Genomic DNA, 55,674 nt, shown 5'->3' on the forward strand with positions numbered 1-55,674 from the left:
GCCGATGGTACTGCAGGGGGGACCCTGTGGGAGAGTAGGACGCCGCCGAACAATCATTGCGATAAGCCCCCGTGCCTTTCGGCACGGGGGCTTATCGCGTTGTGGTGGTTTTCGTGCTGCTTTACCGTGGCGGTCATGAAGGGATCACCCGTCGGTACCACCGTGATACGTCCCGTCCAGGCAAGCGAATGGGCGCGGGTGAAGGAGCTGCGGCTGAGCGCGTTGCGCGACCCGGTCGCCGACCTCGCCTACGTGGAGAGCTACGAGGAGGCCGCCGCCCGGCCCGACGGCTTCTGGCGCGACCGTGCGGCCGGCGCCGCCCAGGAGGCCGGCACCACACGGCAGTTCGTCGCGGTGACCGGGGCCGGCCGCTGGGTGGGGACGGTCGCCGTCCTGATCGAGGAGGCCGGGACGCCGGACTGGGCCGGGCTGCCCGTGGAACGGCGCCAGGGACATCTCGTGGGCGTGCACGTCGCTCCCGAACACCGGGGCGCCGGCGTCACCGAGGCGCTGTTCCAGGCGGCCCTGGACTGGGCGTGGAAGCGCGGGGCGGAGCGGGCGCGGCTCATCGTGCACCCGGAGAACGAGCGGGCGCTGGGCTTCTACCGCAAGGCGGGCTTCGTGGAGAGCGGGGTGACCGTGCCCATGGCCACCAGGCCGGAGGAGCTCGAGTGGGAGATGGTGCTGGAACGGCCCGGGTCAGACGGGTAGTTCGGCGTGCGGCCAGCGGGCCCGGGCCTGTTCGCGGGAGCGGAGGAGGGCCAGGGTCGGCAGGCCCTGTTCCGTACCGGTGGCGAGGAGCTCCGGGAGGCGGGGGATCGGGGCCACGGCGGCGACGTCGTCCAGGACGAGGGTGAGTGGTGGGTCGAGCCGACCGGAGGATGACCGTGCGGCCATGCGCCGGCCGTGCTCGACCACGCTTGAGGCGAGGGCCGTCAACAGGGGCATGGCCCCCGGGGCGGTGCGGGGATCCTCGATGCTTTCGCCCACCACATAGAGCGTGCCCCCTTCGGCGATGAAGGAATCCAGTGCGAGGGCATCATTTCGGTTGGGTGTGCAGGCATCCCGCACGTTGACAGTGGACAGGGCGGCGAGCGCACGGCTCGTCAGCTGCTGGGCCATGTCCCGGCGTTCGGGGTGGGCGGTGAGGGCGGCCTCGAGCTCGCCGGCGGCGCCGGGTGCCGCCTTGGGGCTGGTGCGCAGGATGCGGACGGCGTCCTGGACCTGGAGGCCCTGGGCCCAGCGGTGGACGTGCCGGACGGTGCGGCCGTCGACGGCGGCGGCGTGCACGTAGCTGCGCAGGAGGAGTTCCGCGGTGTCGCTGACGGCCTGGTCGAGTCGGGAGGCGGGCCGGACCGGGGCGAGGAGGGCGGTGGCCCGCGCGACGGCGGTGTCCTTGTCCTCGCAGCCGCTGGTGGGGGACCAGTGCAGGCGGGCCGGCGTGTCGCAGCGGTGGGTCGGGTCGTAGAGGTGGGTGGGGCCGAGTTTGCCCCGGGCGTCCTTGGTCTCCTCCCACAGGGCGGGGTGGGACGAGAGGACGAGCACGGGGCCCTCCGCGTCCCGTACGGCCTGAGCGGCGGCCGTGTGGCGGACGTCGGGTGGGCCGTAGCGGACGGCGCTTCCGGTGCGGGAGGTGTCCCAGCCGTTGGCGGACGCCGCCTCCAGGGGAGCCGGGGCCGTCGCCGAGGAGGAGGGGAACGCTGCCACGGGCGAGGGGACCGCCCTCGCAGGCTCTGTGGGCTCCGGTGCGGGCGCGGGACCGGGCGTGGTGGCCGCGGGGGGCTGCTCCGCGTCCGGTGCCCTCGGCGTGGGGACCTCGTGCACGACGGGGGGCCGCGCCACGGACGAGTCCGACACCGACGAGTTCGACACCGACGAGTCCGGCATCGGCTCCCGGTCGGAGTGGGCCGGGGAGGCCGTCCGTTCGGCGCGGCGCCGGATGCGGTCGGCCTTCCAACGAGCCGCGGTGCCCAGGACGAACACCGTGAGCACCATCAGGATCATCAGCTGGCCGATGAACAGGCCCCAGAAGAGGCCGTAGCCGGAGAGGGCGCCGGCCGGGGTGTCCGGCCACGCGCCCGGGAGGTCGTGCGGTTCGGCGACGAGGGAGCGCATCGCCAGGGGGGTGCGGGTGAAGGTGACGCCGGACGGCCAGGCCCCGTGGGCGAGGAGACCGGCGAGGCCGGTGGCCGTCCACACCAGCGTCGTCATGCCGAGCAGGAAGCCGAGGATGCCGATCAGCAGCCCGTCGGGGATGCCGCCCCGGCCGTCCGCTCCCCCGCCGTGGCGGTCGTGCGCGCTTACCCGTGTCCTCCCCGCACCCTGCCGCTACGCCACCGTCGACTCGGAGTCGCCGACGTGGTGCTCCACGAAGGCCGCAGCGCGCGCCTCCGCCTCCAGCTCGGCGGCGCGCAGGGCGTCGTCGGCGAGGTCGACGGACGATTCGGTCATCGCGCGGTCGGTGAAGACCAGCGGGCGCTCCGTCTCGGTGACGAGGTGTTTGACCACCTGCACGTTGCCGTTGACGTCCCAGACGGCGATGCCCGGGGTGAGCGTCGGGATGATCTCCACGGCCCAGCGGGGCAGGCCGAGGACCCGTCCCGTCGCCCGTGCCTCGTCGGCCTTCTGGGCGTAGACGGTGCGGGTCGAGGCCATCTTGAGGATGGCGGCGGCCTCCTTCGCCGCCGCTCCGTCCACGACGTCGGACAGGTGGTGGACGACCGCGACGAAGGACAGGCCGAGCCGTCGGCCGAACTTCAGCAGGCGCTGGAACAGCTGGGCCACGAAGGGGCTGTTGATGATGTGCCAGGCCTCCTCGACCAGGAAGATGCGCTTCTTCCGGTCGGGGCGGATCCAGGTGTGCTCCAGCCACACGCCGACGATCGCCATGAGGATGGGCATGGCGATGGAGTTGCGGTCGATGTGGGACAGGTCGAAGACGATCAGCGGCGCGTCGAGGTCGATGCCGACGGTCGTCGGGCCGTCGAACATGCCGCGCAGGTCGCCGTCGACCAGGCGGTCCAGGACGAGGGCGACGTCCAGGCCCCAGGCCCGCACGTCGTCCAGGGCGACGTTCATCGCGGCGGCCGACTCGGGTTCGGGGTGGCGCAGTTGCTCCACGATGTCGGTGAGCACGGGCTGGCGGTCGAGGATCGTCTCGGTGACGTAGGCGTGCGCGACCTTGAGGGCGAAGCCGGCCCGCTCGTCGAGGCCGTGGCCCATGGCGACCTCGATGATGGTGCGCAGCAGGGCGAGCTGTCCGGTCGTGGTGATCGCCGGGTCGAGCGGGTTGAGCCGGATGCCGTGGTTGAGGGCGGCCGTCGGGTCGAGCCGGATGGGAGTTATGCCGAGTTCCTGCGCGATGAGGTTCCACTCGCCGACGCCGTCCTCGCCCTGCGCGTCCAGCACGACGACCTGGCGGTCCTTGAAGCGCAGCTGGCGCAGGACGTAGGTCTTCTCCAGGGCCGACTTGCCGTTGCCGGACTCGCCGAGCACCAGCCAGTGCGGGGCGGGCAGTTGCTGGCCGTAGAGCTGGAAGGGGTCGTAGATGTAGCCCTTGCCGGAGTAGACCTCGCGGCCGATGATGACGCCGGAGTCGCCCAGGCCGGGCGCGGCGGTCGGCAGGTAGACGGCCTGGGCCTGGCCGGTGGAGGTGCGCACCGGCAGGCGGGTCGTCTCGACCTTCCCGAAGAGGAAGGACGTGAAGGCGTCGGTGACGACGGACAGCGGATCCCGCATCGGACTTCAGCCCCTACCTTCGAATGCCGGTGGCGAACGGGAGTGTGTTCACGAAGGCGCGGTGGTGCTCGCGGTCGCACCACTCGAGTTTCAGGTACGACTTGCCGGCCGACGCCCTTATGGTCCGCTTGTCGCGGGCCAGGGCCTCGGGGGAGCGGGAGGAGACGGTGATGTAGCCGACCAGGTTGACGCCGGCCGCGCCGCTGGCGAGGTCCTCGCCGCGCTGGTCGAGCCGGCTGTGGGCGGCGATGTCGCGCGGGTCGACGGTGCGGTTCATCTTGGCGGCGCGGGACGCCTCGGCGTCGTCGTTGGTCTTCTCCGTCAGCATGCGTTCGATGGCGACCTCGGTGGGTTCGAGGTCCATGGTGACGGCGACCGTGCGGATCACGTCGGGGGTGTGGACGAGGAGCGGCGCGAGGAAGTTGACGCCCACGGGCGTCATCGGCCATTCCTTCACCCAGGCGGTGGCGTGGCACCAGGGGGCGCGGGTGGCGGACTCGCGGGTCTTGGCCTGGAGGTAGGTGGGCTCGGTCGCGTCCAGCTCGGCCGGCCAGGCGTTGCGCTTCGTCATCGCCTGGATGTGGTCGATGGGGTGGTCCGGGTCGTACATGGAGTGGATCAGCGAGGACAGCCGGCTCTGGCCGAGCGGCTGCCGGACGCGGATGTCGGCCTCCTGGAGCCGGGAGCAGATGTCGGTGAGCTCGCGGGCCATCACGACGGCCAGTCCGGCGTCGCGGTCCACCCTGCGGCCCTGGGTGCGCACGGCGCGGGCCATGGCGTTGGCCTCGGCGGCCAGGTCGCGGGTGTAGTGCATGCAGGCGACGAGGTAGGCGCGGTGCTGCTCGCTGCTGGTGGACACCATGGACTGGAGCTGGTCGTAGGACTGCTGCAGCCACGGCAGCGCCTTGTCGTCGCCGCGTACGGCGACGTCCTTGGCGTGGGCGTCGGGGTCGGCGGGCAGGGTGCGGGCCAGCATCTGGAGGCGGGTGACGAAGCCGTCGCCGTTGGCGACGTGTTTGAGGAGGGTGCCGAAGCGGTCGACCAGGGCTTCCTGGTCCTCGGAGTCGCGCAGGCCGACGCCGGGGCCCTCGATCTCGATGGCCGCGGTGACGGTCCTGCGGTCGGCGTGCAGGAGCACGGCGATCTCGTCCGGTCCGAAGGGTGCGGCGAGCCAGGTGATGCGGCCGATGCCGGGCGGCGGTCCGACCTCCACCTCGCGCCCGTCCAGGCGGGTGCCGGCCTCGACGACGGGGGAGCGGTAGGTGGCGCTGTTGCGCAGGGTGCGCTTGTAGCTGCGGTTGATCTCGAACCACTTGTAGAAGGTGCGGCCCTTGTAGGGCACGTACACCGCCGACAGGGCGATCATGGGGAGCCCGGCGAGCAGCACGATCCGCACGGACAGGACGGGGACGAGGAGCCCGCACATCATGCCGAGGAACGCGCCCAGGACGATGAGCGCGATCTCGCCGGTCTCGCGGTTGCGGCCGATGATCGCGTTCGGCCGGGCGCGGCCGATCAGATACGTACGGCGGGGCGTGACCGGATGGGACACGTGGGACTCGGTCGTCAACGCCCTTCACCTCCCGTGCGGTTGGTACTGCTGGTGCGGGTGTTGCCGGCGTGCGGTGTGTTCACCGGGCTGGCGGCGCGCGGGGCGGGTGCGGCGGAGGGGACAGTTCCGCCGCTGTTGGCCGGGCGCGAGCTGTGGGCGGCCACGCCCCCGGAGGCGGGGTTGGCGGGGCGGGGGCCGGAGGACTGGCCGCCGCCCGCGTTGTGGTCGGCGCGGGTGCTGTGGGTCTTGATGCCCTGTGCGACGAGGGTCGCGGGCGAGCTGATGACGGCGGCGGCCTTGCCCTCGGCGCCCTGCATGATGCGGTTGTTGCGGGAGCCGGCGATCTCGTCGCCGAAGCCCGGCACGAAGCGGTAGATCATCGCGGAGGCGAAGATCGCCAGCAGGATGATGGCGAGACCGGAGACGACCGCCGAGAACGCGTCGGGGCCGTCGTCGGCGGACAGGGCACCGGCGAGACCGAGCACTATCACGATGACGGGCTTCACCAGGATCACGGCGATCATGATCCCGGCCCAGCGGCGGACGTGACCCCACAGGTTCTTGTCGACCAGGCCCGCGTACACGACGGTGCCGAGCAGGGCGCCGACGTAGAGCAGCGCGGCCCGGATGACGAGTTCCAGCCAGAGCACGCCGGCGGCGAGGATCGAGACCAGGGAGACGACGATCAGCATGATCGGGCCGCCGCCGATGTCCTCGCCCTTCTCCAGGGCGCCGGAGAAGGTGCCGAAGAAGGTGTCCGTCTGGTCGCCGGTCGCCTTGGCGAGCACGTCGGTGACGCCGTCGGTGGCCGAGACGACGGTGTAGAGGATCAGCGGGGTGAACGCCGAGGCGAGCACCGTGAGCCACAGGAACCCCATGGCCTCGGAGAGGGCGGTGGTGAGGGGGACGCCCCGGACGGCCCGCTTGGCGACGGCCAGCAGCCACAGGAGCAGGGTGAGGATTGTCGACGCGGCGAACACGACGGCGTACTGCTGGAGGAACGTGGGGTTGGTGAAGTCGACCTGGGCCGTCTCCTGGACGGCGGCGCTGAGCTTCTTGATCGTCCAGGAGGCGGCGTCGGCGCAGCCCTGGGCGAGGGAGGCGAGGGGGTCCAGGGCGGAGGTGGGGGTGTCGAGGCGGGTGGCTCCGCCGGAGCCTTCGCCGTCCCTGCCGCGTTCGCAGTAGTCCTTGGCGGGCCCGCGGATGAGGTCGCAGGGGTCACTGCTGTCGGACGGAGCGGGGGTGGGGTCGGCGACTGCTCGCGTGGCGAAGAGGACCGTCGCGGCCTGCACCGCGAGGACAGCGGACGTCAGCCTGAGGAACTGGCGGCTAGCGCGCATACGTGAAACCTCCGTATTCCTCGACGGCCTTGGTCATGTCGTCGGCGGTGGAGGCCTGCTGGTCGCGCCCGACCGGGACGGGTCCGTCCTTCTGCTGGTAGTCGGTGACCTTCCAGTCGTCGTCGATCCACTTCAGTTGGTACGTGGTCGTGTACCAGCTTTCGGTCACCGGGTTGGTGGATCCGTCTCCGGAGAGACCGAACAGCGACGTGTACCAGACCTCGACACTGGCGTCGTTGGCCCCGGCCTGCGTCACCTTGGTGCCGACCGGAACGACGCGCGAGACGAAGGTCTGGCCGGAGGGTGCCTTGCCGCTCTTGTCGAGTCCGATGTTGCTGAGGAACTCCGGATTCGAGTACGCCCTGTCCAGGTCTGCCTGACGGGCGGCGGCGACGTCCGGGGCGTAGACAGCGGAGACGATCCGGCGGCGCCGCTCCTGGTCGAACATGTCCGCAGAGCCCAGTACGACGGAGTAGTTCGCCGCCGCGCTCTCCGCCCCCTGCCGGTTGTGGGCGAAGCCCGACGGGATGCCGGCCGTCTTGGTGCCCACCGGCTTCTCCCCCGACGGGGCGGTGGCCGCCGCCTTGGGGGAGTCGGCCTCGGGGTCGTCGGTGGCGGAGCCGTCTCCGCCGCGGTTGGCGAAGGCGATGGCGGCGATGAGGAGGACCACCACGCCGACGACCGTGACCAGGCTGCGGGACGACGAGCGGCCGGTTCTGCGCGCGCCGCCGTACGGACCGCCGCCGTTGCCCTCGGGCAGGCGGGTCCGGGTCTGGCCCGTGCCTCCGTAACCGCCGGTGGCCTCGTGCTCGTCTCCGAGACTCATGCCGCGTACGCCCCCTCGACGTCGTGCGGAAACACCTCGTACTCCGCGTACTCCTGGTACGACGGTAGCCGTGCTGGTCCCCGCGCGGGCGCGGTGTGGTGACTCGACATCAGGGAGACGCAACCTCAGCCGGTGGGCACGACGGGCGGGTGGGGTGGAGGGGTGCCGGGCGTGCCCGGTGGGGACCGTTGGAGCGGGTCTAGACGGCCATGCCGTACACGATGGTGAAGAGGGTGCCGAGTGAGCCGATGATGAACACACCCGTCAGGCCCGCGATGATGAGGCCCTTGCCCTGTTCGGCGCTGAACGTGTCGCGCAGGGCCGTGGCACCGATGCGCTGCTTGGCGGCGCCCCAGATGGCGATGCCGAGGCAGATCAGGATGGCGACCGCCATGACCACTTCGATCATGACCTTGGCCTCGTTGCCCAGGCTGCCGAAGGGGCCCCAGTCCGGAGCGATCCCGCCGATAATGGTGTTGATGTCTCCCTCGTCGGCCGCAAAGAGCATGTAAGTCACCGCCCCTGTTGGGTAGTTCCGCACCCTCTGCGGGCATGCAGAGGTCAGACCTCATTGTCGCCGACAAATGCGCCAACGCATGTCGACTTGGCGTCATTGGCTGGCGTGTTTTGTGTGAATGAAGAGTCGTATCGTCACTCTGTGTATCACGGTATGTTACGCCGGGCAATGAAGCCCGCGAAGAGGGCGGGACGCGTCCGGGCGAGGGGCGGGGAGGGCGTCCGATGTGCGTTCCGCGGTCGCGTCCCGTCGGGTTCGGCCGGGCTCGGTCGGGTCCGGTCAGGTCTGGTCGCGTTCGTGAGGGGTGACGGCCGGGGGTCGCCTCTACACTGACGGCGGCGGTCGGACTCCCTCGGGCGGAAGGGCGGTTGACGGTGCGTAAGGCGTGGGTGGTGGCGGGCGTCGCGCTCAGCGGTGGGCTCGCCTTCGTCATGCTGCTCGTCGTGGGCGTCTACCTGGTCGCCGGGAACCTCGTGAACGGGGTGGGGGGCGGGGCCGCCAAGGCGCTGGCCAAGGGTACGGTGCCGGCCGAGTACCAGGATCTGGTGGCGAAGTGGGGCAATCTCTGCCCGGCCATCAACCCGGCGCTGCTCGCGGCGCAGCTCTACCAGGAGAGCGGGTTCAACCCGAGGGCGCAGAGCCACGCGTCGGCGCAGGGCATCGCGCAGTTCATCCCCGGCACCTGGGCCACGCACGGCATCGACGGGGACGGGGACGGCGACCGCGACGTGTGGGATCCGGCGGACGCGATCCCGTCGGCGGCGCAGTACGACTGCACGCTGGCGTCCTACGTGAAGGACGTGCCGGGGAATCCGACCGAAAACATGCTGGCCTCCTACAACGCGGGGGCCTATGCGGTGATCAAGTACGGGGGGGTGCCGCCGTACAAGGAGACGCAGAACTACGTGGCGCGGATCACCGCGCTGGAGAAGAGTTTCGCGGCGCCGGTCGGCCGGGTCGACCCCTCGAAGCAGGCGGCGGGGGCCATCGCGTACGCGCAGGAGAAGCTGGGCACGCCCTACCTGTGGGGTGGCAACGGCACCGCTGAGCAGGGCGGACGCTTCGACTGCTCGGGTCTGACGAAGGCCGCCTACGAGAGCGTGGGGATCACGTTGCCGCGGGTGGCGAACGACCAGTACAACGCGGGACCGCATCCGGCGCGGGACGAACTGCTCCCGGGTGATCTGGTCTTCTTCTCGGACGACCCGACCGATTCGCGGGCCATCCGGCATGTGGGGATTTACGTGGGCGGTGGGTACATGATCGACGCGCCCCGCCCGGGTGCGGTGATCCGGTTCGACCCGATCGACACCCCCGACTACTTCGGTGCCACGCGGGTGACCGAAGATGGCGCGAAAGCGCTCCCCACCCCGGCGTAGCGGAGCGTGAACCAACCCCCTGAGCTGCGGAGATGAATCTCTCTTCGGTAACGTCTCGGTGATCATTCGGTGGACCGTGGAACGTATTGACGGGGGCCGTGCGTTCCTGTTGGCGTAGCCGGAAGCGGATCTACACACCACGGGGGTGGACAGGAAGGCGTGCACACCGTGTGCCGCACTACATGACGAAGGGGCCGCTGCACCATGGCTGGACTCGCCGAATCCGGGTCGAACCCCGACGTCGACCTGCTCTACGACATCAACGGCCTGGCCAAGGCGGCCCCGCCGTGGTTCGACCGCATCATGGAGTTCGTCGGCGAGTACGGGCTGTTGTTCGCCGTGATCCTGATGGTCATGTGGTGCTGGTGGGGCGTGCGGAAGCGGGGCGGGGAGGACGCGGCGGTCTCGGTCGCGGCGCTGGTGTGGGCCCCCCTCTCGGCGGCCGTGGCGGTGCTGGTGAACGTGCCGATCCGGGGCATCGTCGAGCGGCCCAGACCGTTCCTCGACCACGACGGCCTCGAGGTGCTGGTCTCCGGCAAGACCGACTACTCGTTCGTGAGCGACCACGCCACCCTCAGCATGGCCCTGGCGGTCGGACTGTTCCTGGCCAACCGGAAGTTCGGCCTGGTGGCCATCGTGATGGCGGTGTTCGCGGGCTTCTGCCGGGTCTACATGGGCGTGCACTACCCGACGGACGTGATCGGTGGGCTCGCGCTCGGCACGGCGGTCGCGCTGCTGCTGTCGCCGGCGGCGATGGCGCTGCTGACGCCGCTGATGCGGGCGATCGAGCGGTCGCCCAGGGCGGGATGGCTGATCGCGGCCCACGGGCGGGACGGGCAGCAGGGCGGGACGGCCCGGGGTCCGCGCCGTGAGGCGTCCGGCCCCGGGGAGCGCGACCTGGCGGCCTGAGCCGTCCGGACGGCGCAACCCGGCGGTGCGCGGAGGGTGCTGACGTGCCGTCGGTGCAGCGGGTCGCGGCGCGGGGCCGGGGGGAGGACCTAGGCTCGGCGGGGAACCGTCCCCGGCGAAGGGAAGCGTCCGTGCGCGGCAATGGCAGTTCGAGCGGTGCGAGCAGCCCGGCGAGCGGTGGCCGGGACGAGGGTGCGGGCGGCGTGGTCGCCGGAGCGGGGCGCGCGGGCGGGCCGGACGGGGCCGCCGGGACGCTGATGCCGGCCGCGTTCCTCGGCCACGGGAACCCGATGAACGCCCTGGAGCGCAACCGGTACACCGAGGCCTGGCGGCTGTTCGGCGCGTCGGTGCCGCGGCCGCGGGCGATCCTGGTGATCTCGGCGCACTGGTACACCAACGCCACCGCCGTCACCGCGATGCCCCGGCCGCGCACGATCCACGACTTCTACGGCTTCCCCCAGGAGCTGTTCGACGTCCAGTACCCCGCGCCCGGCGCGCCCGACGTCGCCGAGCTGGTGGCCGACGTGGTGAAGCCGACCTGGGTGGGGCAGGACATCGACAGCTGGGGCATCGACCACGGCACCTGGTCGGTGCTCGTGCACGCCTTCCCGGACGCGTCGATCCCGGTGCTGCAGCTCTCGCTCAACGCGTTCAAGGACTTCGACCACCACCTGAACCTGGGCCGCAAACTGGCCCCGCTGCGGGAGCAGGGGGTGCTGATCATCGGGAGCGGCAACATCGTGCACAACCTGCGGGCGGTCGACTTCCGGCAGCCGGACACCGGGTACGACTGGGCGCTGCGCTTCGACGAGGTGGCGCGCGAGCGGCTGACCGAGGATCCGGCGGGGGGCGCGGCGCTCGACGGGCACCCCGACTTCCGCCGGGCGGTGCCGACGCCGGACCACTACCTGCCGCTGCTGTACATCGCCGGGCTGGCCGACGACCGGCCGCTGGACCTGCTGGTCGACGGGCATGCCGCCGGTTCGATCTCCATGGCGGCCTACACCCTGGGCCTGGACCGGGACCTGACCGGCGCGGTCGGCGACGAGCCCGCCGCCGATCTGCCCGCCGGTTTCCCGGCGCTCGACTCCAACATCTGAGCCGGCCGGACGCGCCCCGGCGTTCTCAAGGGTTCTCCGGGACCTCGGGGCCGTCCCGCCCGGACCGGCGGTGCGGTGGCCCGGCGGGTCACCCGGCCGTGTGCTTCTCGGCGTCGGTGCGGGCCTGGCTGCGGGCCCTCCTGGCCGGGCCGCGCCAGCCGCAGGTGCAGCGGGCCGTGCAGAAGCGCCCCTGCTCCGCGGTGGTGGTGGAGTGTTCCTTCTGTCCGACGGGCTCGGGCCGTTCCTGCTGCTGCGCCACGCCGACCACGGTACCGCCCGCCGTGTCGCGCGTGACGGGGGCACCTACCGGTCGTTAACCGCAACGACAGCGGCCCGTGGCGGATGGAGCGGGGGTAGGCGGACGATGGCGGGAAGACCACTGCGGGGCGGGCGGATGCGCCGGGCCGTCGGCGCGCTCGGGGCCGTCGGCTGCCTGGGCCTGACGGCCGGGGCGTGCGCGCAGAGCGGGGCCGCGGCCGGTGGGGCGCCCGCCGGGGATCCGGTGACGGTGCTGCGGGACGCCGCCGACGCGCTGGTGGAGGCCGGGAGCGCCCAGACCCGCACGTCCATGGAGATGGCCAGCGGCGGCACGCGGGTGACCATCCGGGGCGAGGGCGTCTACGACTTCCGGGAGCGGACGGGGCGGCTGAAGGTGATGCTGCCCCAGGACCCGGCGGGGCAGGAGGTACGGCGGCCGATCACCGAGCTGCTCGCTCCGGGCGCCCTGTTCATGAAGAACCGCGGGGCCGGGGTGCCCGCCGACAAGTGGGTGCGGGTGGACACCGGCACGCTGGCCGACGGCAACCTCGTCACCGGTGGGGCGACCGATCCGCTGGTGGCCGCCGAGGTGCTGCGCGGGACGCGGACGGCCGCGTTCGTCGAGCGGACCGAGGTCGCGGGGACGGCCGTGCGGCACTACCGCGGGACGGCGGACCTCGCGGTGGCGGCGCGCGACGCCTCGGAGCCGAACCGGGGGCCGCTGGGTGCGGCGGCGAAAGGGTTCGCCACCGCCGCGGTGCCGTTCGACGTGTTCCTGGACGACGAGGGGCGCATCCGCAAGGTCCGGCACCGGTTCAGCTTCGTGAACGGGGCCGAGGAACGGCCGGTCGCGGTGGCGTCCACCACCCTGCTGTTCGGGTTCGGCGCCCCGGTGCGGGTGCGGCTGCCCGCCGCGGACGACATCTACGCCGGCCGGATCGCCGAGGAGTGACCGCGCTTCGCCGAAAGGCGGCCGGTGGGATCACCGAGGAGTGACCGGCGGGATGGCGGAGAGGTGACCGGCCCGACCGCTGAGAGGTGACCGGCCGGATCGCCGAGGAGTGACCGGCGGGAACTAGCCCTTACGTGCCATGCGCGGCGCGTGGGCCGCTGCCTACCCTGGGTCCTGTCCGACAGGCCCCGGGACGTCGGTGACGGCAGAGATGAGGTGACGCGCGTGGCCCCCCTCGGGATGGTCCAGGACCACGTGGCTCTCGCCGAGATAGAGCTGTGCGGAGATCTGATCATCGCCGCGTCCGCGGCTCAGGGACGGCTGAGTCTGGAGAGCATCGACGAGGTGCTCCGGGTGGCCGAGGCGCGGACCGCGGTCCAGGAGCCCGGCCGGCGTGCCGGGCCGGGGCGGCGCTGACGCCCCCGGACCGCTGACGCCCCGGACCGCCCGGCCCCGGCCCAGCCGGGCCGGGCCGTACCCCCGTACCCCGGCCGCGCTCCGTCCGGTCAGGTGCGGAGCATCCGGGCGATGGCCTGGGTGGCCTCCTTGACCTTGGCGTCGATCTCGTCGCCGCCCTTGACGGCCGCGTCGGCGACGCAGTGGCGCAGGTGCTCCTCCAGGAGCTGCAGGGCGAAGGACTGCAGCGCCTTGGTGGAGGCGGACACCTGGGTGAGTATGTCGATGCAGTAGACGTCCTCGTCGACCATCCGCTGCAGGCCGCGGATCTGTCCCTCGATGCGGCGCAGCCGCTTGAGGTGCTCCTGCTTCTCGTGGTGGTAGCCGTGGATGCCGCGGTCGTGGTCGGTGACGATCTCCGTCGCCTCGGAGGAGGGCGCTCCGGCGCCGGCCTCGGTGGTCGTCATCGCGTCCTCCTGTGTGTGCTGCCGGTCGTGGTCCGGTGCGGGGTCCCCGCGCGGGTGTCCGCACGGCCGTCACGTATATACCCCTGGCGGGTATATGGTACCGAATTTCCCTGGGTATAGGACCTGTGGCCGGTGCCGCGCGCGACGGCCGGCGCGGACCTCGGACGGCCCCCGTGCGGAGCAGCGAGCCCGATGGGCGACACTGGGGGACGGCCCGTTAGTCGTGGCCGGATGATGCGCCTAGCATCAGCCTGACCGAACCCTCTGCACCCCGAGGACCCCACGTGCGCTTTCGTCTGACCCCCAGGGAGACGAGCTTCTATGACATGTTCGCCGCATCCGCGGACAACATCGTCACGGGCTCCAAACTCCTGATGGAACTGCTCGGGGCGGACTCCTCCGCCCGGGTCGAGATCGCAGAGCGTATGCGGGCCGCGGAACACGCGGGTGACGACGCCACGCACGCGATCTTCCATCAGCTGAACTCCTCGTTCATCACGCCCTTCGACCGCGAGGACATCTACTCCCTCGCCTCGTCCCTCGACGACATCATGGACTTCATGGAGGAGGCCGTCGACCTGGTCGTCCTCTACAACGTCGAGGAGCTGCCCAAGGGCGTCGAGCAGCAGATCGAGGTGCTGGCGCGGGCCGCCGAGCTGACGGCCGAGGCGATGCCGAACCTGCGGACCATGGACAACCTCACCGAGTACTGGATCGAGGTCAACCGGCTGGAGAACCAGGCGGACCAGATCCACCGCAAGCTGCTGGCGCACCTGTTCAACGGCAAGTACGACGCCATCGAGGTGCTCAAGCTGAAGCAGATCGTGGACGTACTGGAGGAAGCGGCGGACGCCTTCGAGCACGTGGCGAACACGGTGGAGACCATCTCCGTCAAGGAGTCCTGACACCACCCATGGAGACGTTCGCACTGGTCGTGACCATCGGGGTCGCGCTCTTCTTCACCTACACCAACGGCTTCCACGACTCGGCGAACGCGATCGCCACCTCCGTGTCGACCCGTGCGCTGACCCCTCGGGCGGCGCTCGCGATGGCGGCCGTGATGAACCTGGCCGGCGCGTTCATGGGGTCCGGCGTCGCCAAGACGGTCAGTGAGGGGCTGATCCAGACGCCCGAGGGCTCGACGGGCATGGGGATCCTGTTCGCCGCCCTGGTCGGCGCGATCGTCTGGAACCTGATCACCTGGTACTTCGGGCTGCCGTCCTCGTCCTCGCACGCCCTGTTCGGCGGCATGGTGGGCGCCGCGCTGGCCGGCGGGACGGCCGTGTACTGGAACGGGGTCGTCGACAAGGTCGTCATCCCGATGTTCGTCTCGCCGCTGGTCGGCCTGCTCGCCGGGTACCTGGTCATGACGGCGATCATGTGGATCTTCCGGCGGGCCAACCCGCACAAGGCCAAGCGCGGCTTCCGGATCGCCCAGACCGTCTCGGCGGCCGGGATGGCGCTCGGGCACGGCCTGCAGGACGCCCAGAAGACGATGGGCATCGTGGTGATGGCGCTGGTCATCGCCGACGTCGAGGACTACGGCGACCCGATCCCGGTGTGGGTCAAGATCGCCTGTGCGGTGATGCTGTCCGCGGGCACCTACGCGGGCGGCTGGCGGATCATGCGGACGCTCGGCCGGAAGATCATCGAGCTGGACCCGCCGCAGGGGTTCGCGGCGGAGACCACGGGCGCGACGATCATGTTCGGTTCGGCGTTCCTGTTCCACGCGCCGATCTCCACCACGCACGTGATCACCTCGGCGATCATGGGTGTCGGGGCGACCAAGCGCGTGAACGCGGTCAGGTGGGGCGTCGCCAAGAACATCGTCATGGGCTGGTTCATCACCATGCCGGCGGCCGCCCTGGTGGCCGCGCTGTCGTTCTGGGTGGTGCAGCTGGCGTTCCTGTAGCGGTGCGCGGCGCGGGGTGCCCGCGGCACGGCAGGGGACGTACGGCGGGGCAGCCGGGCAGACAGCCGGGCAGCGCCGGACACAGCAGCCGGGCGGAGCAGCACGGCAGAGGATGGACGGCCCGGCCTCCGGCGCGGGGCGTGACGCGGCGGGATTTCCCGTCTCCGGCGGACGTGCGCCGGAGAAGAGGAAAGGGCCCGCCCCCGGCTGTCGGGGGCGGGCCCTGTGCTCCTCACGGTGGCACCGCCATGCAGCACCGTGAGGGGACCGGGGGTCAGCCGAAGCGGCCGGAGATGTAGTCCTCCGTGGCCTGGACCGACGGGTTGGAGAAGATGCGCTCGGTGTCGTCGATCTCGATGAGCTTGCCGGGCTTGCCGACCGCCGCGAGGTTGAAGAACGCGGTGCGGTCGGAGACGCGGGCGGCCTGCTGCATGTTGTGCGTGACGATGACGATGGTGAACCGCTCCTTCAGGTCGCCGATCAGGTCCTCGATGGCGAGGGTGGAGATCGGGTCCAGGGCGGAGCAGGGCTCGTCCATCAGCAGCACCTTCGGCTCGACCGCGATGGCGCGGGCGATGCACAGCCGCTGCTGCTGGCCGCCGGACAGGCCCGAGCCGGGCTTGTTGAGGCGGTCCTTGACCTCGTTCCAGAGGTTGGCGCCCCGCAGCGACTTCTCGACGATGTCGTCCAGCTGCGACTTCTTGTACTTGCCGTTCAGCCGGAGGCCGGCCGCCACGTTGTCGTAGACCGACATGGTGGGGAACGGGTTGGGGCGCTGGAAGACCATGCCGACCTCGCGCCGCACGGCCACCGGGTCGATGCCGCTGCCGTACAGGTTCTCGTCGTCGAGCATGACCTTGCCCTCGACCCGGCCGCCCGGCGTGACCTCGTGCATGCGGTTGAGGGTGCGCAGGAACGTGGACTTGCCGCAGCCGGAGGGGCCGATGAAGGCCGTGACGGAGCGGGGCTCGACCGTCATCGAGATGTCCTCGATGGCGAGGAAGGAGCCGTAGTAGGCGTTGAGGCCGCTGATGTCGATGCGCTTGGCCATGGGAATCACTGCTTCTTTCGGGTCGCCGGCGGTCGTCGCCGTGGCCGCGTCAGCGACCGGTCTGCGGGGCCTTCCAGCGGGCGATGCCGCGGGCCGCCAGGTTGAGGATCATGATGAACGCGATGAGCGTCAGGGCCGCCGCCCAGGCACGGTCGTAGGCCGCGCCGGAGCCTCCGCTGTTGGCGTACTGCAGGTAGATGTACATGGGCAGCGACTCCTGCGGCCCCTGGAAGGGGTTGGCGTTGATGAAGTCGGTGCCCCACACCAGCAGCAGCACGGGGGCGGTCTCGCCGGTGATGCGGGCCACGGCCAGCATCACGCCGGTGGTGATGCCGCCGATCGAGGTGGGCAGCACCACCTTGAGGATGGTGCGCCACTTCGGCACGCCGAGCGCCAGGGACGCCTCGCGCAGCTCGTTCGGCACCAGTTTCAGCATTTCCTCGGTGGAGCGGACGACCACGGGGATCATCAGGATCGACAGGGCCATGGAGCCGGCGAAGCCGGACGGGCCCATGCCGAGGATCAGCACCCAGAGGCTGAGGATGAACAGGCCCGCGACGATCGACGGGATGCCCGTCATGACGTCGACGAAGAAGGTCACCGCCTGGGCGAGCCGGCCGCGCCCGTACTCGACGAGGTAGATCGCGGTCAGCACGCCGACCGGTACCGAGATCAGGGCGGCGAGGCCGACCTGCTGCAGGGTGCCGAGCATGGCGTGGTAGATGCCGCCGCCGGGCTCGGCGTCGGCGACGGTGCCCATCGAGTGGGTGAGGAAGTAACCGTCGAGGACCTTCACGCCCTGCTGGACCGTCTCCCACAGCAGGGAGGCGAGTGGGATCACGGCCAGCAGGAAGGCGACCCACACCAGGCTGGTCGCCAGGCGGTCCTTGGCCTGGCGGACGCCCTCGACCTTGGCGGCGACGGCGAACGAGCCGCCCACGAACAGCACGGCCGCGATCAGGGCCCACTGGATGTCGCTCTGCAGCCCGGCGGCGGCGCTGATGCCGTAGCCCAGCGCGGCGGACGCGCCGGCCACCGCCCACGGGAACCACTTCGGCAGGGTCGCGCCGCGCAGGGAGCTGCGCTGCGGGCGCTGCGGGGACAGGGTTGCGTGGCTCATGCGTTGGCCCCCGAGTACTCCTTGCGGCGGGCGATGATCAGCCGCGCCGCGCCGTTGACCAGCAGGGTGATGACGAACAGCACCATGCCGGAGGCGATCAGGGCGTCCTGGCCCATCACGTTGGCCTCGTTGAACTTGCTGGCGATGTTCTGGGCGAAGGTGCCGCCGCCGGTGTCGAGCAGGCTGAGGTTGATGTCGAAGGACGGCGAGAGCACCATCGCCACGGCCATCGTCTCGCCGAGCGCGCGGCCGAGGCCCAGCATCGAGGCGGAGATGACGCCGGAGCGGCCGAAGGGCAGCACCGACATGCGGATGACCTCCCAGCGCGTGGCGCCGAGGGCCAGGGCGGCCTCCTCGTGCATCCGCGGCACCTGGCGGAACACCTCGCGGCTGACGTTGGTGATGATCGGCAGGATCATGATCGCCAGCAGGATGCCGATGGTGAACAGCGAGCGCGGGGCGCCGTCGTTCCAGGCGAAGACGCCGGTCCAGCCGAGGTAGTCGTCGAGCCAGCCGTAGAGGCCGTTGAGGTGCGGGACGAGGAAGAGGGCGCCCCACAGGCCGTAGACGATCGAGGGGACCGCGGCGAGCAGGTCGATCACGTAGGCGATGGTGCCGCCGAGGCGGCGGGGCGCGTAGTGCGTGATGAACAGGGCGATGCCCACCGAGATCGGCACCGCGATGATCATCGCGATGACCGACGACACGACGGTGCCGAAGGCCAGCACGGCGATGCCGAACTCCGGCGGGACGCCGGTGGGGTTCCACTCGAAGGTGGTGAAGAAGTTCGCCTCGTCCTTGCTGATGGCCAGGGAGGCGCGGTAGGTCAGGAAGGCCGCGATGGCGGCCATGAGCACCAGCACGAAGATGCCGGACCCGCGGGAGAGCCCGAGGAAGATCCGGTCACCGGGGCGGGTGGCGGCGCGTGCGGCCCGCTTCTGCTCGGCCGTGGCCGGCAGGGGGGCGGAGGGAGGGGCGGTGGGTGTCTGTGTCGTGGTGTCCATCGGGTTCTCCGGTCTGCGGAGCCGTCCGTGGCGGCGGCTCGGTCGGAGCCGTCCGGGGGCCGGGGGCTCCTGATGGCGGTGCACCGGACGGTGTGCGGACCGGACCCGGTGGGGGGCCGGTCCGCACACGCGGGTCAGCTGAGGGACGCGATGGTGTCGCGGACCTTGGTGATGATCTCGTCGGGCATCGGGGCGTAGCCGGCGTCGGCCAGCAGGCCCTGGCCGTCCTCGGAGGCCATGTAGTTCAGGAAGGCCTTGGTGGCGGGCAGGGTTTCGGCCTTGTTGCCCTTGTCGCAGACGATCTCGTAGGTGACCAGGACGATCGGGTAGGCGCCCTCGGCGTTCGGGGTGTAGTCCAGCTCCAGCGCCAGGTCCTTGCCGGTGCCGACGACCTTGGCGGCGCCGATGGCCGCGGTGGCGTTCTCGACGGTGGCCGCGACCGGCTCGGTGGCCTCGGTCTTGAGGTCGACGGTCTTGATGCCGTCCTTGGCGTAGGAGAGCTCGAAGTAGGAGATGGCGCCCGCGGTCTGCTTGACCTGCTGGGCCACACCGGAGGAGCCCTGCGCGGACTGGCCGCCCTCGGCCTCCCACGACTTGCCCGGCTCGTACGTCCAGTCCTTGGGCGCGGCGGCCTTCAGGTACTTGGTGAAGTTGTCGGTGGTGCCGGACTCGTCGGAGCGGTGGAACGCCTGGATCTTCAGGTCGGGCAGCTTGGCGTCGGGGTTGAGCTTCTTGATCGCCTCGTCGTTCCAGTTGGTGATCTTGTTGTCGAAGATCTGGGCCATGGTGGCCGCGTCCAGGGTGAGCGTGTCCACGCCCGGGACGTTGAAGCCGACCGCGATGGGGCCGCCGACCATCGGCAGGTCGATGCCCTGGCCGTCGGTGCAGATCTTCTTCGACGCCTCGACCTCCTCGGGCTTCAGCGCGGAGTCCGAGCCGGCGAAGGCGGTCTGGCCCTGGGTGAAGGCGGTGATGCCGGCGCCGGAACCGGTCGGGTTGTAGTTGACCTGCACGTCCTTGCAGGCGGCGGTGAACTGCTTCACCCACGCGTCGATCGCGTTCTTCTGCGCGGAGGAGCCGGACGCCTGGAGCTGGCCCCGGGCGTCGTCGCACTTGATGTTCCCGGCCTGCGCGGCGGCGGACGCGTCGCCGCCGTTGCCGCCGGAGGTGTCGTCGGAGCCGCACGCCGTGAGGGCCAGGGCGCCGGAGACGGCGAGAGCGCCGAGAGCGAGGGCCCGCCGGTTCTTGCGCTGAAGCTTCACTTGAATCCCTTCCAGGTGCCGCCGTCCTGATTTCGGCGGCGTGCGCGAAGTGTGGGTGATGCGGACGCCCGGGGCGCCGGGCCGGGGGACTGGCCGCATCCTGCACGGCCGAAATTAGGCAGAACAGGTGAAGCCGCCGATGGCCGTACATGAACGAGGGGTGAACCCCTGAGGACGGTGCGGTGAGGTCACGGAACGCTCACGTCCCGGACACGGGCCGGGCACGGGTCGGGCGCGGACGGGTGCCGGGGGAGGGGGCGGTCCGTCGGCTCCGGCGGGGGTCCGTACGAGGGCGCACGAGGGCGCCGAGGGCGTGCGAGGGGGCATGAGGCGGTACGAGGCGGACGGGGGCGTACGGTCGTCCGGTCTGGGACGGTCGCCCGGTCGCCCGGTCGGGCGGCCTTACGGCCGGGCGTTCGCACCGGGCCGGGCGCACAGGGCGCGCCGTTCGCCCGCCGGTGCCGGCGGGGCCCTACGCGGAACCCGTGGGCGGCCGGCCGTCCCTTTCGCCGGAGGTGGCGAGGTGGGCGAGGTGGGCGAGCAGGTCGTCCACGAGGTCGGCGTCGCGCGGTGCGGTGAGGCGCTCGCGGGCCCGGTCCGGGGGGAGCCACAGGACGCGGTCCACCTCGTCGTTCGGGGTGAAGCCGCCGGAGACGGCCCGGGCGGCCCAGTAACGGACCCGTTTGGGGCGGCCGTCGGCCAGGTAGTGCACGGAGGGCAGCTCGGCGCCCGGGGCGGCCGTGTGGCCGGTCTCCTCGGCGACCTCGCGCAGGGCCCCCGCGAGCGGGTCCTCGCCGCGCTTGAGCTTGCCCTTGGGCCAGGACCAGTCGTCGTACTTGGGACGGTGGACGAGACACAGCTCCAGCCCACCCGTCACGGGCGAGTACCGCCACAGGACGCAGCCCGCCGCCTGGACCGTGAGAGGGCCGTGCGCCATGGGAGTCCCGCCTTCCTGGGTCCCGGCCGGTGCCGGTGCCGGTGCCGGTGCCGCGGGCCGCGTGAGCGGGGCGTCCCGGCCGCGGCCGGTGGGTCCGCGTGTCCCGGGCGTCCCGGCGGCCGGTGGGCCCGCGTGCCTACGGTGCCCCGAGGACATCCTTGCGCCAGCAGCGCTGGAACGCGTACCGCGCGGCCTCCACCTCGTGCCGCTGGTCGGCGTGGAGCACGCCGAGCGCGTACGCCGTGGCGGGGGCGATGCGCGGGGTGCGCGCGGCCTGCGCGGCGGCGGTCGCGGCCTCGGCGGCGTCCCGGTGCCGGTCCAGGGCCTCGCCGGCGGCCAGCAGGGCCGCGTCGGCGGAGGCGGGCGGGGCCCCGCCCGGAGGGCCGTCGCCGTGGTCGTCGTGGTCGTCGTGGTCGTCGCCGCGCAGTACCTCGCGGGCGTAGCGGTGCAGGCGCAGCAGCAGGCGGACCTGGTGCCAGGGGGCGTCGTGCGGGTGGGGCGCCGGGTCCGGGGACAGCCCGTGGATCAGCGCCTGTGCGTTGTACGGGCTGCCCGCGGTGACGAGGGGCAGCGCGGCCACGGCGTCGGCGAGGCGGTCCCGGGCGGCGGCGGCCGGGACCCGCAGGTCGGTCCGGTGCGCGGCCGGGGCCAGCGGGACCTCGCTGGCCAGCACGGCGACCTGGTCGGCGACCGCGTGGAAGCGGGCGGAGCGCAGCGCCTGGAGGGCGGTGGAGTGGGCCCGGGTCCGGGCGAGCGTGAGCTGCCGGTCCAGCAGGGCGCCCGCCTTGACGGCGCCCACGGTGAGGTTGCCCCGGTCGGGGAGGGGGAGGGCGGTGCCGGGGGGCGGGGCCGTCGCGGTGGTCGTGGCCGGGGACGGCGGCGGGAGGGGCGTCGTGGCGGTGGTGGTACGGGACCGGACCGCGGCCGGTGCGCCGGTGCCGGGGCGGCCGGGTGGGGGCGCGGCGGGGGAGCCGTGGGCGTCCGGCGGCCGGGAGGCGGCGTGGGCCGGGGGCGTCCCGGGGTCGGGTGCCGCCTGGACGGGGAGCACGGGGGCGCCGGAAAGGCGGTGCAGGGCCGCCAGCAGCCGTTCCCGGCGGGCCGTGCAGCCGTGCTCCACGGCCAGGGTGCCGGAGACCCAGGCGAGTTCCGGGCTGAGGGCCTGTGCCCAGTCCCGGTCCAGCAGCGGCTGGAAGGTGTGCAGTCCGGCGCTGATGCGGCGGGCCGAGCGGCGCAGCGCCCGGGCCGCCTCGGCGGACTCCTCCGGCGTGGCGCCCGGGCCGGTCTCCCGGTGCAGGCGCAGCGCGCGGAGGAACGCCGTGGCCTGGGCGCGCAGGTGGCGCTCCAGGGCGGCGACCGGCACGGGGCCGGCCGCCGGGTGCGTCGGGTCCGCCGGGCCAGTCGGGCCCGTTGGGGTGGCCGGGACCGTCGGGTCGGTCGGGCCAGTCAGGTCGGTCGGGCCCGTCGGGTCAGGGTGTCGCTGTGCCACGCCGGCGCCTCCGGGCGTCTATGAGCATCTCCTGGATGTTGCGCAGGGGCCGGCCGTCGGCGTCGGTCGCGTGCCGGGTCCACTCTCCGTCCGCGTCCAGGTGCCAGGACGCGGTGGCGTCGGACATGCCCGTCTCCAGGAGGCGGTTCAGCGAGGCCCGGTGGGCCGGGTCGGTGACCCGCACCAGGGCCTCTATGCGGCGGTCGAGGTTGCGGTGCATCATGTCCGCGCTGCCGATCCACACCTCGGGTTCGCCGCCGTTGCCGAAGGCGAAGACCCGGGAGTGTTCGAGGAAGCGGCCGAGGACGGAGCGGACCCGGACGTTCTCCGACAGCCCCGGCACGCCCGGCCGGATCGCGCAGATGCCGCGCACCCAGATGTCCACCGGCACGCCCGCCCGGGACGCCCGGTAGCAGGCGTCGATGACGGCCTCGTCGACCATCGAGTTGACCTTGATGCGCACGTAGGCGGGGCGCCCGGCGCGGTGGTGCTGGGCCTCCTTGTCGATCCGGGAGACCAGGCCGTCCCGCAGCGACTTCGGGGCGACCAGCAGCCGCCGGTAGGTCTCCCGGCGGGAGTAGCCGGAGAGGCGGTTGAACAGGTCGGAGAGGTCCGCGCCGACCTGCGGGTCGGCGGTGAGCAGGCCGAGGTCCTCGTAGAGGCGGGCCGTCTTCGGGTGGTAGTTGCCGGTGCCGACGTGGCTGTAGCGCCGGAGCGTCTCGCCCTCCTGTCGTACCACCAGGGACAGCTTGCAGTGCGTCTTCAGCCCGACCAGGCCGTAGACGACGTGGCAGCCGGATTCTTCCAGCTTGCGTGCCCACTTGATGTTGGCGTGCTCGTCGAAGCGGGCCTTGATCTCGACCAGCACCAGCACCTGCTTGCCGGACTCGGCGGCGTCGATGAGGGCGTCCACGATCGGGGAGTCGCCGGAGGTGCGGTACAGGGTCTGCTTGATGGCGAGGACGTCCGGGTCGGCGGCGGCCTGCTCCAGGAACGCCTGCACGGAGGTCGAGAAGGAGTCGTAGGGGTGGTGCAGCAGCACGTCGCGGCTGCGCAGCGCGGCGAAGATGTCGGGGGCGGAGGCGGACTCCACCTCCGCGAGGTCCCGGTGGGTGCCGGCGATGAACTTCGGGTACTTCAGCTCCGGGCGGTCCAGACCGTGGATGCGGAAGAGGCCGGTGAGGTCGAGCGGGCCGGGCAGCGGGTAGACCTCGGCCTCGCTGATCTTCAGCTCGCGCACCAGCAGATCCAGCACCTCGCGGTCGATGGACTCCTCCACCTCCAGGCGCACCGGGGGCCCGAAGCGGCGCCGCATCAGCTCCTTCTCCAGCGCCTGGAGCAGGTTCTCCGTGTCGTCCTCCTCGACCTCCAGGTCCTCGTTGCGGGTGAGCCGGAAGGCGTGGTGCTCCAGCACCTCCATGCCGGGGAAGAGCTCCTCCAGGTGGGCGGCTATGACGTCCTCCAGGGGGACGTAGCGGCCCGGGGAGCTCTCCAGGAAGCGGGACAGCAGCGGCGGCACCTTCACCCGGGCGAAGTGCTTGTGCCCGGTGACGGGGTTGCGGACGACGACGGCCAGGTTCAGGGACAGGCCGGAGATGTACGGGAAGGGGTGCGCCGGGTCGACCGCCAGGGGGGTCAGCACCGGGAAGATCTGGTGCCGGAAGAGGGTGAACAGGCGGGCCTGCTCCTTCTCCGTCAGCTCGTTCCAGCGGACCAGGTGGATGCCCTCCTCCGCCAGGGCGGGGGCGACGTCCTCGTGGTAGCAGGCGGCGTGCCGGGCCATCAGTTCGCGCGAGCGGGCCCAGATCATCTCCAGCACCTCGCGGGGCTGGAGTCCGGAGGCGGAGCGGGTGGCGACCCCGGTGGCGATGCGGCGCTTGAGTCCGGCCACCCGGACCATGAAGAACTCGTCCAGGTTGCTGGCGAAGATCGCGAGGAAGTTGGCACGCTCCAGCAGCGGGGTGTCGGGGTCCTCGGCCAGTTCGAGGACGCGCTCGTTGAAGGCGAGCCAGCTGCGTTCCCGGTCGAGGAAACGACCCTGCGGCAGGGCGGCGGCGTCGCCGCCCGGCAGCTCCTCGTAACCGTCGAGGTCGGCGTCGATGTCGGGTTCCAGATCGGAGACCACGCCCGCCACGGTGTGCGGACGGTGCGCGGCGATGGAGCCCACGGAGGGCTGCGCGGGCGGTACCTGTGCCTGGGCATTCGGCTGGCTCATGGACCCATTGTTCCGCGCGGACCCCGTCCCGGGCGCGCCGGAAACCGAGGCCGGGAACCGTGGGGCCGCCGGGGCGTGCCCGTTCCGCCCGTTCCGCCAGGTGGGCGTCGGCGTCGGCTCTGGCGCGGCAGGAGGCATGCGCCGAGCGTCCCAAGCCCGTCTGAACCGACGGTTACGGCGACATGACGTCCTGCGGACGCGGAAGCCGCCTGGCCTGCCACGAGGCCGCGGACGGCCCGTGCCGTGCCTCGCCCGACGCTTCCGTCGGCGCGTTCGGTCTCCCACGGCGACCGGGCGGGCTCGCATGCGAGGCGGCGGCCGACCGCCGCAGCCCCGCTCGTCCAGGCCGCCTCCTGGCGCGCCCGGATCGCTGATCGCCGTGTTCGGCTGTGCGGACGCAGGGGTCGACGTGGCCGGCCCGGGTGCGGGCCGACGCGGGCGTGCCGCCGACCCCGGTGACCGTGCCCCCAGCGGGCACCGACCGTCCGGCGGCCAGGGTGAGCGGCGTGGACCTGCCCGCGCCGTCGGGCCCGACGACGGCACGGACGCGGCCGGTGGGCAGGCGGGAGGAGCGGACGCGGACGGTGGGCAGGCGGGAGGAGTGGTCGCGCAGCGCCTGCGTCCCGCGGTGGCCGGAGCGCTTGCCGCGCGCGGTCGCCTCGAGGGCCGGGTGGCTTATGACGGGTCTTTCCGGGGGGTCGTCCGGTGGTCCGGGTAGTGCGTGTCGAGTACGGCGGTGAAGAGCGCGGCGACGTCCTCCCGTTCCAGCCCGGACCGCCGGGCCCGGGCCGCCCAGTCCTCCAGTTCCGCGCGCAGCGGGGAGGCGGCGGTGGTGCCGAGGGCGCGCCGGACGAAGGTGCCGAGGCCGCGCCGGGCCTCCACCAGGCCCTCGCGTTCCAGTTCGCGGTACGCCTTCAGAACGGTGTTGGGGTTGATGGCGGTGGCCTCGACGACCTCCCGGGCCGTGGGCAGCCGGTCACCGGGCCGCAGCCGCCCCAGCCGGAGGGCCTGTTTGGTCTGCTGCACGATCTGCAGGTAGGTGGCGACACCGGAGTGCCGGTCGATGCGGTAGTCGACCACGCGGTGAACCACCCTTTCCCTAATTGAGTAGGGAAAGGGTGGTGGAGGCCAGCGGAGAAGTCAATCGTGATCCGGGACACGCGGGTGAACCGTTCGGTCCGGCCCGTGCGATGAGGAGGACGTGAGCGAAACGAGAAGCGACGGCGAGCTGTTGGCCGCCATCGCCGAGGAGCGGGACCGGCGCGCCTTCGAGGAGCTGTACCGGCGGTACGCGCCGTGGCTGACCGCCCGGATGCGCGGCCGGTGCTCCGACGCGGGGGTCGTCGACGACGTCGTCCAGGAGACCTTCCTGGCCGTCTGGCGCGGCACCGCCCGCTACCGGGAGACCGGTGCGGACGCCGCCGGCTGGCTGTGGCGGATCGCCTCCCGGCGGCTCGTCGACGCCCTGCGCGGCGCCGGCGCCCGGGGCCGGCTGCGGCAGACGCTGGCCCGGCTGCGGCACCGGGACGAGGCGTCGGCGGAGGAGCGGGTGCTCGCCGGGGTGGAGCACGGGGACCTGGCGGGTGCGCTGGTCCGGCTCTCCCCGGAACTGCGCGCGGTGCTCCAGGCGACGGTGCTGGACGGGCTGACCACCCGTGAGGCCGCCGTCCTGCTGGGCATCCCGCCGGGCACGGTCAAGACGCGGGCGATGCGTGCCCGCAAGCAACTGCGGGAGGCGCTGGCATGACGTACCCACCTTCACACGGCCCGGCCGGCGACGACCGGGACGACGGTGTGCGGGGCCCCTCCGGCGGGGACCCCGCCGGGGGCCGCGCGGGGCGCTCCTCCGGCGCCAAGACCGGCTGGCACGTGCCCGAGGAGGACCTGCGGGCCTACGCGCGCGGCGAGCTGGCGGCGCCGATGCTCTGGTCGGCCGACAGCCACCTCACCGCCTGCGCCGCCTGCCGGGCGGTGCTCGCCGAGGCCGCCGACCCCGTCGCCCTGGACGCCGGCTGGGAGCGGCTCGACGCCGCCCTGGACGCGCCCCGCACGGGTCTGCTGGAGTCCCTGCTGGTGCGGGCCGGCGTCGCCGACCACACCGCGCGGCTGCTCGCGGCCACCCCGGTGCTGCGACGCTCCTGGCTGGGCGCGGTCGTCGCCGTCCTGGCGCTCACCGTGCTGGCCACGCACGCCGCCCGGGACGCCGCCTCGCCCACCCTCTTCCTGGCCCTCGCGCCGCTGCTGCCGCTGGCCGGGGTGGCGCTGTCCTACGGCCCGGCGCTGGATCCCACGTACGAGATGGCGGTGGTCGCGCCGACGCACGGGTTCCGGCTGCTGATGATCCGCACGGTGGCGGTGCTGGCGGTGGCGCTCGGCCTCAACGGGCTGGCCACGCTCGCCCTGCCCGGGTACGGGCCGCGGGCCCTGGCCTGGCTGCTGCCCGCACTCGCGCTCACGGCCACCTGCCTCGCCCTGACCCCCCGGCTCGGTCCGGCCCTGGCGCCGCTCCTCGTCGGCGGCGGCTGGGTCGCGGTGCTGGTCGCCGCGGACGCCGCCCGGGCGGGCGCCGACGACCCGCTGGCCCCGTTCACCGCGGCGGGGCAGGGCGCGTCCGCCCTGGTCGCGGCGGCCGGCGCGGCACTCGTCCTGCTGCTGCGCGAACGCTTCGACCTGGGCGGCGGCCCGGCGGCCGGCTGACCGGTGCCGCCGGGCCGCCGGTCCCCGGGCCGCCGGTCCCCGGGCCGCCGGTCCCCGGGCCGCCGGTCCCCGGGCCGCCGGACTCCGGGCCGGCCGTGGCCGCCCCACCCGTCCTTCCGCGTCCGGCTTCCCCCCTCTGCCCTTCCCTCCGTCCCCTCGCGGCACCGCGCCGCGCGATCCACGGGAGTTCCGCATGACCCCTGCCGTCTCCGCCTCCGGGCTGAGCCTCCGCTACGGGGGCACCCGCGCCCTCGACGACGTGTCGCTGACGCTGTCCACCGGCGTCACCGGGCTGCTCGGGCCCAACGGCGCGGGCAAGACCACGCTGCTGCGGGTGCTCGCCACCGCCGTACCCGCCGACCGCGGGGCCTTCACGGTGCTCGGCCACGACCCCGCCACCTCGCGCGGACGCCAGGAGGTGCGGCGCGTCCTCGGCTACCTGCCGCAGACGCCCGGCTTCCACCCCGACTTCACCGCCTTCGAGTTCGTCGACTACGTGGCGATCCTCAAGGAGCTGACCGACCGTTCCGCCCGGCACCGCGAGGTGCGGCGGGTCCTCGACGAGGTGGGCCTCGCCGACGTGCGCGGCAAGCGCATCCGGAAGCTGTCCGGCGGGATGCGCCAGCGGGTCGCCCTGGCCGCCGCCCTGGTCGGCGACCCCGGGTTCCTCGTCCTGGACGAGCCGACCGTCGGCCTGGACCCCGAACAGCGCATGCGGTTCCGCGAGTTGATCGCGCGGGCCGGTGAGGGCCGCACCGTGCTGCTGTCGACGCACCAGACGGAGGACGTGGCGATGCTCTGCCACCGGGTGGTCGTCATGGCCGCCGGCACCGTCCGCTTCGAGGGCACCCCCGCCGAACTGACCGCCCGGGCCGAGGGCCGGGTGTGGAGCAGCGCCGAGCGCGCCCCCGGCGCCCGGGCCGGCTGGCGCACGGGCCAGGGCACGTACCGCAACGTCGGTGATCCGCCGCCGGGCGCCGAACTCCTCGACCCCACCCTGGAGGACGGTTACCTGCTCACCCTCGACGGCGCCGGCGCGGAGGTGACGGCGTGACCACCGCGACCCGTACCCCGGCCCCCGCCCCGCAGGCCGTGACCGCCGCCCGGGGCGGCTCCTGGGCGGCCGTGTTCGCCCTGGCCCGCTTCGAGACGGTCCTCCTGCTGCGGCGGGTGCCCGTCCTCGTCGCCTTCGCCCTGTACGCGGCCCACGTGGTGTGGCGGACGCGCACGTCCTGGGACGGCTTCCCGGCGCTCCATGACGCCGACCGCGCCACCCAGGGCGCCCCGCTGCTCGTCGGCTTCGCCGTCCTGCTCGGCGTCAACCAGGCCATGCTGCGGGCCCGACGCCACGACACTGAGCGCCACCTGCGGGTGCTGGTGCTCCCGCAGTGGTGCCGTACCGCCGCGCACCTGCTGTCCGTGGTGGCCGTGGCCCTGCTCACGGCGGTGTGCGTGGCGGTGCAGTTCACCTGGGAGGCCCTCAAGCCCGGCGCGGTCGGGCAGGGGGAGCCGGGTGAGCTGCTCGTGGGTCCGCTGTGCGTGCTGCTGCTCGGCGCGTCGGGTGCCGTGCTGGCCCGGCTGGTGACGTCGGGGCTCGCCGCCCCGCTGGCGATCGTCCTGTGCCTGTTCTACGCCCTGCTGTCGTCCGCCGACACCGCGGAGGACAGCGCGACCCGCTGGCTGCTGCCGCTGGTCCAGGAGACCGGCGGCCAGACCTACCCGTCCGTCCTGCTGGGCCGGCCCGCCGCCTGGCACGCCGTCTACCTCGCCGGGCTCGCGCTGACCCTGGCCCTGGCCGCCGTGCTGCTGTCCGGCGCCGCGCGGCTGTGGTCCGTGCGGGCCGCCTGCGCCGGGGCGGCGGTGCTCACGGTGGTCGGGGCGGTGGGGCAGTCCGGCGGGCTCCCGCCGGCGACGGAGCAGGCCCGGGTGCGGTACTCGGCCACTCCGCAGGAGGTGCACGAGTGCACCGACCACGACGGCGCGCGGTACTGCGCCTTCCCCGAGTGGACCCCGCGCACCGCCGACTGGGACCGCGCCCTGAAGGGGGTCACCGCACTCGCCGGTGACGCCGCCGGTGACCGCGCGCTGGTGGTGCGCCAGCGCGTGGAGGCCCGCGACGGCCTGTCCAGCGACTCCGCGATCCCCCCGCTCACCGCGCCCGGCGAGGTGACGGTCGGCACGTCCTGGGGAGGCAACCGCGTCCCGGAGTTCACCACCGCCGTGGCCGGTGTGCTGGTCGCGGGGAGCGAGAAGGAGGCAGCGACGGTGTGCGACGGCCGCACGGTCACCGTCATGTGGCTGGCGCTCGCCGGACGGCCCGACCCGGTGGCCGACCTGCGCCGGGTGCGCCTGGACGACACCGACACGGGCGGCGCCGTCGTCATCTCGCAGACCGAGCCGACGTACATGACGGCCGCGCACACCGAGGTGGTCCGCGAACTGCTGGACCGCCCTCGCGGCGAGGTGGCCGAGAGGGTACGGGCGAACTGGCGGGAGCTGACCACCCCGAAGGTCACCACCGACCGGGTCGCCGAGGTGCTGGGTCTCGACGCGCCGGAGGGTGAGGACGCGTGCCTGTGAGCGGACGCCGGCCCTCGCCGGCCCCGGCGCCGGCGCCGTCCGCCTCGGCGTCATCGGCCCCGGCGGGCGGGCCCGGGGCGGGGCGGGCCCGCCTGCGGAGGCTGGTGCCCGTGCTGGTGCGGCCGGTCGCGCGGACCCTGCCCTGGTGGGCGCTCGGGGCGGGGAGCGCGGTGGGCCTGCTGCTCGCCGCGGTCCCCCGGATGACGCAGGACCCGTCACCGTGGTCCACGGTGAACGCGCTGCGGGCGTCCGCCGTGGCGTTCGCGGCGGGCCTGGCCTTCCTGCTGGACGACCCGGCCCGGCACACCACGGCCGCCGTCCCCACCCGGCGTGCCGTCCGGCACACCCTGCGGCTGGTCCTCGTCGCCCCGGTCGCCGCCCTGTGGTGGACGGCCGCGCTGCTGCTCGTCCCGCCGTCCGTCCGGCCCCCGGCCGGGGACATGACCCTGGAGGCGGCCACCGCCGTCGCGCTGGCCCTGGCCGGCGCCGCCTGCGCGGTGCACCGCTCCGACAGCACCCGGCCGGGGCAGGCCGTCGCGGGGGCGCTGCTCGCCTCGACCGTCGTGGCGCCGCTGCTGTGGCCGGAGAGATGGCCCCTGTTCGTCGTCCCCGGCGACGACCGGTGGGCGGCGGCGCACGACCGGTGGGCGGTGCTGCTGTGCGTGGCGGTCCTGCTGTGGGCGGTCTGCTCGACGGAGCCGCTGCGGCGCAGGGCGCTGCGCGGGTCGTAGCGGACCGCGCCCCGGCGGCCGGTCCACGCCCGCGTGCCCGGCCGGGGGCGCGGGCGTGGGCGCGGCCGTCGGCCGGCCTTCTCGGTGGCCGACGGGACGGGGTGACGGGGGGTGGCCGACCGGCGGGGCGAACCGGCCGGCCGGAGCGGCGGGCCCGTCCGGCCCGCGGGACGGTCCGGTCGGCCGGCGGTGCCGCGCGGTGCCCCCGCAGGGAGACCGCGGGGCGATGACCGCAGGGCGATGGCCGCGGGGCGATGGCCGCAGGCCGATGACCGCGGGGCGGCCGGGGACGCGTGGTCGGTCAGCTCTCCGTGCGGTACATGAGGTCGGTCTCGTGGGTGGTGAACCCCAGGCGTTCGTAGACCGACACGGCCGCCTTGTTGTCGGCGTCGACGTAGAGCATCGCCGTGGGCAGCCCGCGCTCCGCGAGGTGACGCAGGCCGACCGTGGTGAGGTAGGTGCCGAGCCCGCTGCCCTGTTCGTCCGGTCCGACGCCGACGACGTACACCTCACCGAGGCCCTCCTCCCGGTGCTCCTTGGTCCAGTGGAAACCGACGAGCCGCCCGTCCCGTTCGGCGAGGAAGAAGCCCTCGGGGTCGAACCACGGCTCGGCCTTGCGGTCGTCCAGGTCCCGCTGGGTGAGCGAGCCCTGCTCGGGGTGGTGGGCGAAGGCGGCGGCGTTCAGCGCGAGCCAGGCGGCGTCGTCCTGCCCGGGGACGAAGGGACGCACCGTCACGCCCTCGGGGGCCACCGGGTCCGGCAGCGGGAAGCCGGTCAACGGCCGCCGCATCTGGCGCAGTTCGCGGAACAGGGTGAGACCGAGGACCTGGGCGAGGTGCCGGGCCGCGGAGTGACCGCCGTGCGCCCAGACCCGCAGCCGCTTGCCGGAGGCGGCGAGCAGCGCGGTGCCGAGGGCCCGTCCGTGTCCCCGCCCGCGGTGCGAGGGGTGCACGACCAGTTCGGCGGCGGGCGGTTCCACCGGGTCGGTGTCCTCCAGCTGGGCGTAGCCGACGAGTTCACCCTCGACGGTGAGCAGCAGGTGGGACACGCCCTCGCGCTGTCCGCCGCGCAGCTGCAGCCGCCCCTGCTCGGACACCGCCTGCTGCCCGTCCGCGCGGGCGGCCTCGGAGAGCAGGGCGAGCACCGCCTCGGTCTGCTCGGGGGAGAGCGCGTCGAGGGTGTGGAGCGAACGGGGGCTTCCGGGCCGTGCGATGTCGTCGCTGGTCATGCGTACGAGGGTAAGGGGCGGGGCGGCGATCCGGCGGGCGGCGGCGAACGGGTCGCCGGTACGGGCGGGCCCCCGGGGAGCGGACCGTCCCCCGCGTCACCCCGGCGCGCCAAAGATAAACCAGGCTGTAACCGGGAAACCCCTGTCGCGCTACGCGCGTTGACTCTAGGCTGCGCCGGGCGGCCCGCCGTGTCCCACGGCCCCGTCCAGATCCACGTCGACCCACAGGGGGGCGCATGCCAGCCACATCCCCGGCGCACCAGCCGCGCCGCAGACGCCGTACCACCCGTCTTCTCGCCGCCGCCGGTGTGCTCACCGCCGGGGCGCTGGCCGCGGCGGCGCTGCCCGGGGCGGCGAGCGCCGGCGAGCACCACGGCGGCAAGGGCGGCCCGCACGGCCACCACCACCCGAACCGGTACCAGGACGTGCAGTTGCTGTCCTTCAACGACCTGCACGGCAACCTGGAACCGCCGACGGGTTCGTCCGGCCGGGTCACCGAACTCCAGCCGGACGGCACGCAGAAGACCATCGACGCGGGTGGCGTGGAGTACCTGGCCACGCACCTGCGCGAGGCCCGCAAGGGCAACCGCTACTCCATCACCGCGGCGGGCGGTGACATGGTGGGCGCCTCCCCGCTGCTCTCGGGCCTCTTCCACGACGAGCCCACCATCGAGGCGCTGAACAAGCTGGACCTCGACGTCACCTCGGTCGGCAACCACGAGTTCGACGAGGGCGCCCGCGAGCTGCGCCGCCTGCAGAACGGCGGCTGCCACCCCACCGACGGCTGCTACACGGACAAGAAGTTCAAGGGCGCCGACTTCCCCTACCTGGCCGCGAACGTCGTCGACCAGAAGTCGGGGAAGCCGCTGCTGAAGCCCTACTGGGTGTGGAAGAAGCGGGACGTCAAGGTCGGCTTCATCGGCGTGACCCTGGAGGGCACCCCGGACATCGTCTCCGCCGAGGGCGTGAAGGGCCTGTCCTTCGAGGACGAGGTCGACACGATCAACAAGTACGCCCGGGAGCTGCGCCGCAAGGGCGTGAAGTCCATCGTGGCGCTCATCCACGAGGGCGGCTTCCCGGCCTCCCAGGACTACAACTACGACTGCGACTCCCCGGGCGCCGGTGACGGCATCTCCGGTCCGATCGCGGACATCGCCAAGAACATCACGCCGGACGTCGACGCCCTGGTCACCGGCCACACCCACGCGGCGTACGCGTGCACGATCCCGGACCCGTCGGGCAAGCCGCGCACGGTCACCTCGGCCGCGTCCTTCGGCCGCCTCTACACGGACACCACGCTCACCTACGACCGCCGGACCGGTGACATCGCCCGTACGGCCGTGAAGTCCGCGAACCACGTCGTCACCCGGGACGTCCCGAAGGCGCCCGACATGACGCGCCTGATCGACAAGTGGAACACCCTGGCCGCCCCCATCGGCAACCGCGCGATCGGCTACATCTCCGGTGACATCGTGCGCGACGGCACCGAGTCCCCGCTCGGCGACCTCATCGCCGACGCCCAGCTCCAGTACGCCAGGACGCTGGACCCGGAGACCGACCTCGCCCTGATGAACCCCGGCGGCATCCGTGCCTCCCTCACCCACGCGGCGAGCGGCGCCGAGGGCGACGGCGTGGTCACCTTCGCCGAGGCCTTCACCGTGCAGCCCTTCGCGAACACGGTCAACCTCCAGACGTTCACCGGCGCGCAGCTGATCCAGGCGCTCAAGGAGCAGGTCAGCGGGCCGAACGAGGCCGCACCGAAGATCCTCCAGGTCTCCGCCGGGCTCACCTACACCCTGGACCTCACCAAGTCGGGCGCGGACCGCGTGGTGACGGACTCCATCCAGCTCGACGGCGCTCCGATCGACCCGGACGCCTCCTACCGGGTCGCCACCAACAGCTTCCTCGCGGGCGGCGGCGACGGCTTCCCGACCCTGGGCGAAGGCACCGACGACCTCGTCGGCGCCGACGACCTGACCGCGCTGGAGCAGTACCTGACGGCCAACTCGTCGGCCTCCTCCCCGCTGGCCCCGCCGGCCGCGGACCGCATCACGATCGTGCAGTGACCGTCTGATCGTGGACCGTCTGATCGTGCGGTGACCGTCCGACCCCCGCCCGATCACGCCGGGGCCGGTACGGGACGCGTCCAGCGTCCGTACCGGCCCCGCGGCATGTCCGTCCGGTGTGCGGCACGCCCGGAGGGTCCCCGTGCGCCGGGGGTCTTCCGGAGGACATCACCGTCCCACTGCGTGAGCAGTGGCGCCCCGGGTGTCCGCGGGGCGCTCGTCCGAGCGCACCCCGGCCGGGAGGCCGTGCGGGGCCGGACGCCCGGGCCGGCCGGCTCGTGCGGGGGTCCACGCGGCCGCCGGCCAGTCGTACGCGTCGAAGCCGTCCGGCACCGTGCCGCAGGGGGCGCTGACGGACACCGCGTAGGTTCCCGTGGGCCGGTACCAGGCCACGTCGACCGCCTCCCCGGTCCGGGGGTCCGCGAAGACGAAACCGAAGCCCGCGCGGGGGTCGCGCTCGTACCTCAACTCCCAGCCGTCCCGTTCCAGTCGACGCCGCGTCGGCTCCTGTGCACGTCGGGCCGCCGCCTCCGGCACCTCCGTCACACGCCAGTTCAGGGTGAAGCCGTACACGTCGCGCCGGCTCTGGTCGAAGTGGGCGAGGTAACTGAGGCCGCGGTAGTAGCAGGCGCTCGTGTCCACACGTGCCGGTGCGGGACGGTCCCGGGGCAGTGCCGCCTCGTCGAGCACCTGCTGGGCGTGGTCCTTCAGCCGTACGGCGACCCGGTCGGGATCGGCGGCCGGATAGGGCTCCCCCTCCCACAGGCCGCGGGCGGTCACCGCCGCGCCGGCCAGGAGGAGACCGCCGACGGTCCACGCGAGGGCCCGGCGAAGGCGTTTCCCCGTCACTGCGTTCATGATCACGACGGTAGGAGCCCCAGGGCGTCCCCGCCCGGGTGTTCCTACTCAACCCGGGTGAGTAGGAACCCGGGACGATCAGGGACCCGTCCGGGCCGGGGGGCGCGCGCCGGGGCGACGGTCGCCCCGGGCCCGCGCTGCCCGGGACCTCGCCCCGCCCGCCCGCCTACGGCACCTCCGACGGCACCTCCGGCGGAGGCGTCGGCGCCCCCGGCAGCCGTACCGTCGCCACCGTGCCGTCGCCGTCCTCGGCGGGGGTGAGGGTGACGGAGCCGCCGGCCTGCTGGACGGCGCGGGCGACGATGGACAGGCCCAGTCCGGAGCCGGGGAGGGCGCGGGCGGTGGGGGAGCGCCAGAACCGGTCGAAGACGTGGGGGAGTTCGTCGGCGGCGATGCCGGGGCCGTGGTCGCGGACGGTGAGGACGCCGTCGGCCAGCCGGACGTCGACGGTGGTGCCCGCGGGGCTGAACTTCACCGCGTTGTCGAGGACGTTGACGACGGCGCGTTCCAGCGCGCTCGGCTCGGCGCGGACGTACCAGGGGTGGATGTCGGCGGTGAGGGTGACGTCGGGGCCCCGCAGCCGGGCGCGGCGCAGGGCCGCCTCGACGGTGTCGTGCCAGGCGACGATCCGGGTCCGGCCGGCGTGCTGACCGGTGTCGGGGCGGGACAGTTCCTGGAGGTCGCCGATGAGCGACGCCAGTTCGGTCATCTGCGCCTTCACCGAGGCGAGCAGGGCCGCGCGGTCGGCCGGCGGGATGGGGCGGCCGGTCTCCTCGCTGCGGGTGAGGAGTTCGATGTTGGTGCGCAGCGAGGTCAGGGGCGTGCGCAGCTCGTGCCCGGCGTCCGCGATGAGCTGCTGCTGCAGGTCGCGGGAGCTGGCCAGCGCGGACGTCATGGAGTTGAACGAGCGGGACAGGCGGGCGATCTCGTCGTCGGCCTCCTCGTCCACCGGGATGCGGACCCCCAGGTCCTCGGTGCGGGCGACGTGTTCGACGGCCTCGGTGAGCCGGTCGACGGGCCGCAGTCCGGTGCGGGCGACGGCGAGACCGGCGGCGGACGCGCCGACCACGCCCACGCCGGAGACGAGCAGCAGGATGAGGGCGAGGTCGTCGAGCGTCGCCCGGGTGCCCTCCAGGGGGACCGCCACCAGGACGGCCGCCTTCGAACTCGTCAGCGTGGACGGGTTGTTGATGACCAGCGGGAGGGCCAGCACCCGGACCGGGTCGCCGTTCTGGTCGGTGCCGTCGCGGTGGACGCCGGTGGAGGCGGTGCCCGCGCTCGCGATGACCTTCCGGTCCGACCCGGTGACCTCGATCCGGCCCGCGGAGCTGGGGAACAGGCAGACGGTGCCGTCGGCGCCGACCACCTGGGAGTAGGTGTCCTGGAAGCTGCCGTCGACGGTGTCGCGGGGCGTGTCCGTGCAGGTGTTGAGGGCGCTGCGGATCTCGCCCTCGCGCTGCGGGCCCTGCAGGACGGTGGCCTTCTGCAGGTCCTCGTCGAGCTGCTCGTACAGCCTCCCCTGCACGATGAACCAGCACGTCACCGACACCGCCGCGACGGCGAACGCCACCGCCGCCGCCACCAGCAGGGACAGCCGGGCCCGGATCGGCAGGGTGCGGAAGCGGTGGAGGGGACCGCTCACTCCGCGCCGCCCTGCCGCAGGACGTAGCCCACGCCCCGCACGGTGTGCACCAGACGCGGTTCGCCGCCCGCCTCGGTCTTGCGGCGCAGGTACATGACGTAGACGTCGAGCGAGTTCGACGACGGCTCGAAGTCGAAGCCCCACACGGCCTTGAGGATCTGCTCACGGGTGAGGACCTGGCGCGGGTGCGCCATGAACATCTCCAGCAGGGTGAACTCGGTGCGGGTCAGCTCCACCGCCCGCCCGCCCCGGCTGACCTCCCGCGTCACCAGGTTCATGCTGAGGTCGGCGAAGGTGAGGACGTCGTCCGTCTCGGCCGAGGCCGCCACGGCCGCCGCGTAGGAGCTGCGGCGCAGCAGGGCCCGGATGCGGGCGAACAGCTCGTCCAGCTCGAACGGCTTGACCAGGTAGTCGTCCGCCCCGGCGTCCAGTCCGGTGACCCGGTCGCCGACGGTGTCGCGGGCCGTGAGCATCAGCACGGGGGTGGTGTCGCCGGTGGCCCGGATGCGGCGGGCGGCGGTCAGGCCGTCCATGCGGGGCATCTGGATGTCCAGGACGAGCAGGTCGGGCCGGTAGGCCGCGGTCTTCTCCAGGGCGTCCACGCCGTCGACGGCGACCTCGGTGTCGTACCCCTCGAACGCCAGACTGCGCTGGAGCGCCTCCCGCACGGCCGGCTCGTCGTCCACGATCAGGATGCGCTGGGGACCACGGTCCCGGTCACGGTCGCCGTCGGCGGGCACGGAGCTCATGGAGTCGGCTTTCCTCTGTCGTCGGGGTGCGAGGTACGGGGTGCGGGGTGCGGACGGGCCCGGGGGCGGGCGTTCGGTGTCCCGGCTCCCGATCCCGTGCGGGTCCCGTCCCGGTGCCGCACCCGTGGTCGGGGATCCGGGACCCGGGTTCCGAGGTCCGGGATCCGGGACCCGGGATCCCAAGCCTCGCACGTCCGCCGGTCGCCCCGGCTCACCCGGTGGCGCCCGAGCGGAGCGCCGGCAGGTCCGCCTTGACGGTGTTCACCGGGATGGCGAAGCCCAGGCCCGCGCTGCCCGCGTCGGAGGACGGGCCGCCGGCCGAGTACATCGCGGAGTTGATGCCGATCACGTGGCCGTTCATGTCGATCAGCGCGCCGCCGGAGTTGCCGGGGTTGAGGGAGGCGTCGGTCTGGATGGCCTGGTAGGTCGTGGTGTCGGTGCCCGTGTCGCCGTTGAACTCCCGGCCGCCGAACTCGAAGGGCCAGCCCTCGCCCTGCTGCCACTGCTGCTGCCCTCGGCCCTCCTCCGTCGCGACGGTCACGTCCCGGTCGAGGGCGGAGACGATGCCGCTGGTCACGGTGCCGGTGAGGCCCTCGGGGGAGCCGATCGCCACCACCTGGTCGCCGACCTTCACCGCGTCGGAGTCGCCGAGGGTGGCGGCCTTCAGCCCCGAGGCGTCCCGGAGCCGGATCAGGGCGAGGTCCTTGCCGCTGTCGGTGCCGACGACCTCGGCGGTGTAGGAGGTGCCGTCGCTGGTGCGGACGGTGATCGAGGAGGCGCCCGCGACGACGTGGTTGTTGGTGACGACCTCGCCGTCCTCACTGATGACCACACCGGAGCCGGTCGAGGTGCCCGAACCGGTGGCCGCCTTGATCTCGACGATGCTCGGGCCGACCGCGGCGGCCACCTGGGACACGGTGCCCTTCTGTTCGGCCGGGACCGCGTTCGCGGTCGAGGCGCTGCCGGTGGCGACCGTGTCCGGACCGGTGAGTTCCTGGATGCCGTACGCGGTGCCGCCGCCCACCGCCGCCGCGACGATCGCCACGGCGGCGAGCAGTGCCGCAGGACCGCGGCGCCGCCCGCGCCCCGGGGGACGGCGGCTCGGCTGCTCGCCGGAAGGGGGCTGCGGAGGGTGCGGGGGCACCGGCGGCCACTCCGCGTGCGCCGCACCGCCCGCCGCCCGGCCCTCCGCACCGTCCGTCGGCAGGAACTCCGCACCCCGCGGGCCCTCCGCACCGTCCGTCGGCAGGAACTCCGCGCCCCGCGGGCCCTCCGCACCGCTCGGGCGCTGCTGCCCCGGTGACGGGGGCTGCGCGTGCGGGTGGTGCTGCGGGGCGCGGGGGGCCGCGGGCCGCTCGGTCTCGTACGGGTCGCCCGGGCTGCGAAAGGTCTCGTTCATGTCAACGAGGTTCGTGTCCGTCGATGAGAACGATCTGAGGAACGGCTGAGAAGTCCGGCAGAACCGCGTATGCCCGATATAAGGCCGCCCGAGCCCGGTGCCCGGTGGATGACATCCGACGCCCGGTGCGGACGCCGGCGCACCACACGGCGCCCGGCGGTGGCTCGGCCCGCCTCCCGGCAGGTCCTAGCCGGGTCCTAGCCGCAGCCGCAGGAGCGGCGGACCACCAGGCGGGAGGGGAACACCTTGAGGCGCTCGCGCCGCGACCCGGCCACCCGCAGGCCGTCGTCGAGGACGAGGTCGACCGCGGCCCGGGCCATCGCCGAGCGGTCGGAGGCGACCGTGGTCATCGGCGGGTCGGTGAGCGCCGCCTCCTTGATGTCGTCGAACCCGGCGACCGCCAGCTCGCCCGGAACGTCGATGCGCAGTTCGCGCGCCGCCCGCAGCACGCCGATCGCCTGGTCGTCGGTGGAGCAGAAGATCGCGGGCGGGCGGTCCGGGCCGGAGAGGATGTCGAGCCCGATCCGGTAGGCGTCGTACCGGTTGTACGGGGCCTCGAAGAGGCGGCCGTCGGTCGGGACGTCGGCCTCTTTCATCGCCCGGCGCCAGCCCTCCACGTGGTCGGAGACCGGGTCGCCGACGGCGGGGGTGTCCGCGGTGCCGCCGAGGCAGGCCACGTAGGGGTAGCCGTGTTCCAGCAGGTGGCGCACGGCCAGCTGGGCGCCGCCGAGGTCGTCGGTGACGACGGCGACGTCGTCGATCGCCTCGGGGCGTTCGTGCAGCAGTACGACGCGGGCGTCCCAGGCGTCTATCTCGGCCGCGGCCAGGTCGTTGAGGGCGTGGCTGACCAGGATCAGCCCGGAGACGCGCATCCCCAGGAAGGCGCGCAGGTAGTGGACCTCGCGCTCGCCGATGTAGTCCGAGTTGCCGACCAGCACCATCTTCCCGCGCTCGGACGCGGCCTGTTCGACGGCGTGCGCCATCTCCCCGAAGAAGGGCTGCCGGGCGTCCGGCACGATCAGGCCTATGAGGTCCGTGCGCCGGGACGCCATCGCCTGGGCCACGCGGTCGGGCCGGTACCCCAGTTCCTTGATCGCGGCGAGGACACGCTCGCGCGTGGCCGGGGCGACCGGCCGGGGTCCGTTGTTGATGACATAGCTGACGACGGCGGTGGAGGTGCCCGCCAGCCGCGCCACGTCATCCCTGGTTACCTTGGCCACGCGCGGAGTCTACGCGGATATACCGAATGCGGGCAGGGCGTGCGGACGGCTCCGCACTCCACCGGACGGGTGCGTCCGTCCGGGTGAGGCGCTCGTCCGCGGGCGCGGTGCGCTCATGCGTGCGCCCCTCACGCCTGCGCCCTGACCCCGGTGGCGTCGCGGGCGGCCGTCTCGTCCGCATCCGCCCGCTTCTGCGCGGCGGACCGGGTGGACGTGGCCTTCGTCTCGTCCGCCGGGCGGTCGCCCTTCTCCGGCGTAACGAATCGATAACCGACGTTCCGGACCGTGCCGATCAGGGATTCGTGCTCGGGCCCCAGCTTGGCGCGCAGCCGCCGGACGTGGACGTCGACCGTGCGGGTGCCGCCGAAGTAGTCGTAGCCCCAGACCTCCTGCAGCAGCTGGGCCCGGGTGAAGACCCGGCCGGGGTGCTGGGCCAGGTACTTCAGCAGCTCGAACTCCTTGAACGTGAGGTCCAGCACGCGGCCCTTCAGCTTGGCGCTGTAGGTCGCCTCGTCGACGGAGAGGTCGCCGTTGCGGATCTCCATCGGGGAGTCGTCCTCGGTGATCTGCCGGCGGCCCATCGCGAGCCGCAGCCGTGCCTCGACCTCGGCCGGGCCCGCGGTGTCCAGCAGGACGTCGTCGATGCCCCAGTCGGCGGTGACGGCGGCCAGACCGCCCTCTGTGACCACCAGGACCAGGGGGGACCCGGGGCCGGTGGAGCGCAGCAGCTGGCACAGGCTGCGCACCTGCGGGAGGTCGCGGCGGCCGTCGACCAGGATGACGTCCGCGCCCGGGGTGTCCACCAGGGCGGGGCCCTCCGCCGGAGCCACCCGCACGTTGTGCAGCAGCAGACCGAGGGCGGGGAGCACCTCCGCCGACGGCTGGAGGGCGTTGGTGAGGAGCAGCAGGGAGCTCATCGCGCCCCACCTCCCCGGCCCGGGGCTTTCCGTTCGTGCACGCTTCGCTCGCCCATAACGTCTGGTTCCTCCTCGGTGGTCCCTACGAGGACGTTTATGGATTGCTCCGTGCGTTTCGACGCCCCGTACGTCGGCGGTCTCCCGCGTCGTATACAACGCTTCCGAAAGCACAAAAGGACCCGGGGGCTTCGCTGCCCGAGTCCTCTTCCCAGCAGAATAGCGGACATGAGCAGCGGTTCGGCAGGTCGTGTGGCACGTACCACCCCTCGTCCGTGTGACGGAGCACGCGGGACGACGAACGCCGGCACGGCGGTGCGGACGTTCCTGCGCACCGCCGACGGCGTCCGGATCGACTGCCTCTACGAGCCCGGCCAGACGCCGGTGCCGGGGCTCCCGGGGCCGGCCGCGGACGACCGGGCGGACGGCCCGGACGGTACGCGCACCGGTGGCCCGGAAGACGCCCCGGCCTTCGTGGTCGCGCACGGTTTCACGGGGGACGTGGACCGGCCGCACCTGCGCCGGGTGGCGCGGGCACTGCGCCGGCACGGGGCCGTGCTGACGTTCTCCTTCCGGGGGCACGGTGCCTCCGGAGGGCGGTCCACGGTCGGCGACCGCGAGGTGCTGGACCTGGCGGCGGCGGTCGGCCGGGCCCGGGAACTGGGGCACGCGCGGGTGGTGACGGTCGGCTTCTCCATGGGCGGCTCGGTGGTCCTGCGGCACGCGGCGCTCGGCGCGGGGACGGGTGGCGCAGCGGCGGGCGGGCCGGGAGCGGGCGGGGCCGGAACGGGCGGAGACGGGGCGCCCGCGGGACCGGCAGAGCCGTCAGGGCCGTCAGAGCCGTCAGGGTTGGCGGGGCTGCCTGCGCTGCCGGAGCGACAGGCCCGTCCCGACGCGGTGGTGTCGGTCAGCGCCCCGGCCCGCTGGTTCTACCGGGGCACGGCGCCCATGCGGCGGCTGCACTGGCTGGTCACCCGGCCCGAGGGCCGCCTGGTCGGCCGGTACGGCCTGCGTACGCGGATCCACCACCGCCAGTGGGACCCGGTGCCGCTGTCCCCCGTCCAGTCGGTGCCGCGGATCGCGCCGACGCCGCTGCTGATCGTGCACGGCGACCGTGACGGCTACTTCCCGCTCGACCACCCCCGGATGCTGGCCGCGGCGGCCGGTGACCAGGGCGAGCTGTGGATCGAGCCCGGCATGGGCCACGCGGAGAACGCCGTGACGGAAGCCCTGCTGCACCGGATCGGGGACTGGGCGGTCACCCGGGCGGGCTAGCCTGACCGTGTCCACCGTCAACGATTGAGGAATCAGCAGATGGCAAAGGTCACGGTGCGGTACTGGGCCGCAGCCAAGGCCGCGGCCGGGGTGGCCGAGGAGCCGCACGAAGCGGACACGCTCGCCGAGGCGCTCGACGCGGCCCGCGAGCGGCACCCGGGTGAACTCCCGCGCGTCCTGCGGCGATGCTCGTTCCTCGTCGACGGTGACCCCGTGGGCACCCGCGCGCATGAGACGGTACGGCTGGCCGACGGTGGCACGGTCGAGGTGCTCCCGCCGTTCGCAGGAGGGTGAGCGATGACCGATCAGCACCAGGGCCACGACCCGTACCAGCCCCAGGGTCCGTCACAGCCGTATCCGCACCATCCCCAGCACCCTCAGCAGCATCCCCCGTACCAGCAGGCTCACGGGCACCCGCACCCTCACGCCCCACAGCCTCAGCCGGGGCACCCGCCGCAGGCGCAGCACTCGCAGCACCAGCAGCAGCCGTACCAGGCGCAGCAGCCGTACCCGGGGCAGCAGGCACCCCAGGCACCCCAGGCGCAACAGGCGCAGCAGGCGTATCCGCCGCCCGCGCAGCCGCAGGCGTGGCCCGGGGGACAGGGGCCGGCGGCCGACCGGTTCTTCGACGAGCAGCACACCCAGCAGTGGCAGGGCCAGACCTGGGAGACGTCCGTCCAGCCGCCGGTGCCGGCCGCCGTCGAGGAGACCGCCTACCTGCCGCCGCAGGGGCCCGCCGGGCCGGTCGGCGCGTCCGCCCCGCACGTGGCACACGGCGGAGCCGGGAGCTACGGCGGGGCCACGCCGTACGGGGCACCCCCGCCCGGTCCGCTGCCGGAGCCGATGCCCGCCGCATCTCCCGCCCAGCCCGCGGGCCGGGCGTCCCACACCCCCGCCGCGCCGGGCCTCGCCGGCGGCTACGGCGGGCCCCCGCACGCGGCCGCGCCCACCCCGGGCCCCGCCACGGCGGCCCCGGCGGCCCCGGGGGCCGCGCCCGACGCCGACGGACAGGGACCCGCGTACGGTCCGGCCACCCTGGCCGGGAACTCGCGCGTCACCGACGCGCAGCGCGCCCGCGCCGAGGGGCGGTCGCCGATCATCGAGCCCGGTATGCAGCCGGCCGCGCTCACCGCGGCGCTGGGACTGCTGCTGGCCGGCGGTGCCGCGCTGGGCACGTACGCGCTGCTCCTGCCGCTGATCGCGCTCCAGGGCCTCACGGCGGCCGGCTGGTTCCGGCTGAACGGGATGTGGCCGGCCCGTCAGGGCATCGCCCTCGGCTTCCTCGGCGCGCTGGTGGCCGACGTGGCCCTGCTGGCGTCGGACCGGTCCCCCGGCGCGCTGCTCGGGACCCTGGGCGTCTGGGTGCTGCTGTCGCTGGTGCTGCAGCTGCGCTCGCACGCGGATCCCGACGAGCGGATGTACGGCCTGACGGCGACGGTCGCGGCGGCGGCGCTGGCGATCCTCGCGGGCGGCTACCTGGCGGCCGACGCGGACGCGGTGACGGTCGGCGCGGGCGCGGTGGCCGTGGCGACGGTGGTGCGGGCCCTTCCGCTGCCCACACCCGCCTCGGTGGCTGCCGCGGTGGCTGCCGCGGCGGGCGCGGGAGCGGCGCTGGGCGGGCTGAGCGGACCGGGTGCCGGCGCGGGGGCCCTGCTGGGTGCCGGGGTGGCGGTCTGCGCCCTGATCGGCCACCGGGTCGCGAGCTACGACTACCCGTCCCGCTTCGTCCACTTCACGGCCGGTGTGGCGCTGCCCCTGGCCGCGGCCGCCCCGGCGGCGTACCTCCTGGGCCGCGTGGTCGCGTGACCCGCGTGATCGCCTGACCCGCACACCACGACTCCGCACACCACGACCCTGCACACCACGGCCCCGCACCCCGCACCCCGCACCCCGAAGCCCGCAGCCCGCACGCCGGAGCCACGGCGGCGGGGTGCGGCCCGTACGGCCCGCCCCGGCCGCCTTCGCACGTCACAGGTGATCCACAATCCTCGGGAGAGCGCTCCCCCGCGGGTTACGCTCGCGCTGGACGGCCGCCCGGTCGTCGGGGACTGCCGTCGGAACGTCTAGGTGGGGGAACACCGCATGCGCGCACTGCGAATACTGCTGGTCGTCGTCGTGATACTCGGCGGGCTCTTCGTCATCGTGGACCGCGTGGCGGTGAACTTCGCCGAGGGCGAGGCCGCCGACCGCCTGAAGACCACCGAGAACCTCTCCTCCACGCCCGACGTGTCCATCAAGGGCTTCCCCTTCCTCACCCAGGTCGCGAGCGGCACCCTCGACGACATCGAGATCGGCATCCAGGACTACGAGGCCACCACCGGCGACGACGGCCGGAAGATCCGCATCGCCGACCTGCACGCCGACATGAAGGGCGTCGAGTTCTCGGGCAACTTCAGCTCGGCCACCGCCGCCAGCGCCACCGGCACCGCGTCGATCGCCTACGACGAACTGCTCAAGACCGCCCAGTCGGAGTCCCAGCAGGTGGCCCCCGGGGTGACCGCGAAGGTCGTCGGGCTCTCCGACGGCGGCAACGGGAAGATCAAGGTCGAGGTGGAGGCCACGGTGTTCGGAGCCAAGCTGCCCGAGCCGGTCTCCGTGCTCAGCTCCGTGACCGTGGTGGACGGGGACACGGTGCGCGTGAAGGCGGACGCCCTGCCCAAGTTCGGCGGGGTCACGATCGCCGAGTCCCGGGTGCGCAGCATCACCGACTTCGAGCAGAAGATCGACGGCCTGCCCGGCGGTATCCGGCTCGACAAGGTCGAGACCTCCGAGGCCGGGGTCGGCATCACGGTGAAGGGTTCCGACGTCCGCCTGGCCGGCTGACCGACGAGGCCGGCGGGCTGGGGGCGAGGGGCCGGTGGGGCCGGAGGGGCCGGGAGCCGAGCCCGAACGGCCGGGGCGACAGGCCAGGGGCCGAAGACCGAACGGCTGAGCCCGAAAGCCCGAAAGCCCGAAAGCCCCGAGCTCCGAGCCCGAGGCCCGGGAGCCGAAAGCCCGAAAGCCGCGAGCCCAAGAGCCGGGAGCCGGGGGATCGAACGGCCGGGCCGAGGCGTCGACGGGCACCGACCGGGCACCGGCGGCGCGCTCCGGGCGCCCGGGGTCAGGTGGCCGGTTGCGCGGCCGGCCGCACGGTCCCCGGGGCTCCGTCCGAGGAGCGAGACGGCGGCGTCCGCATGACAAAGGTGGCCCCCGGCACATCCGGCCGCGGTGCGCTCCGGAAGGGGCGCGGCAGCCGCCGCACCGGCTCGCGTCTCGCTATGCAGACGATCGCGTCTCAAAATCCGACACGCCGGTGACACGCGTGCCTCGCTCTCCTTACCATCGGGGCCATGAAGCGACAGGCGGATCTCACGAAGCGGCGGGCAGTAGACCTGTGCCGTGTCGCCGCCATGCTCTGTCGCGCCTTCTGAGCCGACGTCGTCGACGACGTCCGCCTTCCCCTCGCCCTGCTGAAGGGCACCCCGCGCCGGCCGCCGTACCGCCGTGCGCCCTGTCTCACCCCGCACACCCCGCCGCACCTGCCCCGGAGGAGAAAAGCATGAGCCGCAGCGACGTCCTGGTCGACGCCGACTGGCTCCAGGAGCACCTGGACGACCCGAGCATCGTCATCGTCGAGGTGGACGAGGACACGTCCGCCTACGACAAGAACCACATCAAGAACGCCGTCCGGATCGACTGGACCCAGGACCTGCAGGACCCGGTCCGCCGCGACTTCGTCGACCAGGAGGGCTTCGAGAAGCTCCTGTCCGACAAGGGCATCGCCAACGACCACACGGTCGTCCTCTACGGCGGCAACAACAACTGGTTCGCCGCCTACGCGTACTGGTACTTCAAGCTCTACGGCCACGAGAACGTCAAGCTGCTCGACGGCGGTCGCAAGAAGTGGGAGCTCGACGCCCGCGAGCTGGTCCCCGGCGACGAGGTGCCGGAGCGCCCGAAGACCGACTACAAGGCCAAGCCGCAGGACACCTCCATCCGCGCCTTCCGCGACGAGGTCGTGGACGCCATCGGCAAGAAGAACATCGTCGACGTGCGGTCGCCCGACGAGTTCTCCGGCAAGCTGCTCGCCCCGGCCCACCTGCCGCAGGAGCAGTCGCAGCGTCCCGGCCACGTGCCGAGCTCGCGCAACATCCCGTGGTCGAAGAACGCCAACGACGACGGCACCTTCAAGTCCGACGACGAGCTGAAGAAGCTCTACGAGGACGAGCAGGTCGACCTCGCCAAGGACACCATCGCCCTGTGCCGCATCGGTGAGCGCTCCGCCCTGTCGTGGTTCGTGCTGCACGAGCTGCTCGGCGTGGAGAACGTCAAGAACTACGACGGTTCCTGGACCGAGTACGGCTCGCTGGTCGGCGTGCCGATCGAGCTGGGCCCCGCCAAGTAAGTCCCCCGACCGACCTCTTCAGACCCCTACAGGAGCAGCTACATGTGCGGTGCGAAGGCCGGCGGCCCGGACGCCTCGACGATCAAGCCCGGTGAGACCACCATCCAGGGTCAGGTGACCCGCGACGGCGAGCCGGTGACGGGCTACGTCCGTCTGCTGGACTCGACCGGCGAGTTCACCGCGGAGGTCCCGACCTCCGCCACCGGTCAGTTCCGCTTCTACGCGGCCGAGGGCACCTGGACCCTCCGCGCGCTGGTGCCCGGCGGCACCGCCGACCGCACGGTCGTCGCCCAGCAGGGCGGACTGGCCGAGGTCGCGATCGCGGTCTGAGGACCCCGCGAGGAACCCGGCCGCCCGGCCGCGCACCTCACGGGCTCGTGACGGCTGGAGGGCCGCGTCCCACGGGTTGGACACCCGGGACGCGGCCCTTCGGCGTGCCGGGGGCAGCGGGCGGGGGCCCTGCCCCGACCGGCCTGTCCGCCCCGCCCCCGCCCCGGCCTGTCAACACTGCTCCGCCCGGCCTGTCCGCCCTGCCCCGGCCTGCCGTCCGCGCGCTGCGCCGGGCGGGCCGATCGGACCTACGCTGGAGGCATGTACGCGCGCAGGCGGCACGTCTACTTCGCCCTGATGGGCACGTGCATCGCGCTCTTCGTCCTCGCCTGGGCCGTCGTGCGGCTCTGGTCGGTGCCGGTGGCCGTGGGCATGTGCGTCGTCGCCATGGTCATCCCGCCGGTCGCCGCAGTGCTTGCCAACCGGCGCGGCCCCGACGACCGTTGGTGGGACGACCCCTCGGGCGACCCTCAGTCGGACGAGTGGTGGGACGAACTCGACGGCAAGAAGCGGCCCCGCTGAGCAGCGGGGCCTGCCGCCCGGTCCGTGGGCAGGCGTCTCAGTAGACGAGCGCCTGGGTGTCGTCGGCCAGCGACTCCTGGACGAACACCTGCGCGCCCGCGATGCGGACGCCCTTCAGGACGTCGTCCTCCGTGATGTCGCGCCGGGCCGCGCACTGCGTGCACAGGGTGACCCGGCCGCCCGCGAGCAGCGAGTCCAGCAGGTCGGGCAGGGGAGCGGCGTGCGGCAGCTCGAACTCGGCGGACCGGCCCGGGAGCGCGAACCAGGCGGACTCCCCGGTCAGCCACAGGGAGACGTCCACCCCGCTGGCCACGGCCACCGCCGCCACCGTGAAGGCCTGCGAGCAGCGTTCGGGGGCATCGGCCCCCGCGGTCACCTTGATCACGAGCTTCTTCGCCATGCCTGAATCGTAATCACCTCGCCCACAACCACCGGTGTGACGTATGAGTCTCCTGGGAGGCGCGATACGGAACGCGCCCTTCACGTTCTGAGGGGGACTGAGTGGAAGACGCCGATAGACCCGGGAAAGCCGGATCCGGCCCGATGACGGGCGTGGTGGGCGAGATCGGGGAGATCGAGTTCGCCGGGGAGCACCAGGAGCCCGACCCCGCCGGGGAGACGGCCGACGTCGCGCGGGCGGCCCGGCGCCCCCGGGGCCGGACCACGCTGATGATCGCGGCCGCCGCCCTGCTGGGTGTGGTGGCCGGCACCTGCACCGGCTACCTGGTCCAGGCCGAACGCCCGCCCACCGCGCTCCCGTCGCTGTCCCAGCCCGTCGTCCCGTGGGCGAAGGGCGAGGCGGAGCCGCAGCCGGCGTCCCGGGACCGCCAGGTGCGGCTGGACGGCGACCTGCGCGAGTTGCTCATCGACCGGCCGGAGAAGGCCCGGGACGTCGACGACGTGCTGGACGAGGACGGCTGGATGGGCATCTCCGAGTACGCGAAGCGGTACGAGGACCCGGCGTCGACCTTCGCCGGCCTGGTCGCCGACGACTTCCGCCGCTCCGCGAGCGTGTCCTGGGCGTTCGACCAGTACGGGGGCGTCTACATCAACCTGACGCAGTTCCGTCAGGTGAGCACCATGGGCGCGTCGCTCTGGGCGGGGAACGGCTTCTACTGGGCCGGCCGCGAGGCCGGCACCCGCAGCTGGCCGATCCCGGGCACCGGCGAGCACGCCGGGACGGCGTACGTACACGACACCCCCGACCGGAAGGCGGGATACCTCCCGCTGTACTCGGCGGAGGCGCACGCCTGGCGCGGCGACGTCTACGTCGAGATCTTCGTCTTCGACACGAAGCCGGTTCCCAAGGCGAAGATCATGGACCTGGCGAAGCGGCAGGTGGGCAAGCTGTGACCGAGAACCCCGAACCCACCCCCGAGGTCATCGAGGGCACCGTGGCGGAGCCCGCCGCCGACGGCGTGGCCGCTCGGGTCGCGCGCAGCGCGCGCGTTCGCCGCGTGGCCACCGTTGCCGGATCGGTTCTGCTCGCCGGTGCGATGATCGGCGGCGTCGCGTACACCGCGGTGACGGTGCAGGACGCGGACCGCAGTGCCGGCAAGCCGGTCTGGAAGCTCCCGCCGGCCGGCGAGGCCGGGACGCCCGAGGGAGGGGCGGACCGGAAGGGGCTGAGCGCCCTGTTCCTGCCGTTCGAGGACGGGGCCCGCTTCCCGGGCCCGGACGTGCGGAACTTCGGCCACGACACCGAACTCAGCGGCGCCAAGGCCACGGCCCTGCGCAAGGAGTCCTTGAAGGGTCTCCCCGGTTCGGTCAGGCGGCAGTTGGAGAAGCTGATCGAGAAGCAGGACATCAAGGGCATGGCCCTGCGCAGCTACGCGGTCCACGACGGCGACTACGAGGGCAAGGCCTTCACGGCCGAGGTCACCCTGCAGCGCATGGGCAACCGGTCCGCGGTGCGGAACATGGCGGGTTCCGCCCAGCGGTTCATGGAGAGCAGCGGCGCGTTCCGCGAGGCGCCGAAGGTCAAGGGCCACCGGAACGCCCGGTGTTATCTCTCGCCGAAGGCGAAGAAGGACGGGCTGGAGGGCGTGTTCTGCGTCAGCCACGTGGGCGACGTCCTGGTCAACATGGTCGTGGACTCGCCAGGGCCGGTCGACCGCAAGGGCGTCACGGCGTTCTTCGCCGCACAACTCGACCGCATCGACAACCCGGGACTGGCCGTATGACCGAGCACGCACAGACAACGGCCCCGGCCGACCGGACGCCCGCCCCCGAGGCTGCCCCCGAGACGGCCCCCGAGACGGCCGCCGAGCCGCCGCGGACCGGGGCGGAACCGGGGCCCGCGAGGCAGCCGCAGACCCGGGCTGAGCCGCAGACCCGGGTTGAGCCGCAGAGCGGGGTTGAGCCGCAGACCCGGGCTGAGTCGCAGAGCGGGGTGGATCCGCAGAGGCGGGCTGAGGTGCAGCCTTCGGAGCCACCGCAGACGGCTGAAGGGCCGCAGACCGATGCGAGGCCGCAGACAACTGCGGGGCCGCAGCCCGGGGAGCAGCCGCCGGCCGAGGCGGAGCCGCGGAGGACGGATCAGCCGCCGTCCACGGATCAGGCACCGTCCACGGATCAGGCACCGTCCGCGGATCAGGCACCGTCCGCGCCCCAGGGGTCGGCCCCGGACCGGGCGCCCGCCCTCGACCGGCCTCAGGACGCCGTGCCGGCCGCCGCCCCCGGGCCCGTCCCGGAGGTGGCCCAGGGGTCGGCCCCGGACTCCAGGACGGCCCCGGTGACCCCTTCCGATCCGGGAGTCCCTTCCGATTCAAGAGTCCCGTCCGCCCCGGCAGTCCCGTCGGACCCGGCAGCTCTGCCGGAGCCCGTCGCCGCACCGGACCGGGACGCTCCGGGGGACTCCGTCCCCCCGGCGGCCTTGGCCCCGGCCCCGGCCCCGGTCCGGGTCCGGTTGCGGGACCGTCACCGGCTGCGGGCGGCCCTGCGCTGGACCGCCGTGGTGACCGTGTTCGCCGCGTTCGGGGCGGGCACGGCCTACGGGATCACGAGCATGGAGCGCACCGACGTCCCCGGGCTGGCGACCGAGCCGGACGGCCGCTGGGACTACCCCCGGATCACCAGGCCGCCCCTGCCCGCCGGCGCGGCCCCGTACGACCACGAGGACCCGGCGAGCGTCCACGCGGCCGACCTGCGGGCCCTGCTGCTGCCCGCGCCGGCGGGGGCGACGGAGGACCGGAAGCTGAAGGGCGAGGACGGCTGGCTGCCCGTCGAGGACTTCCTCTCCGTGTTCGCGGAGAAGGCGGACCGGGCCGAGGTGAAGCAGCTGATGACCGACCACGGCCTGCGGCACGTGGCGGCCCGCGGCTGGACGGCGCCGGACGGCACCCGCACCCGGATTTTCCTGCTCCGCTTCGCCACGGCCGAGGTGGGAGACACGGTCTACGGCCGTCTGACCAGCTACGGGTCACCCACGTACGCTCTCGCCGGCACGGAGCGCGTCGAGTTCGACGAGCGCTTCCCGTCGGCCGCCGACCCGAGGGGAGTGACCCGGTACGCCTACGACGAGCCGAAGCCGCGCGGCGGGGAGCACGTGCGGCAGGCCTACCTGCGCGCCGGGGAGGTGGTGGCCCTGGTCGTACAGTCCCGCAAGGGCACCGCGGACGCCGTCCCGTTCCAGCAGACGGTGACGTTGCAGGGCCAGCTGCTGAGCTGACCGGAGGCGAGGAGCCACCTCGTACGGAGGGCCGGGCCCCGGCCGCGTAAGCTGGGGCCCGGCCCTGTGCACTACCGCACCCCCCGCTCAAGGAGCACCCCGTGGTTATCTTCTTCGAAGCCCTGCTGGTCCTGGTCGCCGTCGGCGTTCTCGCCTTCGCCGGGCTGACCGTGAAGAAGCTGTATCAGGGCCAGCGCTGACCTGCCCGACCACGTCCAGGAACTGCCTCTCATGATCGAGATCCCGTCCGACCTCCACAAGGACCTCGTCCCCCTCGCCTTCCTGCTGGGCAACTGGGCGGGTGCGGGCGTGCACGACTTCCCCGGCGCCGAGAAGTGCAACTTCGGGCAGGAGGTCAGCTTCACCCACGACGGCCGGGACTTCCTGGAGTACGCCTCCCACACCTGGGTGCTGGACGGCGACGGCAACAAGGTCCGGCCCCTGGAGTCCGAGCACGGCTTCTGGCGGATCGACGCCGAGCGCAAGGTCGAGGTGACGATGACGCGGGACGACGGCGTCATCGAGATCTGGTACGGCGAGATGGCCGACCAGAAGCCGCAGATCGACCTGGTCACGGACGCCGTGGCGCGCACGCCCGCCGCCCGCCCCTACACCGGCGGCAAGCGGCTGTACGGGTACGTCAAGAGCGACCTGATGTGGGTCGGCGAGAAGCAGACCCCCGAGGTCGAGCTGCGCCCCTACATGTCGGCGCACCTGAAGAAGGTCGTCACCCCGGAGGAGGTCGAGCGCTGGGCCAAGGCCCTGCCCGACGACATGCCGGACGACGGCATCGCCTTCTTCAAGTAGACCGTCTTCAAGGGGACTGCCTGCAAGGGGACCGTCTTCAAGGGGACTGCCTGCAAGGGGACCGTCTTCAAGGGGACTGCCTGCAAGGAGACCGCCTGCAAGGGGACTGCCTGCAAGGAGACTGCCTTCCAGCGGACCGCCTTTCTCCTTTCTCCGAGCGGGCCGTCCCGCGCCCTTCCCGGGCCTTCCGGCGGGCCCGGTCCGATCGGGCCGGGCCCCCTCTAGACTCGTGGTGTGGTGAGCACCGACTGGAAGAGCGACCTCAGGAAGCGCGGCTACCGGCTGACGCCGCAGCGCCAACTCGTGCTCGAAGCCGTGGACACCCTGGAGCACGCGACCCCCGACGACATCCTCGTCGAAGTGCGCAAGACCGCGTCGGGGGTGAACATCTCCACCGTCTACCGCACGCTGGAGCTCCTGGAGGAGCTGGGCCTGGTCAGCCACGCCCACCTCGGGCACGGGGCGCCGACCTACCACCTCGCCGACCGGCACCACCATCTCCACCTGGTGTGCCGCGACTGCACCGACGTCATCGAGGCGGACGTGGAGGTGGCGGCCGAGTTCACCGCCAAGCTGCGGGAGACCTTCGGCTTCGACACCGACCTGAAGCACTTCGCGATCTTCGGCCGGTGTGAGACCTGCACCCGGAAGGCGTCGACCACCGGGTCGTAGGCTGGAGGCATGAAGAGCCCCCTGCTGAGCCTGCCGGGCGCCGTCCCCGCCGAAGGTGTGGACGAAGGCGTGGCCGCCCACTACGGCGACCTGTTCCGCGAGCAGCGCGCCCTCGCCGACGGCACCGGCTTCGTCGACCTGTCCCACCGCGGAGTCGTCACGGTCTCCGGGGCGGAACGGCTGACCTGGCTGCACCTGCTGCTCACCCAGCACGTCAGCGATCTCCCGCCGCACCAGGCCACCGAGGCGCTGATCCTCTCCGCGCACGGCCACATCGAGCACGCGCTCTACCTGGTCGACGACGGCGAGACCACCTGGGCCCACGTCGAGCCCGGGACCCAGGAGGCGCTGATCGCGTACCTGGAGTCGATGAAGTTCTTCTACCGGGTCGAGGTCGCCGACCGCACCGCCGACGTCGCGGTGGTGCACCTGCCGGCCGGCTCCATCACCGAGGTCCCCGAGGACGCCGTCGTGCGGGAGACGCCGTACGGCCGCGACGTGTTCCTGCCCCGCGCCGACCTGGAGCGGTTCGCCGGGCAGGCCGGTCCGCCCGTCGGGATCCTCGCCCACGAGGCGCTGCGGGTGGAACAGCACCGCCCTCGGCTCGGCTTCGAGACCGACCACCGCACCATCCCGCACGAGCTGGGCTGGATCGGCGGCGCGGTGCACCTGCAGAAGGGCTGCTACCGGGGTCAGGAGACCGTCGCCCGGGTGCAGAACCTGGGCAAGCCGCCCCGCCGGATGGTCTTCCTGCACCTGGACGGCAGTGAGGTCCACCTGCCCACGCCGGGCACGGAGATCCGGGTCGCGGACGACGGCCCCGAGGGGCGACGGATCGGCTTCGTCACGACGTCGGTGCGCCACCACGAGCTGGGGCCGGTCGCCCTCGCCCTGGTCAAGCGGAACGTGCCCGTCGACGCCCGGCTGCTGGCCGGTGACACGGCCGCGGCGCAGGAGACCGTGGTGGAGCCCTGACCTGCCAGCCCCCCGGGCCAGGCTCCCTGGGCCAGACTCGACCAGCCCCCTGGGCCAGGCTCGGCCAGGTCCCTGGGCCAGGCTCGACCGGGCCCCTGGGCCAGGCTCAGGGGCCCGTGGTGGAGCCAGACCCAAGGGGGCTGACCGGCCAGGCCGCCGGTCAGCCCCAGGGCCCCGCGGCGGGCCCCGCGGCGAGGCCCTGACCGGCCCCGGGCCGGACCCCCGAGTCTTCCCTCAGATCTCCAACAGGACGGTGAACGGGCCGTCGTTGGTCAGCGACACCCGCATCCGCGCGCCGAAGCGGCCCGTCGCCACCGTCGCGCCCAGCGCGCGCAGCTGCGCGACCACCTCGTCCACCAGCGGCTCGGCGACGTCACCGGGCGCCGCGGCGTTCCAGGTGGGGCGCCGGCCCTTGCGGGCGTCGCCGTAAAGGGTGAACTGGCTGATCACCAGGAGCGGGGCGTCGATGTCGCTGCACGACCGCTCGTCCTGCAGCATCCGGATCGACCACAGCTTGCGGGCGAGCTGCGCCGCCTTCTCCTTGGTGTCCTCGTGGGTCACCCCGACCAGGACACACAGGCCCTCGCCCTCGATGGCCCCCACCGTCTCGCCGTCCACGACGACGCTCGCGCCGTCCACCCTCTGCACCACTGCACGCATACGACCATCATGCCGGGTGCCCCGAGGCCGTCCGGGCGCCCCCCGAGCGGGTCGGCCGGGGGTCCTCGGTCGGGCTATTTTTACTCCTTAACCCCCCATCTGGGGCTGTTCGGGACCACTCGGTCACCGGGTGGCCGTGAGGGGTGGCACGATGCATGGCACACGCCGGTCGAGGGGACGGTAGAGGCACATGAGCACACCAGGGACCGGGTATCCGGCGGGGGCCGGCACGCCCATCGGGGCGGGCGCCGGCGAGCCGGCGTTCCACCGGCCGCCCACGCAGCGAACGGACAGCCCTGTGATGCCCGAGAAACAGCCCGCGGACGATCTGACGGCACTGAGCCTGCCCGAGCTGCGCGCCCTGCGCAGGGAGGCACAGCGCGACGAGGCCGACCTCAGCTACGTGCGGCGGCTGCTCCAGGGGCGGATCGACATCCTGAACGCCGAACTGCTCCGGCGCACCCCGCTGGGGGCGACGGCCACCGCGGCGCCCCCGGAGATGCCGCCCGCCTCCGTGGTGGAGCGGCTCCCGGAGATCCTGCGGGACGCGCCGACCCGGCACCGCTCCTCCGCCCGTCACGTCACCCTGGGCACCCCGCAGAGCGAGGAGTACGGGCGGCTGGCGGCCGAGATGCTCGCCGAGGTGGAGCTGTCCGACCTGCGGGCGCGCACCGACGGGGAACTGCACGCGGCGATGGGCCGGCTGGTGCGGTACGAGGAGCAGGTGTCCCGGCGGCGGCAGGGCCTGCAGCGGACGGCCGACGGGTGCAGCGCGGAGATCACCCGCAGGTACCGTGAGGGGGAAGCTCAAGTCGACGATCTGCTCGTGTGAGGCGAGGCAGGCCCGGTGATCCCGGGCCCTCGCGGTGGGCGGGTCGTCCCGCGCCCCGGAAGGCCACCGCCGATGCCCGCACCGTCGTCCCCCTCCCCGCACGCCGCCTCGCACGCCGCCGCGTCGTCGTCCGCTCCGGCACCCGGCCCGTCGTCCGGCGCGTCGTCCGGTCCGTCCGGAGCGGTGCCGTCGGCGCCACCGGTGCTGGCGGAGGTGGTCCGCTCCGGGTTCCTCGAAGGGCGGCACCGGGGGAGCCTGGTCCTGCTGGGGGCCGACGGGTCGGTGGAGCTGGCGCTGGGTGAGGTGACGGCGCCCGTCTTCCCGCGCTCCAGCAACAAGCCGATGCAGGCCGCCGGGGTGCTGCGGGCGGGCCTGGAGCTGTCGGGGGAGCGGTTGGCGCTCGCTGCCGCCAGCCACTCCGGAGAAACCTTTCACCGGGATCTGGTCCGCACCATGCTGGCCGAGCACGGGCTGAGCGCCGAACAGCTCGCCTGCCCGCCCGACCTGCCGCTGGACCCCGAGGAGCGGGAGACGTACCTGGCGGCGGGCGGTGTGCGCGACCGGGTGACCATGAACTGCTCCGGCAAGCACACGGCCATGCTCGCCGCCTGCGCGCGCAACGGCTGGCCGCTGGAGGGCTATCTCGACCCCGGCCACCCGCTCCAGCAGCTCATCCACCGGGGCGTGGAGGAGGCGGCCGGCGAACCCGTCGCGGCGGTCGGCACCGACGGCTGCGGCGCCCCGCTCCTGGCGATCGGCCTCACCGGCCTCGCCCGCGCCTACCGCTCCTTCGTCCTGGCCGAGCCGGGCACGCCCGAACGCCGGGTCGCCGACGCGATGCGGGCCCACCCCGAGTACGTCGCGGGCACCCGCCGGGCGGACACCTGGCTGATGCGGGAGGTCCCCGGGGCCCTGTCCAAGATGGGCGCGGAGGCCGTGCAGGCGGTCGCCCTGCCCGACGGCCGTGCGCTGGCCTTCAAGGTGGAGGACGGCTCCCTGCGCGCCCTCGGCCCGATCCTGGCGCAGGCGCTGCGGCTGATGG

General features: G+C 73.3%; 55 protein-coding genes (1 of these 55 only partly in view). 30 read left to right on the forward strand and 25 right to left on the reverse strand.

Annotation, left to right across the window (positions count from 1 at the left end; translation table 11 throughout):
* Positions 1–135 precede the first annotated feature (135 nt).
* Entirely contained in the window at positions 136–711 is a 576-nt protein-coding gene (locus tag AB0F01_RS27980) for a GNAT family N-acetyltransferase (protein WP_362101207.1), read from the forward strand.
* Here AB0F01_RS27980 and AB0F01_RS27985 read toward each other — a convergent pair.
* The 6 genes from AB0F01_RS27985 to AB0F01_RS28010 form a co-directional block, all read right to left on the reverse strand.
* Positions 700–2,211: a type VI secretion protein gene (locus tag AB0F01_RS27985; RefSeq protein ID WP_362101210.1), complete on the reverse strand. Its 1,512-nt coding sequence runs from the start codon at positions 2,209–2,211 to the stop codon at positions 700–702. The genes AB0F01_RS27980 and AB0F01_RS27985 overlap by 12 nt on opposite strands.
* Before the next feature lie 117 nt (positions 2,212–2,328).
* The gene (locus tag AB0F01_RS27990; RefSeq protein ID WP_362101213.1) at positions 2,329–3,738 is read right to left on the reverse strand and encodes an ATP-binding protein; all 1,410 of its coding nucleotides are present in this window, start codon (positions 3,736–3,738) and stop codon (positions 2,329–2,331) included.
* Between the two features lie 13 nt (positions 3,739–3,751).
* Complete coding sequence (locus AB0F01_RS27995) at positions 3,752–5,308, reverse strand: SCO6880 family protein (protein WP_362101216.1); 1,557 nt, start codon at positions 5,306–5,308, stop codon at positions 3,752–3,754.
* Entirely contained in the window at positions 5,305–6,630 is a 1,326-nt protein-coding gene (locus AB0F01_RS28000; protein WP_362101219.1) for a hypothetical protein, read from the reverse strand. The genes AB0F01_RS27995 and AB0F01_RS28000 overlap by 4 nt, the downstream gene beginning before the upstream one ends.
* A complete protein-coding gene (locus tag AB0F01_RS28005) occupies positions 6,620–7,456 on the reverse strand; it encodes a hypothetical protein (protein ID WP_362101220.1) in 837 nt (278 codons plus the stop codon). Before AB0F01_RS28005 ends, AB0F01_RS28000 begins: the two co-directional genes overlap by 11 nt.
* A 199-nt stretch (positions 7,457–7,655) precedes the next feature.
* The gene (locus tag AB0F01_RS28010; RefSeq protein ID WP_006136301.1) at positions 7,656–7,964 is read right to left on the reverse strand and encodes a hypothetical protein; all 309 of its coding nucleotides are present in this window, start codon (positions 7,962–7,964) and stop codon (positions 7,656–7,658) included.
* A gap of 377 nt (positions 7,965–8,341) precedes the next feature.
* Here AB0F01_RS28010 and AB0F01_RS28015 point away from each other — a divergent pair, with 377 nt between their 5' ends.
* From AB0F01_RS28015 to ygiD, 3 genes are all read left to right on the forward strand, one after another.
* Positions 8,342–9,352 carry an NlpC/P60 family protein gene (locus AB0F01_RS28015; protein WP_362101222.1) on the forward strand — a complete coding sequence of 337 codons (1,011 nt, stop codon included), beginning with the start codon at positions 8,342–8,344 and terminating at the stop codon, positions 9,350–9,352.
* A gap of 204 nt (positions 9,353–9,556) precedes the next feature.
* Complete coding sequence (locus AB0F01_RS28020) at positions 9,557–10,261, forward strand: phosphatase PAP2 family protein (protein ID WP_362101225.1); 705 nt, start codon at positions 9,557–9,559, stop codon at positions 10,259–10,261.
* A gap of 131 nt (positions 10,262–10,392) precedes the next feature.
* A complete protein-coding gene (gene ygiD, locus AB0F01_RS28025; protein WP_362101227.1) occupies positions 10,393–11,361 on the forward strand; it encodes a 4,5-DOPA dioxygenase extradiol in 969 nt (322 codons plus the stop codon).
* A gap of 88 nt (positions 11,362–11,449) precedes the next feature.
* On the opposite strand, the gene AB0F01_RS28030 is transcribed toward ygiD, so the two are convergent.
* Complete coding sequence (locus AB0F01_RS28030) at positions 11,450–11,620, reverse strand: hypothetical protein (RefSeq protein ID WP_362101230.1); 171 nt, start codon at positions 11,618–11,620, stop codon at positions 11,450–11,452.
* Positions 11,621–11,725: 105 nt separating this feature from the next.
* Here AB0F01_RS28030 and AB0F01_RS28035 point away from each other — a divergent pair, with 105 nt between their 5' ends.
* Positions 11,726–12,571, forward strand: a complete 846-nt coding sequence (locus tag AB0F01_RS28035; RefSeq protein WP_362101232.1) for a hypothetical protein — start codon at positions 11,726–11,728, stop codon at positions 12,569–12,571.
* A gap of 216 nt (positions 12,572–12,787) precedes the next feature.
* Positions 12,788–12,988, forward strand: coding sequence for a hypothetical protein (locus AB0F01_RS28040; protein WP_362101234.1), 201 nt, complete (start codon positions 12,788–12,790; stop codon positions 12,986–12,988).
* An 89-nt stretch (positions 12,989–13,077) separates the two neighbouring features.
* Here the strand turns inward: AB0F01_RS28040 and AB0F01_RS28045 are convergent, their stop codons facing one another.
* On the reverse strand, positions 13,078–13,434 hold the full coding sequence (locus AB0F01_RS28045; protein ID WP_362101237.1) for a metal-sensitive transcriptional regulator: 357 nt from the start codon (positions 13,432–13,434) through the stop codon (positions 13,078–13,080).
* A gap of 284 nt (positions 13,435–13,718) precedes the next feature.
* On the opposite strand from AB0F01_RS28045, the gene AB0F01_RS28050 reads away from it, so the two are divergent.
* Positions 13,719–14,339: a DUF47 family protein gene (locus tag AB0F01_RS28050; RefSeq protein ID WP_362101240.1), complete on the forward strand. Its 621-nt coding sequence runs from the start codon at positions 13,719–13,721 to the stop codon at positions 14,337–14,339.
* A gap of 8 nt (positions 14,340–14,347) precedes the next feature.
* The gene (locus AB0F01_RS28055) at positions 14,348–15,346 is read left to right on the forward strand and encodes an inorganic phosphate transporter (RefSeq protein ID WP_362101243.1); all 999 of its coding nucleotides are present in this window, start codon (positions 14,348–14,350) and stop codon (positions 15,344–15,346) included.
* Positions 15,347–15,620: 274 nt separating this feature from the next.
* Here AB0F01_RS28055 and pstB read toward each other — a convergent pair whose 3' ends face one another.
* The 8 genes from pstB to AB0F01_RS28095 all read right to left on the reverse strand — a co-directional run bounded on the left by pstB (position 15,621) and on the right by AB0F01_RS28095 (position 25,501).
* Positions 15,621–16,397 carry a phosphate ABC transporter ATP-binding protein PstB gene (pstB, locus tag AB0F01_RS28060; protein WP_362101245.1) on the reverse strand — a complete coding sequence of 259 codons (777 nt, stop codon included), beginning with the start codon at positions 16,395–16,397 and terminating at the stop codon, positions 15,621–15,623.
* A 49-nt stretch (positions 16,398–16,446) separates the two neighbouring features.
* Positions 16,447–17,517, reverse strand: coding sequence for a phosphate ABC transporter permease PstA (gene pstA / locus AB0F01_RS28065; protein WP_362101248.1), 1,071 nt, complete (start codon positions 17,515–17,517; stop codon positions 16,447–16,449).
* Positions 17,514–18,521: a phosphate ABC transporter permease subunit PstC gene (gene pstC / locus AB0F01_RS28070; protein WP_362101250.1), complete on the reverse strand. Its 1,008-nt coding sequence runs from the start codon at positions 18,519–18,521 to the stop codon at positions 17,514–17,516. Before pstC ends, pstA begins: the two co-directional genes overlap by 4 nt.
* 134 nt (positions 18,522–18,655) lie before the next feature.
* Entirely contained in the window at positions 18,656–19,783 is a 1,128-nt protein-coding gene (gene pstS / locus AB0F01_RS28075; RefSeq protein ID WP_362101252.1) for a phosphate ABC transporter substrate-binding protein PstS, read from the reverse strand.
* A gap of 472 nt (positions 19,784–20,255) precedes the next feature.
* Positions 20,256–20,720 (reverse strand): NUDIX hydrolase, encoded by a 465-nt coding sequence (locus AB0F01_RS28080; protein ID WP_362101255.1) that lies wholly within the window; start codon positions 20,718–20,720, stop codon positions 20,256–20,258.
* A 136-nt stretch (positions 20,721–20,856) separates the two neighbouring features.
* A complete protein-coding gene (locus AB0F01_RS28085) occupies positions 20,857–22,080 on the reverse strand; it encodes a CHAD domain-containing protein (RefSeq protein ID WP_362101257.1) in 1,224 nt (407 codons plus the stop codon).
* Between the two features lie 106 nt (positions 22,081–22,186).
* A complete protein-coding gene (locus AB0F01_RS28090; protein ID WP_362101260.1) occupies positions 22,187–24,421 on the reverse strand; it encodes an RNA degradosome polyphosphate kinase in 2,235 nt (744 codons plus the stop codon).
* A gap of 675 nt (positions 24,422–25,096) precedes the next feature.
* Positions 25,097–25,501 carry a GntR family transcriptional regulator gene (locus AB0F01_RS28095; protein WP_362101262.1) on the reverse strand — a complete coding sequence of 135 codons (405 nt, stop codon included), beginning with the start codon at positions 25,499–25,501 and terminating at the stop codon, positions 25,097–25,099.
* A 121-nt stretch (positions 25,502–25,622) separates the two neighbouring features.
* On the opposite strand from AB0F01_RS28095, the gene AB0F01_RS28100 reads away from it, so the two are divergent.
* From AB0F01_RS28100 to AB0F01_RS28120, 5 genes are all read left to right on the forward strand, one after another.
* Positions 25,623–26,168: an RNA polymerase sigma factor gene (locus AB0F01_RS28100; RefSeq protein WP_362101266.1), complete on the forward strand. Its 546-nt coding sequence runs from the start codon at positions 25,623–25,625 to the stop codon at positions 26,166–26,168.
* A complete protein-coding gene (locus AB0F01_RS28105) occupies positions 26,165–27,118 on the forward strand; it encodes a zf-HC2 domain-containing protein (RefSeq protein WP_362101269.1) in 954 nt (317 codons plus the stop codon). The genes AB0F01_RS28100 and AB0F01_RS28105 overlap by 4 nt, the downstream gene beginning before the upstream one ends.
* A gap of 193 nt (positions 27,119–27,311) precedes the next feature.
* A complete protein-coding gene (locus tag AB0F01_RS28110) occupies positions 27,312–28,172 on the forward strand; it encodes an ABC transporter ATP-binding protein (RefSeq protein WP_362101272.1) in 861 nt (286 codons plus the stop codon).
* Entirely contained in the window at positions 28,169–29,698 is a 1,530-nt protein-coding gene (locus AB0F01_RS28115; RefSeq protein WP_362101275.1) for an ABC transporter permease, read from the forward strand. Before AB0F01_RS28110 ends, AB0F01_RS28115 begins: the two co-directional genes overlap by 4 nt.
* A 110-nt stretch (positions 29,699–29,808) precedes the next feature.
* Positions 29,809–30,429, forward strand: coding sequence for an ABC transporter (locus AB0F01_RS28120; protein WP_362101278.1), 621 nt, complete (start codon positions 29,809–29,811; stop codon positions 30,427–30,429).
* Between the two features lie 301 nt (positions 30,430–30,730).
* Here AB0F01_RS28120 and mshD read toward each other — a convergent pair whose 3' ends face one another.
* On the reverse strand, positions 30,731–31,657 hold the full coding sequence (gene mshD, locus AB0F01_RS28125; protein ID WP_362101281.1) for a mycothiol synthase: 927 nt from the start codon (positions 31,655–31,657) through the stop codon (positions 30,731–30,733).
* Positions 31,658–31,893: 236 nt separating this feature from the next.
* On the opposite strand from mshD, the gene AB0F01_RS28130 reads away from it, so the two are divergent.
* On the forward strand, positions 31,894–33,723 hold the full coding sequence (locus AB0F01_RS28130; protein ID WP_362101284.1) for a bifunctional metallophosphatase/5'-nucleotidase: 1,830 nt from the start codon (positions 31,894–31,896) through the stop codon (positions 33,721–33,723).
* Between the two features lie 168 nt (positions 33,724–33,891).
* Here the strand turns inward: AB0F01_RS28130 and AB0F01_RS28135 are convergent, their stop codons facing one another.
* The 6 genes from AB0F01_RS28135 to AB0F01_RS28160 form a co-directional block, all read right to left on the reverse strand.
* Entirely contained in the window at positions 33,892–34,581 is a 690-nt protein-coding gene (locus tag AB0F01_RS28135; protein WP_362101286.1) for a hypothetical protein, read from the reverse strand.
* 166 nt (positions 34,582–34,747) lie between these two features.
* Positions 34,748–36,223, reverse strand: a complete 1,476-nt coding sequence (locus AB0F01_RS28140; RefSeq protein WP_362101289.1) for a HAMP domain-containing sensor histidine kinase — start codon at positions 36,221–36,223, stop codon at positions 34,748–34,750.
* A complete protein-coding gene (locus tag AB0F01_RS28145) occupies positions 36,220–36,972 on the reverse strand; it encodes a response regulator transcription factor (protein ID WP_362101292.1) in 753 nt (250 codons plus the stop codon). The genes AB0F01_RS28140 and AB0F01_RS28145 overlap by 4 nt, the downstream gene beginning before the upstream one ends.
* Positions 36,973–37,183: 211 nt before the next feature.
* Positions 37,184–38,371, reverse strand: coding sequence for a trypsin-like peptidase domain-containing protein (locus tag AB0F01_RS28150; protein WP_362101295.1), 1,188 nt, complete (start codon positions 38,369–38,371; stop codon positions 37,184–37,186).
* A gap of 197 nt (positions 38,372–38,568) precedes the next feature.
* A complete protein-coding gene (locus AB0F01_RS28155) occupies positions 38,569–39,591 on the reverse strand; it encodes a LacI family DNA-binding transcriptional regulator (RefSeq protein WP_164348447.1) in 1,023 nt (340 codons plus the stop codon).
* A gap of 128 nt (positions 39,592–39,719) precedes the next feature.
* Positions 39,720–40,508 (reverse strand): response regulator transcription factor, encoded by a 789-nt coding sequence (locus tag AB0F01_RS28160; RefSeq protein ID WP_362101299.1) that lies wholly within the window; start codon positions 40,506–40,508, stop codon positions 39,720–39,722.
* A 225-nt stretch (positions 40,509–40,733) separates the two neighbouring features.
* Here AB0F01_RS28160 and AB0F01_RS28165 point away from each other — a divergent pair, with 225 nt between their 5' ends.
* From AB0F01_RS28165 to AB0F01_RS28200, 8 genes are all read left to right on the forward strand, one after another.
* Entirely contained in the window at positions 40,734–41,780 is a 1,047-nt protein-coding gene (locus AB0F01_RS28165) for an alpha/beta hydrolase (protein WP_362101302.1), read from the forward strand.
* Between the two features lie 39 nt (positions 41,781–41,819).
* Positions 41,820–42,074 (forward strand): MoaD/ThiS family protein, encoded by a 255-nt coding sequence (locus AB0F01_RS28170; protein WP_362101304.1) that lies wholly within the window; start codon positions 41,820–41,822, stop codon positions 42,072–42,074.
* A 3-nt stretch (positions 42,075–42,077) separates the two neighbouring features.
* A complete protein-coding gene (locus tag AB0F01_RS28175) occupies positions 42,078–43,586 on the forward strand; it encodes a hypothetical protein (protein ID WP_362101307.1) in 1,509 nt (502 codons plus the stop codon).
* Between the two features lie 276 nt (positions 43,587–43,862).
* The gene (locus AB0F01_RS28180) at positions 43,863–44,603 is read left to right on the forward strand and encodes a DUF2993 domain-containing protein (protein ID WP_362101310.1); all 741 of its coding nucleotides are present in this window, start codon (positions 43,863–43,865) and stop codon (positions 44,601–44,603) included.
* A 506-nt stretch (positions 44,604–45,109) separates the two neighbouring features.
* The gene (locus AB0F01_RS28185; protein WP_355172694.1) at positions 45,110–45,190 is read left to right on the forward strand and encodes a putative leader peptide; all 81 of its coding nucleotides are present in this window, start codon (positions 45,110–45,112) and stop codon (positions 45,188–45,190) included.
* A gap of 128 nt (positions 45,191–45,318) precedes the next feature.
* Complete coding sequence (locus AB0F01_RS28190) at positions 45,319–46,164, forward strand: sulfurtransferase (protein ID WP_362101313.1); 846 nt, start codon at positions 45,319–45,321, stop codon at positions 46,162–46,164.
* 42 nt (positions 46,165–46,206) lie between these two features.
* Positions 46,207–46,494, forward strand: a complete 288-nt coding sequence (locus AB0F01_RS28195; RefSeq protein WP_006348354.1) for a DUF1416 domain-containing protein — start codon at positions 46,207–46,209, stop codon at positions 46,492–46,494.
* 261 nt (positions 46,495–46,755) lie between these two features.
* On the forward strand, positions 46,756–47,016 hold the full coding sequence (locus AB0F01_RS28200) for a DUF3099 domain-containing protein (protein WP_362101316.1): 261 nt from the start codon (positions 46,756–46,758) through the stop codon (positions 47,014–47,016).
* 37 nt (positions 47,017–47,053) lie between these two features.
* Here the strand turns inward: AB0F01_RS28200 and AB0F01_RS28205 are convergent, their stop codons facing one another.
* The gene (locus tag AB0F01_RS28205; RefSeq protein ID WP_362101318.1) at positions 47,054–47,416 is read right to left on the reverse strand and encodes a DsrE family protein; all 363 of its coding nucleotides are present in this window, start codon (positions 47,414–47,416) and stop codon (positions 47,054–47,056) included.
* A gap of 143 nt (positions 47,417–47,559) precedes the next feature.
* Between AB0F01_RS28205 and AB0F01_RS28210 the strand changes: the two genes are divergently transcribed.
* The 6 genes from AB0F01_RS28210 (at position 47,560) to AB0F01_RS28235 (ending at position 53,140) form a co-directional block, all read left to right on the forward strand.
* On the forward strand, positions 47,560–48,369 hold the full coding sequence (locus AB0F01_RS28210; RefSeq protein ID WP_362101320.1) for a hypothetical protein: 810 nt from the start codon (positions 47,560–47,562) through the stop codon (positions 48,367–48,369).
* Positions 48,366–49,199: a hypothetical protein gene (locus AB0F01_RS28215; RefSeq protein WP_362101323.1), complete on the forward strand. Its 834-nt coding sequence runs from the start codon at positions 48,366–48,368 to the stop codon at positions 49,197–49,199. Before AB0F01_RS28210 ends, AB0F01_RS28215 begins: the two co-directional genes overlap by 4 nt.
* A 725-nt stretch (positions 49,200–49,924) precedes the next feature.
* Positions 49,925–50,686: a hypothetical protein gene (locus tag AB0F01_RS28220; RefSeq protein ID WP_362101326.1), complete on the forward strand. Its 762-nt coding sequence runs from the start codon at positions 49,925–49,927 to the stop codon at positions 50,684–50,686.
* 231 nt (positions 50,687–50,917) lie between these two features.
* Positions 50,918–51,493: an FABP family protein gene (locus AB0F01_RS28225; protein WP_362101329.1), complete on the forward strand. Its 576-nt coding sequence runs from the start codon at positions 50,918–50,920 to the stop codon at positions 51,491–51,493.
* Positions 51,494–51,727: 234 nt separating this feature from the next.
* The gene (locus AB0F01_RS28230; RefSeq protein WP_362101332.1) at positions 51,728–52,165 is read left to right on the forward strand and encodes a transcriptional repressor; all 438 of its coding nucleotides are present in this window, start codon (positions 51,728–51,730) and stop codon (positions 52,163–52,165) included.
* 9 nt (positions 52,166–52,174) lie between these two features.
* A complete protein-coding gene (locus AB0F01_RS28235) occupies positions 52,175–53,140 on the forward strand; it encodes a folate-binding protein (RefSeq protein WP_362101335.1) in 966 nt (321 codons plus the stop codon).
* A gap of 234 nt (positions 53,141–53,374) precedes the next feature.
* Here the strand turns inward: AB0F01_RS28235 and dtd are convergent, their stop codons facing one another.
* Positions 53,375–53,800: a D-aminoacyl-tRNA deacylase gene (dtd, locus tag AB0F01_RS28240; protein WP_164338028.1), complete on the reverse strand. Its 426-nt coding sequence runs from the start codon at positions 53,798–53,800 to the stop codon at positions 53,375–53,377.
* Between the two features lie 190 nt (positions 53,801–53,990).
* Here dtd and AB0F01_RS28245 point away from each other — a divergent pair, with 190 nt between their 5' ends.
* Positions 53,991–54,632, forward strand: a complete 642-nt coding sequence (locus AB0F01_RS28245) for an aerial mycelium formation protein (RefSeq protein ID WP_362101338.1) — start codon at positions 53,991–53,993, stop codon at positions 54,630–54,632.
* A 72-nt stretch (positions 54,633–54,704) separates the two neighbouring features.
* A protein-coding gene (locus AB0F01_RS28250) for an asparaginase (RefSeq protein WP_362101341.1) crosses the window boundary here: on the forward strand, positions 54,705–55,674 show its 5' portion. Its footprint extends 89 nt past the window's final position; 970 of the gene's 1,059 nt are visible here — the first part of the coding sequence; its start codon is at positions 54,705–54,707; its stop codon lies beyond the right edge, outside the window.

It is taken from the genome of Streptomyces sp. NPDC029526, assembly GCF_040637405.1.
Lineage (GTDB): Bacteria > Actinomycetota > Actinomycetes > Streptomycetales > Streptomycetaceae > Streptomyces.

Excerpts from the sequence above, each read along its gene's own strand:
- AB0F01_RS27980 (WP_362101207.1), top strand. The coding sequence starts at position 136 with ATGAAGGGATCACCCGTCGGTACCACCGTGATACGTCCCGTCCAGGCA.
- AB0F01_RS27985 (WP_362101210.1), bottom strand. The coding sequence starts at position 2,211 with ATGACGACGCTGGTGTGGACGGCCACCGGCCTCGCCGGTCTCCTCGCC.
- AB0F01_RS27990 (WP_362101213.1), bottom strand. The coding sequence starts at position 3,738 with ATGCGGGATCCGCTGTCCGTCGTCACCGACGCCTTCACGTCCTTCCTC.
- AB0F01_RS28000 (WP_362101219.1), bottom strand. The coding sequence starts at position 6,630 with ATGCGCGCTAGCCGCCAGTTCCTCAGGCTGACGTCCGCTGTCCTCGCG.
- AB0F01_RS28005 (WP_362101220.1), bottom strand. The coding sequence starts at position 7,456 with ATGAGTCTCGGAGACGAGCACGAGGCCACCGGCGGTTACGGAGGCACG.
- AB0F01_RS28010 (WP_006136301.1), bottom strand. The coding sequence starts at position 7,964 with ATGCTCTTTGCGGCCGACGAGGGAGACATCAACACCATTATCGGCGGG.
- AB0F01_RS28020 (WP_362101225.1), top strand. The coding sequence starts at position 9,557 with ATGGCTGGACTCGCCGAATCCGGGTCGAACCCCGACGTCGACCTGCTC.
- AB0F01_RS28035 (WP_362101232.1), top strand. The coding sequence starts at position 11,726 with ATGGCGGGAAGACCACTGCGGGGCGGGCGGATGCGCCGGGCCGTCGGC.
- AB0F01_RS28045 (WP_362101237.1), bottom strand. The coding sequence starts at position 13,434 with ATGACGACCACCGAGGCCGGCGCCGGAGCGCCCTCCTCCGAGGCGACG.
- AB0F01_RS28055 (WP_362101243.1), top strand. The coding sequence starts at position 14,348 with ATGGAGACGTTCGCACTGGTCGTGACCATCGGGGTCGCGCTCTTCTTC.
- pstB (WP_362101245.1), bottom strand. The coding sequence starts at position 16,397 with ATGGCCAAGCGCATCGACATCAGCGGCCTCAACGCCTACTACGGCTCC.
- pstA (WP_362101248.1), bottom strand. The coding sequence starts at position 17,517 with ATGAGCCACGCAACCCTGTCCCCGCAGCGCCCGCAGCGCAGCTCCCTG.
- pstC (WP_362101250.1), bottom strand. The coding sequence starts at position 18,521 with ATGGACACCACGACACAGACACCCACCGCCCCTCCCTCCGCCCCCCTG.
- AB0F01_RS28080 (WP_362101255.1), bottom strand. The coding sequence starts at position 20,720 with ATGGCGCACGGCCCTCTCACGGTCCAGGCGGCGGGCTGCGTCCTGTGG.
- AB0F01_RS28090 (WP_362101260.1), bottom strand. The coding sequence starts at position 24,421 with ATGAGCCAGCCGAATGCCCAGGCACAGGTACCGCCCGCGCAGCCCTCC.
- AB0F01_RS28105 (WP_362101269.1), top strand. The coding sequence starts at position 26,165 with ATGACGTACCCACCTTCACACGGCCCGGCCGGCGACGACCGGGACGAC.
- AB0F01_RS28110 (WP_362101272.1), top strand. The coding sequence starts at position 27,312 with ATGACCCCTGCCGTCTCCGCCTCCGGGCTGAGCCTCCGCTACGGGGGC.
- mshD (WP_362101281.1), bottom strand. The coding sequence starts at position 31,657 with ATGACCAGCGACGACATCGCACGGCCCGGAAGCCCCCGTTCGCTCCAC.
- AB0F01_RS28130 (WP_362101284.1), top strand. The coding sequence starts at position 31,894 with ATGCCAGCCACATCCCCGGCGCACCAGCCGCGCCGCAGACGCCGTACC.
- AB0F01_RS28135 (WP_362101286.1), bottom strand. The coding sequence starts at position 34,581 with ATGAACGCAGTGACGGGGAAACGCCTTCGCCGGGCCCTCGCGTGGACC.
- AB0F01_RS28145 (WP_362101292.1), bottom strand. The coding sequence starts at position 36,972 with ATGAGCTCCGTGCCCGCCGACGGCGACCGTGACCGGGACCGTGGTCCC.
- AB0F01_RS28150 (WP_362101295.1), bottom strand. The coding sequence starts at position 38,371 with ATGAACGAGACCTTTCGCAGCCCGGGCGACCCGTACGAGACCGAGCGG.
- AB0F01_RS28160 (WP_362101299.1), bottom strand. The coding sequence starts at position 40,508 with ATGAGCTCCCTGCTGCTCCTCACCAACGCCCTCCAGCCGTCGGCGGAG.
- AB0F01_RS28165 (WP_362101302.1), top strand. The coding sequence starts at position 40,734 with ATGAGCAGCGGTTCGGCAGGTCGTGTGGCACGTACCACCCCTCGTCCG.
- AB0F01_RS28170 (WP_362101304.1), top strand. The coding sequence starts at position 41,820 with ATGGCAAAGGTCACGGTGCGGTACTGGGCCGCAGCCAAGGCCGCGGCC.
- AB0F01_RS28175 (WP_362101307.1), top strand. The coding sequence starts at position 42,078 with ATGACCGATCAGCACCAGGGCCACGACCCGTACCAGCCCCAGGGTCCG.
- AB0F01_RS28180 (WP_362101310.1), top strand. The coding sequence starts at position 43,863 with ATGCGCGCACTGCGAATACTGCTGGTCGTCGTCGTGATACTCGGCGGG.
- AB0F01_RS28185 (WP_355172694.1), top strand. The coding sequence starts at position 45,110 with ATGAAGCGACAGGCGGATCTCACGAAGCGGCGGGCAGTAGACCTGTGC.
- AB0F01_RS28190 (WP_362101313.1), top strand. The coding sequence starts at position 45,319 with ATGAGCCGCAGCGACGTCCTGGTCGACGCCGACTGGCTCCAGGAGCAC.
- AB0F01_RS28195 (WP_006348354.1), top strand. The coding sequence starts at position 46,207 with ATGTGCGGTGCGAAGGCCGGCGGCCCGGACGCCTCGACGATCAAGCCC.
- AB0F01_RS28200 (WP_362101316.1), top strand. The coding sequence starts at position 46,756 with ATGTACGCGCGCAGGCGGCACGTCTACTTCGCCCTGATGGGCACGTGC.
- AB0F01_RS28205 (WP_362101318.1), bottom strand. The coding sequence starts at position 47,416 with ATGGCGAAGAAGCTCGTGATCAAGGTGACCGCGGGGGCCGATGCCCCC.
- AB0F01_RS28210 (WP_362101320.1), top strand. The coding sequence starts at position 47,560 with ATGACGGGCGTGGTGGGCGAGATCGGGGAGATCGAGTTCGCCGGGGAG.
- AB0F01_RS28225 (WP_362101329.1), top strand. The coding sequence starts at position 50,918 with ATGATCGAGATCCCGTCCGACCTCCACAAGGACCTCGTCCCCCTCGCC.
- AB0F01_RS28235 (WP_362101335.1), top strand. The coding sequence starts at position 52,175 with ATGAAGAGCCCCCTGCTGAGCCTGCCGGGCGCCGTCCCCGCCGAAGGT.
- dtd (WP_164338028.1), bottom strand. The coding sequence starts at position 53,800 with ATGCGTGCAGTGGTGCAGAGGGTGGACGGCGCGAGCGTCGTCGTGGAC.
- AB0F01_RS28245 (WP_362101338.1), top strand. The coding sequence starts at position 53,991 with ATGAGCACACCAGGGACCGGGTATCCGGCGGGGGCCGGCACGCCCATC.